General features: G+C 46.1%; 52 protein-coding genes (1 of these 52 running past the window's edge). 23 read left to right on the top strand and 29 right to left on the bottom strand.

The annotated features are described in order from the left end of the window. On the bottom strand, positions 1-317 hold the 5' end (the start) of the coding sequence (gene dapF, locus QUB51_RS02600; protein ID WP_333057288.1) for a diaminopimelate epimerase. The gene continues 526 nt to the left of window position 1, outside the view; only the first 317 of its 843 coding nucleotides appear in the window; the start codon lies at positions 315-317; its stop codon lies beyond the left edge, outside the window. A 598-nt stretch (positions 318-915) separates the two neighbouring features. Between dapF and QUB51_RS02595 the strand changes: the two genes are divergently transcribed. Further along, positions 916-1,128 carry an Hfq-related RNA-binding protein gene (locus QUB51_RS02595; protein WP_333057289.1) on the top strand — a complete coding sequence of 71 codons (213 nt, stop codon included), beginning with the start codon at positions 916-918 and terminating at the stop codon, positions 1,126-1,128. Between the two features lie 181 nt (positions 1,129-1,309). Here the strand turns inward: QUB51_RS02595 and QUB51_RS02590 are convergent, their stop codons facing one another. After that, positions 1,310-3,625 (bottom strand): cation:proton antiporter, encoded by a 2,316-nt coding sequence (locus tag QUB51_RS02590; protein ID WP_333263819.1) that lies wholly within the window; start codon positions 3,623-3,625, stop codon positions 1,310-1,312. Between the two features lie 785 nt (positions 3,626-4,410). Between QUB51_RS02590 and QUB51_RS02585 the strand changes: the two genes are divergently transcribed. Then, positions 4,411-4,611 carry an SDR family NAD(P)-dependent oxidoreductase gene (locus tag QUB51_RS02585; protein ID WP_445243063.1) on the top strand — a complete coding sequence of 67 codons (201 nt, stop codon included), beginning with the start codon at positions 4,411-4,413 and terminating at the stop codon, positions 4,609-4,611. Between the two features lie 347 nt (positions 4,612-4,958). Here QUB51_RS02585 and QUB51_RS02580 read toward each other — a convergent pair whose 3' ends face one another. Continuing rightward, positions 4,959-5,501, bottom strand: coding sequence for a transposase (locus QUB51_RS02580; protein WP_333263816.1), 543 nt, complete (start codon positions 5,499-5,501; stop codon positions 4,959-4,961). 137 nt (positions 5,502-5,638) lie between these two features. Next, positions 5,639-6,241: a hypothetical protein gene (locus QUB51_RS02575; RefSeq protein WP_333263813.1), complete on the bottom strand. Its 603-nt coding sequence runs from the start codon at positions 6,239-6,241 to the stop codon at positions 5,639-5,641. A 606-nt stretch (positions 6,242-6,847) separates the two neighbouring features. Between QUB51_RS02575 and QUB51_RS02570 the strand changes: the two genes are divergently transcribed. The 6 genes from QUB51_RS02570 to QUB51_RS02545 all read left to right on the top strand — a co-directional run bounded on the left by QUB51_RS02570 (position 6,848) and on the right by QUB51_RS02545 (position 13,788). Then, on the top strand, positions 6,848-7,777 hold the full coding sequence (locus QUB51_RS02570; protein ID WP_333058640.1) for a class I SAM-dependent methyltransferase: 930 nt from the start codon (positions 6,848-6,850) through the stop codon (positions 7,775-7,777). Positions 7,778-8,597: 820 nt separating this feature from the next. Continuing rightward, the gene (locus tag QUB51_RS02565; protein ID WP_333263810.1) at positions 8,598-9,503 is read left to right on the top strand and encodes a D-hexose-6-phosphate mutarotase; all 906 of its coding nucleotides are present in this window, start codon (positions 8,598-8,600) and stop codon (positions 9,501-9,503) included. Positions 9,504-9,832: 329 nt separating this feature from the next. Next, positions 9,833-11,359 (top strand): phosphomannomutase/phosphoglucomutase, encoded by a 1,527-nt coding sequence (locus QUB51_RS02560; RefSeq protein ID WP_333263807.1) that lies wholly within the window; start codon positions 9,833-9,835, stop codon positions 11,357-11,359. Between the two features lie 52 nt (positions 11,360-11,411). Next, positions 11,412-11,639: a hypothetical protein gene (locus QUB51_RS02555; RefSeq protein ID WP_333057248.1), complete on the top strand. Its 228-nt coding sequence runs from the start codon at positions 11,412-11,414 to the stop codon at positions 11,637-11,639. A gap of 464 nt (positions 11,640-12,103) precedes the next feature. Further along, complete coding sequence (locus tag QUB51_RS02550) at positions 12,104-13,045, top strand: M23 family metallopeptidase (protein ID WP_333057250.1); 942 nt, start codon at positions 12,104-12,106, stop codon at positions 13,043-13,045. A 206-nt stretch (positions 13,046-13,251) separates the two neighbouring features. Beyond that, entirely contained in the window at positions 13,252-13,788 is a 537-nt protein-coding gene (locus QUB51_RS02545; RefSeq protein ID WP_006631395.1) for a late competence development ComFB family protein, read from the top strand. Between the two features lie 373 nt (positions 13,789-14,161). Here QUB51_RS02545 and psb29 read toward each other — a convergent pair whose 3' ends face one another. After that, positions 14,162-14,875, bottom strand: a complete 714-nt coding sequence (gene psb29, locus QUB51_RS02540) for a photosystem II biogenesis protein Psp29 (RefSeq protein ID WP_333057246.1) — start codon at positions 14,873-14,875, stop codon at positions 14,162-14,164. Between the two features lie 471 nt (positions 14,876-15,346). Between psb29 and QUB51_RS02535 the strand changes: the two genes are divergently transcribed. Further along, a complete protein-coding gene (locus QUB51_RS02535; protein ID WP_333057244.1) occupies positions 15,347-15,967 on the top strand; it encodes a chromophore lyase CpcT/CpeT in 621 nt (206 codons plus the stop codon). Between the two features lie 245 nt (positions 15,968-16,212). Here QUB51_RS02535 and QUB51_RS02530 read toward each other — a convergent pair whose 3' ends face one another. Continuing rightward, positions 16,213-16,575 carry an STAS domain-containing protein gene (locus QUB51_RS02530; RefSeq protein WP_006631392.1) on the bottom strand — a complete coding sequence of 121 codons (363 nt, stop codon included), beginning with the start codon at positions 16,573-16,575 and terminating at the stop codon, positions 16,213-16,215. Positions 16,576-16,632: 57 nt separating this feature from the next. After that, positions 16,633-17,676: an oxygen-dependent coproporphyrinogen oxidase gene (gene hemF, locus QUB51_RS02525; protein ID WP_333263804.1), complete on the bottom strand. Its 1,044-nt coding sequence runs from the start codon at positions 17,674-17,676 to the stop codon at positions 16,633-16,635. Between the two features lie 282 nt (positions 17,677-17,958). Here hemF and QUB51_RS02520 point away from each other — a divergent pair, with 282 nt between their 5' ends. From QUB51_RS02520 to QUB51_RS02510, 3 genes are all read left to right on the top strand, one after another. Continuing rightward, positions 17,959-19,029 carry an Mrp/NBP35 family ATP-binding protein gene (locus QUB51_RS02520; protein ID WP_333057242.1) on the top strand — a complete coding sequence of 357 codons (1,071 nt, stop codon included), beginning with the start codon at positions 17,959-17,961 and terminating at the stop codon, positions 19,027-19,029. A gap of 131 nt (positions 19,030-19,160) precedes the next feature. Continuing rightward, positions 19,161-19,352, top strand: a complete 192-nt coding sequence (locus tag QUB51_RS02515) for an NAD(P)H dehydrogenase subunit NdhS (RefSeq protein ID WP_015175937.1) — start codon at positions 19,161-19,163, stop codon at positions 19,350-19,352. A 352-nt stretch (positions 19,353-19,704) separates the two neighbouring features. Beyond that, positions 19,705-20,373, top strand: a complete 669-nt coding sequence (locus QUB51_RS02510; protein WP_190736623.1) for an HAS-barrel domain-containing protein — start codon at positions 19,705-19,707, stop codon at positions 20,371-20,373. An 8-nt stretch (positions 20,374-20,381) separates the two neighbouring features. Here the strand turns inward: QUB51_RS02510 and QUB51_RS02505 are convergent, their stop codons facing one another. The 3 genes from QUB51_RS02505 to QUB51_RS02495 form a co-directional block, all read right to left on the bottom strand. After that, positions 20,382-20,597: a DUF7336 domain-containing protein gene (locus tag QUB51_RS02505; RefSeq protein ID WP_445251582.1), complete on the bottom strand. Its 216-nt coding sequence runs from the start codon at positions 20,595-20,597 to the stop codon at positions 20,382-20,384. Positions 20,598-20,795: 198 nt separating this feature from the next. Then, positions 20,796-21,338: a hypothetical protein gene (locus QUB51_RS02500; RefSeq protein ID WP_333057241.1), complete on the bottom strand. Its 543-nt coding sequence runs from the start codon at positions 21,336-21,338 to the stop codon at positions 20,796-20,798. Next, on the bottom strand, positions 21,335-21,838 hold the full coding sequence (locus tag QUB51_RS02495) for a DUF4365 domain-containing protein (protein WP_333057240.1): 504 nt from the start codon (positions 21,836-21,838) through the stop codon (positions 21,335-21,337). The genes QUB51_RS02500 and QUB51_RS02495 overlap by 4 nt, the downstream gene beginning before the upstream one ends. A gap of 129 nt (positions 21,839-21,967) precedes the next feature. On the opposite strand from QUB51_RS02495, the gene QUB51_RS02490 reads away from it, so the two are divergent. Together QUB51_RS02490 and QUB51_RS02485 are read left to right on the top strand one after the other, a co-directional pair. Continuing rightward, entirely contained in the window at positions 21,968-22,204 is a 237-nt protein-coding gene (locus tag QUB51_RS02490; RefSeq protein ID WP_333057238.1) for a helix-turn-helix transcriptional regulator, read from the top strand. 99 nt (positions 22,205-22,303) lie between these two features. Continuing rightward, positions 22,304-22,606, top strand: coding sequence for a Rieske (2Fe-2S) protein (locus QUB51_RS02485; protein WP_333263800.1), 303 nt, complete (start codon positions 22,304-22,306; stop codon positions 22,604-22,606). A 102-nt stretch (positions 22,607-22,708) separates the two neighbouring features. Here QUB51_RS02485 and QUB51_RS02480 read toward each other — a convergent pair whose 3' ends face one another. Both QUB51_RS02480 and xrtO read right to left on the bottom strand, forming a co-directional pair. Beyond that, positions 22,709-25,606 (bottom strand): TIGR02921 family PEP-CTERM protein, encoded by a 2,898-nt coding sequence (locus QUB51_RS02480; RefSeq protein WP_333263797.1) that lies wholly within the window; start codon positions 25,604-25,606, stop codon positions 22,709-22,711. After that, a complete protein-coding gene (gene xrtO / locus QUB51_RS02475; RefSeq protein ID WP_333263794.1) occupies positions 25,596-27,134 on the bottom strand; it encodes an exosortase O in 1,539 nt (512 codons plus the stop codon). Before xrtO ends, QUB51_RS02480 begins: the two co-directional genes overlap by 11 nt. A gap of 142 nt (positions 27,135-27,276) precedes the next feature. On the opposite strand from xrtO, the gene smpB reads away from it, so the two are divergent. From smpB to QUB51_RS02460, 3 genes are all read left to right on the top strand, one after another. Continuing rightward, positions 27,277-27,744 carry an SsrA-binding protein SmpB gene (smpB, locus tag QUB51_RS02470; RefSeq protein ID WP_006631384.1) on the top strand — a complete coding sequence of 156 codons (468 nt, stop codon included), beginning with the start codon at positions 27,277-27,279 and terminating at the stop codon, positions 27,742-27,744. Positions 27,745-28,575: 831 nt separating this feature from the next. Beyond that, positions 28,576-29,292, top strand: a complete 717-nt coding sequence (locus tag QUB51_RS02465) for a tetratricopeptide repeat protein (protein WP_333057234.1) — start codon at positions 28,576-28,578, stop codon at positions 29,290-29,292. Continuing rightward, the gene (locus tag QUB51_RS02460; protein WP_333057233.1) at positions 29,289-29,516 is read left to right on the top strand and encodes an Osc7112_2153 family protein; all 228 of its coding nucleotides are present in this window, start codon (positions 29,289-29,291) and stop codon (positions 29,514-29,516) included. Before QUB51_RS02465 ends, QUB51_RS02460 begins: the two co-directional genes overlap by 4 nt. 437 nt (positions 29,517-29,953) lie before the next feature. Here the strand turns inward: QUB51_RS02460 and QUB51_RS02455 are convergent, their stop codons facing one another. The 8 genes from QUB51_RS02455 to QUB51_RS02420 form a co-directional block, all read right to left on the bottom strand. Next, positions 29,954-31,414, bottom strand: a complete 1,461-nt coding sequence (locus QUB51_RS02455; RefSeq protein ID WP_333057231.1) for an IctB family putative bicarbonate transporter — start codon at positions 31,412-31,414, stop codon at positions 29,954-29,956. A gap of 297 nt (positions 31,415-31,711) precedes the next feature. After that, positions 31,712-32,596 carry a histidine kinase dimerization/phospho-acceptor domain-containing protein gene (locus QUB51_RS02450; RefSeq protein WP_333057229.1) on the bottom strand — a complete coding sequence of 295 codons (885 nt, stop codon included), beginning with the start codon at positions 32,594-32,596 and terminating at the stop codon, positions 31,712-31,714. A gap of 432 nt (positions 32,597-33,028) precedes the next feature. After that, positions 33,029-34,471 (bottom strand): 1-acyl-sn-glycerol-3-phosphate acyltransferase, encoded by a 1,443-nt coding sequence (locus tag QUB51_RS02445; protein ID WP_333264115.1) that lies wholly within the window; start codon positions 34,469-34,471, stop codon positions 33,029-33,031. 459 nt (positions 34,472-34,930) lie between these two features. Next, a complete protein-coding gene (locus QUB51_RS02440; RefSeq protein WP_333264112.1) occupies positions 34,931-36,937 on the bottom strand; it encodes a ribonuclease R family protein in 2,007 nt (668 codons plus the stop codon). Positions 36,938-37,250: 313 nt separating this feature from the next. Next, the gene (gene rpsR, locus QUB51_RS02435) at positions 37,251-37,466 is read right to left on the bottom strand and encodes a 30S ribosomal protein S18 (protein WP_006631377.1); all 216 of its coding nucleotides are present in this window, start codon (positions 37,464-37,466) and stop codon (positions 37,251-37,253) included. A gap of 168 nt (positions 37,467-37,634) precedes the next feature. After that, positions 37,635-37,823 (bottom strand): 50S ribosomal protein L33, encoded by a 189-nt coding sequence (gene rpmG, locus QUB51_RS02430; protein WP_006631376.1) that lies wholly within the window; start codon positions 37,821-37,823, stop codon positions 37,635-37,637. A gap of 38 nt (positions 37,824-37,861) precedes the next feature. Then, positions 37,862-38,395, bottom strand: coding sequence for an RDD family protein (locus QUB51_RS02425; protein WP_333057226.1), 534 nt, complete (start codon positions 38,393-38,395; stop codon positions 37,862-37,864). Between the two features lie 106 nt (positions 38,396-38,501). Then, on the bottom strand, positions 38,502-38,744 hold the full coding sequence (locus tag QUB51_RS02420; RefSeq protein ID WP_333057225.1) for a DUF7219 family protein: 243 nt from the start codon (positions 38,742-38,744) through the stop codon (positions 38,502-38,504). A gap of 357 nt (positions 38,745-39,101) precedes the next feature. Between QUB51_RS02420 and QUB51_RS02415 the strand changes: the two genes are divergently transcribed. Then, positions 39,102-39,980, top strand: coding sequence for an SGNH/GDSL hydrolase family protein (locus tag QUB51_RS02415; protein ID WP_333057224.1), 879 nt, complete (start codon positions 39,102-39,104; stop codon positions 39,978-39,980). Positions 39,981-40,096: 116 nt separating this feature from the next. On the opposite strand, the gene QUB51_RS02410 is transcribed toward QUB51_RS02415, so the two are convergent. The 3 genes from QUB51_RS02410 to QUB51_RS02400 form a co-directional block, all read right to left on the bottom strand. Continuing rightward, positions 40,097-40,996, bottom strand: coding sequence for a DUF4436 family protein (locus QUB51_RS02410; protein WP_333057223.1), 900 nt, complete (start codon positions 40,994-40,996; stop codon positions 40,097-40,099). 228 nt (positions 40,997-41,224) lie between these two features. Next, complete coding sequence (locus tag QUB51_RS02405) at positions 41,225-42,739, bottom strand: carotenoid oxygenase family protein (RefSeq protein WP_333212162.1); 1,515 nt, start codon at positions 42,737-42,739, stop codon at positions 41,225-41,227. Between the two features lie 143 nt (positions 42,740-42,882). Next, on the bottom strand, positions 42,883-44,337 hold the full coding sequence (locus QUB51_RS02400; RefSeq protein ID WP_333057221.1) for a folate/biopterin family MFS transporter: 1,455 nt from the start codon (positions 44,335-44,337) through the stop codon (positions 42,883-42,885). Positions 44,338-44,598: 261 nt separating this feature from the next. Here QUB51_RS02400 and QUB51_RS02395 point away from each other — a divergent pair, with 261 nt between their 5' ends. Then, positions 44,599-45,084, top strand: a complete 486-nt coding sequence (locus tag QUB51_RS02395; protein WP_333264108.1) for a cupin domain-containing protein — start codon at positions 44,599-44,601, stop codon at positions 45,082-45,084. A 6-nt stretch (positions 45,085-45,090) separates the two neighbouring features. Then, positions 45,091-45,726, top strand: coding sequence for a class I SAM-dependent methyltransferase (locus tag QUB51_RS02390; protein ID WP_333233663.1), 636 nt, complete (start codon positions 45,091-45,093; stop codon positions 45,724-45,726). Positions 45,727-45,799: 73 nt separating this feature from the next. Here the strand turns inward: QUB51_RS02390 and QUB51_RS02385 are convergent, their stop codons facing one another. The 6 genes from QUB51_RS02385 to kdpA form a co-directional block, all read right to left on the bottom strand. Next, on the bottom strand, positions 45,800-47,068 hold the full coding sequence (locus QUB51_RS02385; RefSeq protein ID WP_333212157.1) for a sodium:proton antiporter: 1,269 nt from the start codon (positions 47,066-47,068) through the stop codon (positions 45,800-45,802). 202 nt (positions 47,069-47,270) lie between these two features. Continuing rightward, on the bottom strand, positions 47,271-48,422 hold the full coding sequence (locus QUB51_RS02380) for a universal stress protein (protein ID WP_333057217.1): 1,152 nt from the start codon (positions 48,420-48,422) through the stop codon (positions 47,271-47,273). A gap of 133 nt (positions 48,423-48,555) precedes the next feature. Continuing rightward, complete coding sequence (gene kdpC / locus QUB51_RS02375; RefSeq protein ID WP_333233662.1) at positions 48,556-49,182, bottom strand: K(+)-transporting ATPase subunit C; 627 nt, start codon at positions 49,180-49,182, stop codon at positions 48,556-48,558. 41 nt (positions 49,183-49,223) lie between these two features. After that, positions 49,224-49,493 (bottom strand): K(+)-transporting ATPase subunit F, encoded by a 270-nt coding sequence (gene kdpF, locus QUB51_RS02370; protein WP_333264105.1) that lies wholly within the window; start codon positions 49,491-49,493, stop codon positions 49,224-49,226. 157 nt (positions 49,494-49,650) lie between these two features. Continuing rightward, positions 49,651-51,744, bottom strand: a complete 2,094-nt coding sequence (gene kdpB / locus QUB51_RS02365) for a potassium-transporting ATPase subunit KdpB (protein ID WP_333264102.1) — start codon at positions 51,742-51,744, stop codon at positions 49,651-49,653. Between the two features lie 122 nt (positions 51,745-51,866). Continuing rightward, positions 51,867-53,651, bottom strand: coding sequence for a potassium-transporting ATPase subunit KdpA (gene kdpA, locus QUB51_RS02360; protein WP_333264099.1), 1,785 nt, complete (start codon positions 53,649-53,651; stop codon positions 51,867-51,869). Between the two features lie 300 nt (positions 53,652-53,951). Between kdpA and QUB51_RS02355 the strand changes: the two genes are divergently transcribed. The 3 genes from QUB51_RS02355 to QUB51_RS02345 form a co-directional block, all read left to right on the top strand. Beyond that, entirely contained in the window at positions 53,952-55,052 is a 1,101-nt protein-coding gene (locus QUB51_RS02355) for a HAMP domain-containing sensor histidine kinase (RefSeq protein ID WP_333057211.1), read from the top strand. After that, entirely contained in the window at positions 55,049-55,741 is a 693-nt protein-coding gene (locus QUB51_RS02350) for a response regulator transcription factor (protein WP_333264096.1), read from the top strand. The genes QUB51_RS02355 and QUB51_RS02350 overlap by 4 nt, the downstream gene beginning before the upstream one ends. A 202-nt stretch (positions 55,742-55,943) precedes the next feature. After that, the coding region (locus QUB51_RS02345) for a DUF4347 domain-containing protein (protein WP_333264093.1) at positions 55,944-57,671 on the top strand (1,728 nt) is incomplete at its 3' end.

Below are 57,671 nucleotides of genomic sequence, written 5' to 3'. Positions count from 1 at the left end.
ACACCAGCCAGAGTGTGGATGCGGTACTGAGTTTTCGCCTCTGACCCGTCCAAATCCGCGATAAACTTAGCCAAACAGCGAATCCCGTTGCCGCACATTTCTGGTTCCGAACCGTCGGAGTTAAAAATCCGCATCGTATAGTCAGTGTCATTTTGACCCGGAAGAGCAAATATCACACCGTCTGCACCAATCCCGAAATGTCGATCGCACAAATCCACAGCTTGTTCTGGCGCGATCACCGGTTCTGACGAGTGGCGGTTGTCAATCAGAATAAAATCATTTCCCAGTCCGTGATACTTCGCAAACTCGATCGGCATAAAAACAAACCTCTTTTGGTTAAAACTGATTAGATAATTTGCGGACCAAATTACCCATTTCTCAGTATTATAAAACTTTATGCAATTTATAGTCCTTTCTCGTGCAACATAAACAAATATAATATTTATAACTCCCCAGCGATATTTAATACTAATTCTCAAAAGTCATGCAACAGTAGCTGTAGGGTGCGTCGCCACCATTAAATTCTAAAAAAGAGCGACCATCTCCAAGCGACGCACCTTAGCTGAAGCGCGATCGTAAACCAACCACAAACTAATACAGCGGATTCCAGGTTTATAAAGTACACCCCAGAAACCGGGTTTCTTCTGGATTTCTCGCCAGAAACCGGTTTTATTCAAGAAACCCGGTTTCTCTGTACTTCACTTACCTGGAAAGTGCTGTAATTGTTGCAATATTTTGGAGAATTCGTATAATTAATGCTGATGTCAATGGCTGAATGAATATCGGTATAAAAGTAACCGCCAAGGGGTTTCTCCGTCATCGGGGAGACACCCTTGTAGTTGCGGCAGTAAGGGTTAAACGGTATAAACAGAAGAATATGGTTTAAGGTAATATTTGACTATAATTTTCTGAACTATGTCTGAATTTGAAACCGGATTGCCCAGCGTTCGCTTAATACAAAGCTACATCAAAGACAAACAACAGGTGGAAATCAAACTCCTGACCGGCGACTTAGTAGCTGGCAGAATTTTTTGGCAGGATAATAGCTGCATTTGCCTCCTCGATCCATCAGAAACACAAATTCTGATCTCGCGACCAGCAATTGCTTATCTCAAACCCAACGGCTGAGGAGACAGAGAGAGTGGGAGAGGGGGAGACAGGGAGAGGGGGAGATTGGGAGATTGGGAGAGTGGGAGAGGGGAAAAATCTTCCCTCTTCCCTCGAACCTCTTCCAACTTCGGTCTTCCTGACCTCCGTTACATCCGTTACATCCGTTACATCCGTCGAGCGAATCCGTTGCCGAACTTCCCTAATCGCTAAACAGCTTTTCGATGACTTGGGCCTTGACCAAAGGCAGCTTTAAAGCTGGTTGTGGCACCCGCGGTGAGGCCGTCCGCTGCATCAAGCCGAGCTCGTAAAAGCCGCCACACAGCAGCAAACGATCGCCTTCTTGCAAATTGCTACTTCCGTCGGGCCAGCGAGTAAATTTCCCTTCCCGGCGGATAGCCCGCACCTGCACCCCGTACTGCGTCAGCACATCTACCTCTGACAGTTTTTGGCCCGCCCAAGGGCTGTTTGCTGGCAGTCTCAGCCACTGGCAAGAACTGTCCCCCTGCGGGACTGCAACTTCCCCCTTCGCCAGCAACTCAAAACTGATGAGTTCTTCCGGTTCTCCCACTACAAAAAGTCGATCGCCCGGCTGCAAAGCTGTCTTGCCGTTAGGATAATCAATTTCCTCGCCATTCTCGCGGACGATCGCCATCACGCTAACCCCTGTCAACTGGCGCAGGTTAGTTTCTTCCAGAGTCATGCTGGCGATGGGAGAACCCGACGGCAAGTTGTACCACTCGCTGTTCATATCTCGAACCGCCACTTTCAAATCCCGCGAAATCGCCAAAGGTTCGCGCGGTGGCCGCAATTCCAGATAGCGGCTGCTGCGAATTTGCTGCACATCCCGCCCGATCGCCATTGCCGAAAGTCCCATGCCAGCCAGCAAGTGGGAAGACAGTTCTAAACTGGCCTCAAACTCCGGCTGCACAACTTCCCAGGCCCCCAATTGATAAAGCAGTTCGATGTCTTTATCTTGGTTCGCGCACACCACAATATCCAAATCCGGGACTAATTCTAAAGCCCGCTTCAGACACAAGCGAGTGCTCATGGGATCGGGAAGGGCGATCGCCATTGCTTTTGCCCGTTCCACCCGCGCGGCTTCCAATACGTGCCAACTGGCAGCATTCCCGTAAATGTAAGGAATTCCTTGCATTCTGCAATCTTGAATTCTACTTTCTGACTCATCGATCACCACAACAGAACAGTTGCGGCTTTGCAGCATTTTGACTAAAATTCTGCCGACTCGCCCGTAGCCGCAAACCACAACATAATTTTGTTCCGGCAAACTTTCAGCTATTGCCACAGGTTGAGATGTTTCGTCAAAATAGCGCTGCAAAGGCCCGAAATTTTCCGCCCATTTCAATAACTGGGGAACGCTTCTCAACACAAACGGAGTTAGCACGAGGGTGACTGCTGTCGTGCCTAAAATTAACAGGTAAACGTTGCGCGAAACCAGCCCCATAGCTTGGCCGGCACTAGCGAGTACAAAGGAGAATTCTCCTATTTGAGCTAAGCCCAAACCTGTGATTAATGCTGTTTTTAGCGGATAGCCAAATAGTCGGACGATCGGCGTTATAATCAAGAATTTGCCGACAAATACTATAAATACCAGTCCCAGAATTACTTCTAGATGGTTCCACAGAAACATCGGGTCAATTAACATTCCGATGGTGACAAAAAATAAGGATGCAAAAATATCTCGCAAAGGCTCGACATAAGTTAGAGTTTGGTCAGCATATTCCACCTCCGAAATCATTAAACCCGCCACAAATGCGCCCATCTCGATCGAAAAACCCAAATATTCTGTCAGCAGCGCAATCCCTAAAGCCAACACCACAACTCCCAGCAAAAACAGTTCCCGACTTTCTGTTTTCGCCAAATAGCGCAGCAACTGCGGTACCATCCAAATGCCCGCGACTACAGCACCGATCGCAAATAACCCGATCCGCAGCAGGGCCCACGCTACCGTCATGCCGATCTCTTCTGCTGGCTGATTGAGTGCCGGCAAAACTGCTAACATTAGCCCCAAAGCCAAATCTTGAACTACTAATATTCCCAGCATGACTTGACCGTGGGAAGTACCGGATTCATTGCGTTCCATCAAGCATTTCAGTACGACTGCGGTAGAGGAAAGTGACAGAATCGATCCTAAAAACACGCCTTGGGCGGGCGATTCTACCCAGCCTACAGCCAAGGAAATTGCAGTAGTAATGGCGATCGTCAGCACAATTTGCAAGCCCCCTCCGCCCAAACTAATGGCTTTTACTTTCTGGAGTTCGGCGAAAGAAAATTCCACTCCCAAGGCAAATAACAGAAAAGCAACCCCGAATTCCGCCAGGGTGTCTACCTGAATTAATTCTTTAATCAGCCCCAAACCGGCCGGCCCAACTACGATCCCTCCCAGGAGATAGCCGAGAATTACCGGCTGTCGCAATAGCGATGCAAAGAGTCCTCCTGCTGCGGCAGCAGCGAGAACTAGAACTAAGTCAACGATCAGTCGGAAGTCTTCTTGCACAACTTTATGAAAAAAGTATAAAGTTATATTATAGTGTCTAATGTGTTGACTATGTTTAGTGAGTTGACAGTAGTTGAGGAACAAGCACAACGGCCACCCTCGACTAAGGTATTTTTTCATTGCACAGAGTTCAACTTCTCACAAAAAGCTTAACCTCTGGCAAGTTGATCGAGGGATTGTGGGGGTATTAGTGGTAATGTTTCACCTCAACGAGATGAGCGCGGTGAGATTAAATCAAGTTACTTTTTTTAATTTATTTCAGGCTGGGTGGAGCGGTGTTGATTACTTTTTTGTATTGAGCGGTTTTCTCATGGTGTAGGTTCACCGATCGGCGAATGGTAAAAAGGATTAGTTAAAATTGTTTTTATTTATGCAAGCCCTGCTTGCAGATTTACCCTATCTACTGGATAATTACTCAGGCACTTTTGTATTTTTTTATAGTAATCCCCGGTTTTGCTAACAATAAAAATTTAGGTTTTAGACAAGTAATTTGGTTTAATCTTGATACCTCAAAATGACTTGCCCATTCGGGATGCAAGTTTGACAAAGCTGGCGTCGCACCTGTAAATACTGCCCTAGAGGCGATCGACTCCCTAACTGTCAGGTCAAACAGATATGGTATTACTTGCTAGAGAAATGCTGCGCGATCCTTATTGGCCGATGCGGGCTGCGAAGCAACTACGTCAATCGGTGCCTGCTCCAATTCAATACGATCGCGCTTGGTAATTAAGCGGATTTGCGATCGATTTTAGGTGAGCCGATTTAATCAATTAACAGGAGTGAATATGTCTGAGATTCAAAACAAGGTGGTCATCATTACTGGAGCAAGTAGCGGTTTAGGTGAAGCCACCGCTCATCGTTTAGCCGCCAGCGGAGCCAAACTCATGCTTGCTGCCCGCCGCGAAGATAGACTCAAGGACTTAGTTGCTGCAATCGAAAAAACAGGTGGCACAGTTGCCTATCGAGTCACCGATGTTGCCGAATAAATATAGCGGCTACTGTATTTCATCAATCACCGAATATGCTGTAATAAAACTGAGTATCGATTAGCAAGCAACTTTGCTGCATCCGGCTATCACGCAATAACAATGAAGAAATCGGAGAGATACATCGAAAAACATGGGCAATACAACTGCTGTAATTGTTTTTAATAACGCACTTATTTTAGATATATAGCCACCCTAAATCATTCGCCTAATTATTGTACGGGCAATCCCACGCCCGGTTGCCCCGATAGATAGGGGGTAGGCACGGGGAGTAGGGGTAGCACTACCCCTACAAATGTACCTGAATGATTTAGGATTGCTATAATAATCAATACTCCGGACAGTTTTTAAGCAGCCAAAGTACCATAAGACAAGACTGAAGGAAGATTAGGATGGTTTAAAATCAAATCCGGGTCTAAATCTAACTTATCAATAAAGGTACAAAGTAGATGCTTATTGAATTCCAGCCGTTTATAAGAAGCCATTGAAAACACAAACGACTTGGCAGATGAATGACAACTAGAGAGTTCATGTTTTGCTAAATTTAAGGCAATTAGACTGGCATTAAAATGAAAATCAAGCCGTGGTAAATGACGAGCTTGACAATCCGACAATCCCGTAAATTGCTTGGCATCACGAAAAATAAATTCAATCTGGAAACGAGCCTGATAATATTCAACAATTTGCTCAGGCGGTAAGTGAATATCAGTGCTAAATAATAAAGCATTTTTAATTTCTCCGTTGGGTTGAACCTCAGAGATACAAGCCAACCTAATTTGGCAATTTAAACAACAACTCCACACCACCAATGTATATAATGAAACTCCCGGTTTTAGGTCTTTAACAAAATTAAGACGGCTCAAATCATGGCAGTCAACTTGTGCGATCATATTTACGTGGAGCTCCCAGTTTCTTTTGTTCACCTGTATAAAGATAGCGTAGGTTAGCATCAACTCTTAACTTGCCAATAAAGTCTAAATTCAACTCCCGCACAGCATCCCAGAATTTAGAGCGGTAGTAATAGCCATCAGCGACCATTTGGACGTACAGAATTTGGGAAGAAATAACGAGTATTCTTTAGATGTTGTGCATAGTCATCAACTCTTGTGATGTCAGGCGTTGAGCTTTGAGACTCCTGTTTTTTGCGAGATTTTTTTGACCCGCTATTCTTCGGTTTTTGTGGCAGTTTTTTCACCTTCTTTATTTGAGGGCGTGATGGAGTTTGTTGTACGCTTAAGCTATAAGATAAACGACTCTCAATTTCGACAATAGAAATTACAGAAATTTCCAACCCCTGTTCCGATTTCCCCGCTACACCATTATAAAAATAACCCTTACCGTCAGTTTTTTTGCCACTTTTTTTTAAAAAAGAACAATCGATAACGGCAATGACTGTGTGTTCAGGATTTAAGGCAGATTCGAGGAAATATTGATTAAATTGTGGAAAATTAAAGCTTTTGAGAAAGTGACGACGGTAGGTTTTTTCGCTCAAACAACTATAACGACTGAGATTGGTGAAGTTGACCTTGCCATAAACAAGCAAAATAGTTGAGAATAAAGTGATTAAAAACTTCTTTTGGGGTTGACTAATCCCTGGCATTTGTTGTAAGATGGATTCAATAATCTTCATAAGGCAATCTGTTAAGCTTGTGTGTTTTTATAGCTTAACCTAAAAGAGCGCCTTTTTTTCTGTTCATTTTGGGTTCAGATTGCACTCACTTTTTTCGCTTCTGTGATTTATTGCGTAAGCGTTGCTTGCCGAAGCCATCGCATCCCTCTTTAAAAACTGTCCGGAGTATTGATAATCACCCAATTATACAATAAATTAAATTGAGATTTATGTTTATGTTTATACTATTTTATATTTTATATTTTATGGAGACTATAAAAGGCATGGGTGAAAAAAGATATTCTATAAATTCCGCTATATTCAAGCTGTTGTGTGTGAACTAAGGATCGCGAATTAAATAATTTACACTCTTGACAGTGGGATGGGCGTCCCGCCCGTCCAGAAATGGCGGGCGGGACGCCCATCCCACAAGAAGCATCACGCATTCTAAGTTATTTAATTCTCATTCCTAATTAACAATAAATATTGGTTTAATAAACTAATTTTTGCGGATAATAAATTTAGAGTGTGTAGCAGGAATAGCGAGAATCATGTAAACTTGTGTAACAAAAATAAACACTTGTGGCTGCCCACAGGTGAATATGTTAGAATCAATGCCGAACTCAGTTGAACAAAGTAAAAGAAATCAAAGCTATGACATACGTTGCATGCAATTTGTGCGGTAGTAATGACTATACTGTGAGATTTGAGCAGGGAGTAGCCCAGGTAAATCAAATTGTCAATTGTAAAGCCTGTGGATTGATGTATGCTAATCCGAGAAGCACAGAAGTAGATAGTGTATTAATAGAAAACTACGATCCAGAGTTTGTATTATCTGCGATAGTTAACCAAGATTCGCAGAGACTGGAAAAAGAAGCACTGCAGGTAAAAGATTATGAAAAAACCAGAGCTTTTCTTCACAAACATTATCCCAATAAAGGTAAGTTAATTGAAGTGGGAAGTGGCTTGGGGTATTTGTTAAACTTCTTTAAGCAAGATGGGTGGAATGTAGTTGGGCTTGAACCTAATGTGGGTATGTGCAGATATGCAGAATCGGAGTTTGGAATCGAAATCATCCCAACCATATTAGAAAAAGCTGAACTAGAAGATCGATCGGCAGACGCTGTATTGATGATGCACGTGATCGAACACGTATCCGATCCTTGCAGTACGTTGAAAGAAGTTTATCGGATCTTGAAGCCGGGTGGGATATTCGTGATGGAAACCCCCCGCTACGATACATTGGTTTTCAAATTATTGGGTAAAAGAGAAAGAAGTCTCAGTTGCGACGGACATATTTACTTTTTTACGACCACCACGCTAGAAAAACTTGCAACTAAGGCAGGATTTACCGTGCTTAAAACAGATTATGTGGGGCGATCGCTAACACTCGACAGGCTATTTTATAATTTGGGCGTTGTGAGCAAAAGTCAGGCCATTAAACAAATCCTTAAGGATGTGGCAGTTAAACTGCATTTAAATAAAATTTCGTTATATTTAAATACACGGGATATGGAACGTATATATTTGAAAAAACCCGATTCTGGCTCAGCATAACAAAACTTAAGCGCACAGAAAAGATGAGATTACCTCAAATGTTTGAGTGCGCTTGTACCATGACAGTTATTACCCATTACATTAATCCCCTGGCGCCAGACTCTACGAAGACAAATTTTAGCGAGGGAGGCTGTGGGCGACACCACAAGGGTTTCCGGGCTATACAACGAATCAAGCCAGATGCGGAGTTTTGCGGCTGCGCCGTCTTTTGATGAAGTGCTGCATTAGCTTGGCCATCCGAGAAATCAGCAAGGTGTGCCGGTGGGTTCGATGCACATCCCCTCGCGATGTGTGGGGACTCGCTATCGGTTTCTCTGACTGCATCGTTGTGTCGATCGCACCCTCGCAGGTCAAACTCAACAATCTAATCAATCTAGTAACCATAATATCGGATAATTGTAAAGCAATTCACCAAGCCAACAGCGTCACTAACCCCAGCCTAAAGGCATGGGGCTTGAAAGAGGAAGACTCACCACCTTCTTAATTTGAGACTAAAACAGTGTCTAGCCTGCGTCTTTGAGACAAACTGAATTATCTGGTGGTGGTACACCGAACGATGTTACTGGATGCCTCCCTAGTCTGTAACCTCAAGGGATATCAGTGGCGAAGGGATATACACACACGGGCTTACCGCCACTTGTTATGCGTACAGGTAGAAAGCACTCGATCCGTAACTGTCCGGGTTAAAGGCGAATACAAAACGTCGAACGTCGTTAGTATATCCAAGGCGGTAACAAGCATTCATCGGGGGAGAATTCCTCCCCCTCCCATCCAATGTAAAGCCGTCCTAAAAGGACGGGGTTTCAAACCCATATTTCTGATGAGTATTGACCAATTAAACGCAGACTACGGCATAGCCGGGAACCTCACCTTCGCCACCGGAAACGGTGGTTTCCCGATGATTCACATCGACAACGGTCAAGCCAAAGCCTTAATTTCTGTGTATTCCGGTCAAGTGCTCTCCTTTCAACCAGCCACCGAAACCACAGACTTGATGTTCGTCAGCGACAAAGCCTACTACGCAGAAGGGAAAGCCATCAAAGGCGGTATACCCATCTGTTGGCCCTGGTTTGGCCCAGATCCCGAAGCCTTGGGGCGTCCAAGTCATGGGTTTGTGCGGAATCGCCTCTGGAATGTGCTAGAAACCGCCACAACCCCCGATGGTGCAACTAAAGTCACTCTCGGACTCAAGGATAGCGATGAAACTAGAGGAATTTGGCCCCAAGCTTTTGAACTGGCGATCGAGATTACGATCGGCACCAGCCTCACTGTAGAATTAATCACCCGCAATCTAGGCGACAAAGCATTTCCCCTCACCCAAGCTTTCCACACCTATTTCCAAGTCGGGGATATCAACCGCGTGCAGGTTTTAGGTTTAGAAAATAGCCAATATCTTGATAAAGCGGATGGTGGGGTGGAAAAGACTCAAGTGGGTGCAGTGGTAGTAACAGGTGAAGTCGATCGCATTTATCTCGATGTCACCAATGAATTAGTCATTGACGATAGCGCCCTCAATCGTCGGATTCGCATTAAATCATCTGGTAGTAAATCCGCCGTAGTGTGGAATCCCTGGGTGACAATTTCTGCAAATATGGCCGACCTTGATGATGCAGATTATCAGCGTTTCCTCTGCGTAGAAACGACCAATGCAGCTACAGATATTGTGGAAGTTCCCCCGAATGGTGAGTTCCGCTTGCAGGCAATTTACAGCGTTGAACGCAACTAAGGAATTAGAACTTAAGCTTAGCGGTGATGGGGCAAAAATTCCCAGTAAGCGGGTCAACATTTCAATTGGATATTTGGGGCGTTGCTCAAATCCCACCCACCAGACTGGGATTGTTTGTTTAAATACAACTTAAATGCCGATTAGCTGATTGAATTGAAAAACTCTGTCACCGTAATGACTAATAATACCAAATCCCAAATTTCTCCCCTGTTTATTTCTTAGTGCGCGAAAGACATTCGTTTAGCGCTCACTCGAACGGGCCGCAAACGAAAGTTTGTATAATCGGTTTCAACCGCACACTCATATCTTTTTACTTACCATCAATTATTATGCAAAACTTCAACTGGACAAAACTTCAAAATGGCTCAGACATTCGCGGTATCGCCCTCGAAGGCGTTCCCAATGAAAAAGTCAACCTCACCCCCGAAATTGCGACAATCTTAGGTAAATCATTTGTCAGTTGGCTGGTGCAAAAAGTCAAGAAACCAGCGGCAGAATTAACGATCGCGATCGGGCGTGACAGTCGCCTATCAGGGCCAACCTTAATGCAAGCTGTCATGGAGGGAATCACCTCAGTTGGGGCAACAGTGTACGACTTTGACATGGCCTCAACCCCCGCCATGTTTATGAGTACCATTACCCCTGGTTTTGATTGCGACGGCGCAATTATGCTCACTGCTAGCCATTTGCCCTTTAATCGCAACGGCTTAAAGTTTTTCACCGCCCAAGGTGGGTTACAAAAACAGGATATTACAGATATCTTAGGAATAGCGCAAAGCAATAAATTCCAGCCAGCCGCATCGCCCGGTAAGATTACAAAGCATGATTTTATCTCTGTTTATGCTAACCAATTTGTCACAAAAATCCGGGAAGCAGTCAATCACCCCGATAATTTTGAGCAGCCACTAACAGGACTAAAAATTGTTGTGGATGCGGGCAACGGTGCTGGTGGTTTTTATGTTGATAAAGTCTTAAAACCTTTAGGTGCAGACACTACGGGCAGTCAGTTTTTAGAACCCGATGGTACTTTCCCCAATCATGTGCCAAATCCCGAAGATAAACAGGCAATGCAGTCAATTTGTCAAGCGGTAATTGAAAATCAAGCTGATTTTGGGATTATTTTTGATACCGATGTCGATCGCAGTGCGGCCGTCGATCAAGTTGGCAAGGAACTCAATCGCAATCGCTTAATTGCCTTGATTTCTGCCATTATATTACAAGAACACCCAGGCTCTACCATTGTCACCGATTCTATCACCTCCGATGGCTTGACACAATTCATCGAACAAGATTTAAAAGGAATTCACCATCGCTTTAAACGCGGCTACAAAAATGTGATTGACGAGTCGATTCGCCTCAATGAAGCCGGACAGGAATCATGGCTGGCGATTGAAACCTCTGGACATGGAGCTTTGAAAGAAAATTACTTTCTGGATGATGGCGCTTATTTGGTCAGCAAATTATTGATTGAATTGGCTAAGTCAAAGCTAGCAAACCAATCTTTGCCAGATTTAATTGCGAATTTAAAAGAACCAGAAGAAAGTGCCGAATTTCGGATTAAAATTGGTGTGGAGGATTTCAAGGCTCACGGATCTCGCGTTATTGAACAACTGCAACAATTTGTCTCAACCCAAGCAGACTGGAAAATAGTTCCCAATAACTACGAAGGTTTGCGAATTTCCTGCACGTCACCTAGCGAATCTGGCTGGTTTCTGTTACGCTTATCACTCCACGATCCGGTGATGCCTTTGAATGTTGAGTCTAATGTTAAGGGTGGTGTTGCTCACATAGTCGCTCGGCTTTTAGCTTTTTTCAAAACAACAGAATCCCTTGATTTTTCGGCACTATCGCTCTAAGTTTTACTCGTGTTAGACTATTAGTAAACCAAACCCAAGGAGGAATTTAATCATGTGGCTTTTAATCATAAAATGTTCTGCTGAAAGCTGGGATACCCATTCCAAAGCTTTCAAAGCGATCGCTGCCAAATATCCTGCCACGCCTTCCTCTTCCAAAAAGATGAAAGGTGATGGTCAACGCATCATGGAATATCAGCTTGAGAATGTCAACGATGTAGAGGAATTTATGGAAGAATGCTTGACCTTAGATGGTTTCACCGCTACCTTTGAATCTCTGTAAATTTAGGTAATCAAATTATAGCAATTCTCAATTTTTATCTCCTACCATTTTAGATGTGAGATTGAAAAATTGGGAATTAATACTATTTACTCAAAAGTAGGCTACAATAACTAGAGAGTTTTAGCAAGGTTATCCGAAAATAAACTGCCAAGAAAGAAGTGATTTAACAGCAGAGGAATTAAAAATAATTTTGTTGTAGCGCCGTGAAATATAACTAATAGCAATTGTTAAAAGTTATGTAACAGTAGCTAGGACTGATAAAATATAATCCCATCCGCTTAGACATGAAGAGTGTTTCTGTTGAAACTTGGGTTCTCCTAAATTTGTAGTGGAAACGGTAGTGTGAGCGTCTGGCTGAAGCGGGCTTTCCTCCCCGCACTACAGAAATTTTTATTGCGGATTGCTAGAGTTAGTCTAGATAGTTAAAAATATATCAGCGAGAGAAAGGTTAAGGACTGCTAGTGATGGTAATGACTGTGAATCGAGACAACTGCGGGCTAAGTACGGAAATAATTACGGGTCGGATTTTGCGGTGGGGGCAGTTGAAAGCAAACAAGCTAACCGCTGGTTCGATCGGGGGAATTGTTGCTGGCTTTCTGAGTTTTGCCCTGCCGGTACAAGCTTTGCAGGTAGTTGTGACGCCGACAAATCCCCAACTGGGAGATACGCTGTCAGTAATGATTCAGGTTGACGGTAACGGCGGGGAAACTCCAACAGTTTCTCTACAGCAAAAAAACTACCCCGCTTTTCCGATCGGCAACGGCCGCTTTCGGGCCCTGCTACCGACGACGCCCCTAGAGAAACCCGGTGCTCGCCAAATCCAAGTCGCAGGTGACGGACAAGTGCAGAACTTGAGTCTCCAAGTGCGCGATCGAAATTTTCCTACTCAATCCATCTGGCTACCGCCTGGGAAAGACAGCGAAGGTACAGACGCGGAGTTCGATCGCGTAGACGCATTTAAAGCACTCGTGACACCCGAAAAATTTTGGGACGGCAAATTGTTGCGCCCCAACTCCGGCGAAATTACTACTATTTACGGGGTGCGACGTTATTATAATGGGGTATTTGCTCAAGACTACTACCACCGCGGCGTTGATTACGCGGGTGCTTACGGTTCCCCTGTAGTGGCACCAGCAGCAGGTCGCGTGTCTCTAGTGGGACGCGAATCCCAAGGGTTCAAAATCCACGGCAATGTCGTTGGTATTGACCACGGCCAGGGGGTAGCCAGTATTTTGATGCACCTGGCCCGGATTGATGTCAAGGAAGGCGATGTCGTGAAAGCAGGTCAAGTAATTGGTACTCTGGGATCAACGGGGGCTTCCACAGGCCCTCACCTGCATTGGGGACTTTACGTGCACGGGCAGGCCGTCGATCCTGTACCTTGGCGGCTTCAGGGAGTTGAGTAGGAGTTTTTACAGGTTTTGACGGATTTATCAGTCAATTATGGGGTAAGTTTGTGCTGGGGTGTGCAGATAACTTTATGGGTTATCAGTATTGAGTTAGGATTTGTATAAAAATTCTCAACTCAACTCTCAAAACTCGAATCTCAAGACGCTAACAATCGCGTCTTCACAAAACTTTATTGATGATGCCGTTGAGCGGGGACGCATATATGAGTATTGAAAAAATTGTTGAACAGGCTTTGCAAGATGGCTATTTAACGCCGTCTATGGAAGCTGAGGTGGGACGGATCTGCAATACGGCTTCGGAATTGTCGATCGAAGAGTACATGGCTCTCGATCGTCTGATGGGATCTTTGTTGACTGGCGAAGTTGTGGTTCTGCCACGCAAACAGTTCATCAACGTGATGGAAGAGTTGGTGCTCAGCGATGCGATCGCTAGGGTGGCCGAAATTGAGGCGACGAGCGACCTGAGTCTGGATGTGGGAGATATTGCAGCTTATGCTTTAAATAGGCTGCCACCTCTGTACGCTACGACTGAAGAGGGAGCTCACTTTCAAAGGGCTAGGGCTAAAGAGCAACTTCACGATTTGATTTCCAAAGAAGTCAACGCAGCGATCGCCCGCAACTTGGACAGGCCCGACACCCCAAACCCCACAGCTTTGGGCAAGTCTTCTGGAAACGAAGTTCTTTCACAGCTAAGCACTTGGCTGCAAGCTAACGCCACTAATTTTGAACCCCAGCCTTAGTACCAATCCAACAGCTCTATTTTGATTAAGTCGATCCCGCTCCATTCAGAAAGCGGGATTTTTAGTTTCTGAGCCAGCAAGATTCATCAGATGGCAGAAACCAGAATTCAAAAACAAAAAATTAAAATTTAAGAGTTTTCTATTTTATGTAAAAAATAAAAAACTCCTTCTTCTTTGTTCGTGACATCGGTTACATCTGACATCTTGCAGCAATATCAATAAGAGGATTTTTCGTGGGTCGGGCGGGTTTATAGAACCTATTTGCAAGCTTTCAGGCTGTTGGCGAACCCGCCCCTACGGCTAATTGAGAATGGTGCAAGATATCAGTTACATCCGAAGAAAGCGAATCCGCTGCCGAACTTCTTTTAAACGATTAATTGCTGCTGTCAGAAGAGTCAGCCGAAGGACCAGCGGTAACTTTTGTCTCTCGTTTTTCGCGTTTTTTCCGTTCCGCTTGGATGACATCTTGAAGCACTATTCGTGCTTGGGCCATTTTTTCCAAATTGCTGCGGTACAAATCTAAATCTTTGCTAACTTTGTCTTCTGGCAGGTGCAAGGCCGCACTGACTTTGGCGATCGCGTCGTTTCGCGTTTCTTGGTCTTTTACCAAGTTAGGGTCAGCTTTTTCTAATAGCGAGAACAAACCGATCGCGAACAAGCGGCTGTACTTAAATTGAGGGTTGCTGGCGATCGCCCCTAAAGACGCTTGCAAATCCGCTGTATCTTCAAAGCTGGTCGAGCGATCGAGCCACGAGAGCAACTCTTTGCCCGAAAGTCTATCCGCCAAGCTTTCCAATCGCTGAGCGTCTTGCTTGTAGCGCTCTGGATCGTCTTCTAGGGACTTGCATAAAGCGTTAAAAATCGAAAGTCTGTCTGCTTCTGGGGCGTACCCAAGCATGAATCGATCGAAAGCTGTCACTACACCCAAAGCATAAATCGGGTCGTATTGAAAATCGGCATTCGCCGAAAGCAAGTGCATTTCTACCATCAACTCTTCCACCACTCGACGGTAAATTGAGTTGATCGGTCGAGTGTGAATCGTATAGAAACTTCGCTTAGTATCTGAAACAGTACGGTTATTGTTCACCTGAGTCTTATAGATAAATAATTTTGCCGTAGCGGGCGTGCCAGCGCGGCGTGAGTAAAGTCGGGGGAGTCAGTCGATTTGAGATTTTAGATTTTAGATTTTAGATTTACCCCACAGATAAATCTGGGAGCTTGAACTTTGGTCTAAAATTTTTATCTTTCCACGACTTAAGTAAGTGGCACGGTATCCGTTGTTGGGCTGGGTCAATTCGGCGATCGGGCTGACAAAATTTGCCAGTTTTTTAAGCGTTGCCGCCGGATTGCGAGACAAAATTTTATCAAAAATATTTTACGCGCGATCGGCAGCAACAATTAATATGTCGCAATATGAGGGAAAAAACCCAGTATCTTTACAATCATAGCTCTTCTGGGATCGCTCATAAATCTCATCTTCTGACTTGCCCAGCCTTGATATGGTTTTACATATCACAATAACTTTTTCTTGTCAATCCCTAATCCTCAAAAAACAAACATGACAATTTCTCCTGAATTAATAGCTTTAGCCCAGTACATGGCGGGCGAATTTGACAACCGAGAACAAGCGCTAGCAGAGCCGGCGTGGTACGTCCACCTTCGTATGTGGCAAAGACCACTACCCGTTCCTTTATTTTCCGAACCCAGCATTGCCCTGTTTGCCGAACAAGCCAACATTCTGGAATTAGACAAGCCATACCGCCCTCGCATCGTGCAACTGAGGCACTCACAGATAGCGCCGGAACTTATCGAAGCTCAGTATTATATGTTCAACGACATTACAGCCGTCAAAGGAGCCGGTTGCAACCCCGACTTGCTTGGAAAGCTAACGAAGGAGCAAATCCAACTCCTTCCCGGCTGCACCCTCTCGGTTGCGGTGCAAAATTTAGCCTCAAACGGCTATCGATTTCGGGCATCTTTGCCGGAGGGCACTCGCTGCGGCTTTGCCTACGGGGGGCAAAATTACCAAGTAGACTTGGGATTTGAAGCCGCAGGCGAGGAATTTCTCAGCTACGACAAAGGAATAAGCCCCACCACAGGCAAGGCTATCTGGGGAGCTTTAATGGGCCCTTTTAGATTTGTCAAGCGTCAGGATTTTGCTGCTGAGATATTGGTTTGAAGCAAGAAGCAACAAGAAACTAGGAAGAAAAATATAGCTATCTAGGATAGAAGGCAAGACTTTACCTTGACCTATTCTTCTACTTTAGTGTTTTGGTGAACCTCTCAACCTCTCAAGAAAGGAAGAAAGCATAAGGAAGCTGGCAATAATTTACCTGCTTCCTGTTCTTGTGCAGGGTTCCGGCGCTTTTTGTGAGCCTCAAGCTTAAATTGCGCTTACACCGCAACCGATGCAAGCGAGAGTGGTCAACTTGCGCGCGGCACCCCCTCTAGAGCTTCTTCTTCCGTTTCAAAGATTTCAAACACAGAATCCATCATGGTGACTTCAAACACCAGTTTGGCTTCGGGATGAACATTGCAAATGCGGAAACTTCCCTTAACTTTATCCGCATCCCGCATACCTGCTACAAGTGAGGTCAGGCCAGAGCTATCGATAAAGTTAACCTGACCAAGATTCACTACAACATGGCGGCTAAGTTTGGAAATACACTCTTGCAACTTGAGGCGGAATTGCCAAGCTGTAGTGATGTCCAACCGTCCTGTCGGTGCTAAGACGATAACTGTTGTACCGTCTTGAAGCGTGTGGGTTTTTTGATCAATATGAATCACTGACCCTTCCCTCAAATTTATTATCTATCGCGGTGGTTACTGTCCCAGTAGTTTAACTCAGGTCGGTGACTGCTGAGGCATCCAATTCGCCCAATCTTGCGGTTTTAAGAACTTGGAGTAGAGTTCGGCTTCGGGAGAGTTGGGTTCTGGCTCGTAACAGTATTCCCAGCGTACCAAAGGTGGCAGGGACATGAGAATCGATTCGGTGCGTCCGTTGGTTTGCAAACCAAAGGTCGTGCCTCGATCGTACACCAAGTTAAATTCAACGTAACGGCCGCGGCGGTAAAGTTGGAAATTGCGCTCGCGATCGCCGTATTCTTTCGATCGGTGCTTTTCAATTATGGGGGTGTAAGCCGGCAAAAATGCCCGACCGCAGTCCTGTACGAAGGCGAACAGCGACTCCCAAGTCCTAGGTTCCGGGACGCCGATGTTGTTGCTGCACTCAGCGGCTTTGCCTTTGACATGATGGTCGCGGTAAAGCGCGCCTTGAGCGCTTTGGTAGTCAAAAAACAGGCCGCCGACGCCGCGGGTTTCTTGGCGGTGGGGGAGATAGAAATATTCGTCGCACCAAAGTTTAAATGTCGGATAATATCCGGGATGGTGTTTGTCGCAAGCTGCTTTCAGAGTTTTGTGGAAATGAGCTGCATCCTCAGCCAACGGGTAATAAGGAGTCAAATCCACACCGCCGCCAAACCACCAAATCGGACCGGCCTCAAAATAGCGATAATTCAGATGAACCGTCGGCAAGTATGGATTGCGGGGGTGCAGCACCATCGAAGTGCCAGTTGCATAGAAATCGTGACCGGCGGCTTCTGGGTGCTTTGCCAGAATCAAAGCCGGCAAACTTTCGCCCCAAACTTGGGAAAAATTGACTCCCCCTTGTTCAAAAATATTGCCTTCGCGCATGACGCGAGAACGTCCGCCGCCGCCTTCGGAGCGTTCCCAAGAGTCCTCCTTAAATTTGCCAACGCCATCGAGCTGTTCGAGGGATTGACAAATTTCGTCTTGTAGGGTTTTCATAAATTGGCTGACTCTAGCTCTAGAGTCAGCGGGCGGCAAAAACGGGGAAGTGGCGGTTTTAAGTGTGGTAGAAACTGTCATCCGATTTAAGATTTAAGATTTTAGATTGAAGAATTGAAGAATTGCGACCACGGCTCAATTCGCCTATTGTGACCAAATTGCTTTCGGTCGTAGAAATTCTTGCCGATCGCATTTGAGTTTGAGATTGACCGTGAGTCCCAAATCCTGTCGTCATGTAATTATGCCACCGCAGGTCTGCAAACGATCGCTATGAAGTTACATTAAAAAATAGCAATAAAAATATACTTAAACCTGCGATCGAAAATTCGCAAACCCAATTGCAGAGCTATGGTGGAGAACACAATGCCCAATACACTCGATGTTAGTTCAGTCTTAGAAATCCTGCGACCCGTGCAAGACCCCGAACTGCAAAAGAGTTTGGTGGAATTGAACATGATTCGTAACATAAAAATTGACGGCGGTGTCGTCAGTTTTACTTTAGTGCTGACAACGCCTGCTTGCCCGCTGCGAGAATTTATTGTCGAAGATTGCCAAAAAGCGGTCAAACAGTTGCCAGGAGTCGAAAAAGTGGCAGTGGAGGTGACAGCCGAGACGCCGCAGCAGAAGGGAGTGGTCGATCGCCAAGGCATTGAAGGCGTGAAAAATATTATCGCAATTTCCAGCGGCAAAGGCGGCGTCGGCAAAAGCACGGTGGCGGTAAATGTGGCAGTAGCGCTAGCCCAAACCGGCGCTAAGGTGGGTTTGCTGGATGCGGATATCTATGGGCCCAACGACCCCAATATGTTGGGTTTGGGGGACGCAAAAGTGATGGTTAGGGACGGAAAAAGCGGGGAAAGCCTCGAACCCGCCTTCAACTACGGCGTCAAATTAGTGTCGATGGCGTTTTTAATTGACAAAGACCAACCCGTGATTTGGCGCGGCCCGATGTTGAACGGGATCATTCGGCAGTTCCTCTATCAGGTGAATTGGGGCGATTTAGACTATCTGATTGTCGATATGCCTCCGGGTACGGGAGACGCGCAGTTGACAATGGCGCAGGCTGTGCCGATGGCTGGTGTGGTGATCGTGACGACGCCGCAGACTGTCGCTTTGTTGGACTCCCGCAAGGGGTTAAAGATGTTCCAGCAGTTGGGAGTGTCGGTGTTGGGAATTGTGGAAAACATGAGCTATTTTGTGCCACCCGATATGCCCGATAAGCAATACGATATTTTCGGTTCGGGTGGCGGGGAAAAGACTGCTGCTGAGTTGGGAGTGCCGCTGTTAGGCCGCATTCCGCTGGAAATTCCGTTGCGGGAAGGTGGCGATTCGGGGGTGCCGATCGTCGTGGGACAACCGGGTTCTGCTTCAGCTAGGGAGTTGCGGGCGATCGCGGGCCGCATTGCCGGTAAAGTTTCCGTAGCAGCCTTAGCCTAACAAACTCTCGTTTCTGGGCTTTGCCTCGTGTCTTCGGCTTGACGAAGATTTGCCTAGTTCTCAGGCTCTGCTTGGGAACTAGAAACGAGAAACGGTAAGCTATAAAGAGCAAACTTAACATTCAAAGAATTATGATTTTTCCAGGTTCGGCAGTTCGAGTTAAAGATAAGGGTGAGATTTACTACGCCTTTCAAGGACAAGTCCAGCGAGTTAGCGACGGAAAGGTCGCGGTACTGTTTGAAGGCGGGAATTGGGACAAGCTGATTACGTTCCGCCTGTCGCAGTTGGAACTTGTCGATGCTACGGCTGGCCGCGCGAAATAGTCAGCGGTCATTAGTCATTGGGACAGGATTGACGCCTCATAAACCCGGTTTCGGCAGGAAATCTTGGTTTAGTAGCGAAATATCTAGGAAGAAACCGGGTTTATGACCCGCGTGAGTCCAACACTAGAGGAATTAGTAATTGGTCATTCAGTCCTAGACGCAAAAAATGATTTAATGCACTTCTTATAGGGGTAAGGTGCGCAGTGCGCACCCTACATATAGAAGTTATTCGTAATTCCTTTAATTGCCAAAGTACCCAAGTCTATGCCACTGACCCAATAGCATTGATAACTAACACAAAACTAATGACTAATGACTGATGACTAATAACTAATGACTAATCACTAAAACTATGCGTTTACCTTTACCCCAATTTGCTACAAAAGAGCGCCATCCCGATCGCATTGCTGAGGTGATCGAGACGGCAACTTCGGAGTTTTTGGCTCAATGTTTGGAACCGGAAGATTTAAGTTTTCCCGTGATGCCGCCTTTTGGGAGTTGGGTGAAGGCCGAGGATGAAGAGTCGAAAAATCAAATTTACGGCGTGGTTTATTACGCTACGACTAGCCCGATCGACTCGGTGCACAGAGCTCGCGCTTTGGGTTTGTCCCTCGAAGAGTTGCGGGAAGAACAACCGCAGATTTTTGCGATGCTAAAAACCGAGTTTCGAGTGGCGATTGTGGGGTTTGAGGCTGCGCCGGAAAGGTTGAACGGTCACGGCCCATCGAGGGGTAAAATTTATCAGTATTTGCCGCCGCGCCCGCCGCAAATTCACCAGGCGGTTTATCGCTGCGAACCGGATGAGGTGATTGATTTTACGGTGCAGTTGGATTTTTTGAGGACGCTGCTGGGTGTGACTAATGCGCCGGTGGAGGCGCTGACGGCGGCGGCGATTCGGGAGATTTATCAGTTGCGGATGCGCGATCGATCTTGGTTGGTGGAAGCGGGGAGGAGTTTGAGTGTTTTGTTGAAGGATGATTATGACAGGTTGAGGGTGATTTTGAGTCAGATTCATCCGTAGGGAAAAGGTTAAGAATCAGAATAATAAACAGTGACATAGCCGTCGTTCCAGTGGTCTTTATCTAAGGGATAACAGCTTATATGAAAGCCTTCTGGAGCATCTATAAAACCGGGTTGGGAGAGCATTCTTGCCTTAGCAGATTCGGCTAATGTTTTAGTCGAATAAATACCGATAATTTTTAAGTCTTCGCGGTCATCTCCCAATTCATGGACGTGCTCAAGAATAAAGACATTAATTATTTTATGAAAATCCTTTCACAATCGCTCTTTAGGTTGATTATAGTACAATACGGTTCAGTTAGTGCTAAAAAAACCGATCGTGCGTAGGTTGGGCCCGTGGAACGAACCCTCCGTTTCACTCCACCCAACATTTCCGCTACAATTTTCCTTAACCCAAGCGTATTGGATTATAGTACATAGCATTCATTCCAACCAGGCATCTAAATCTAATGTAAAGTGATGGGTATTTTGCAGTAAAAAAGAGCGACCTTGTTTAACTAAATTGCCTTGACAAATAACCGGAATTCTGGCTTGATAAGCTTTGACTGCCAGTTCGTAGACTGGTTCTGCTAGTTCTAACTGAATGCGCCGCAGCTTGCCAACAATAACGCCCGTCAAAGTTAATTTTCCTGCTGATAATCCTTCTTGCAAGTTGGTAACTATGCCTTGAATGGTAATGTTAGGAGCTGATGTCAAGAGATTGCTGAGGATTTCGATCTGGGAACGATTTTCAGCAATTTCTAGGGTTTGTAAAACTTCAGCCATCCGGCGGGGAAAGTCTAAAAATTCTGGTTTTAATGGTAGCAGAATCTCTAACTCTTCTGAGGTTTCGCTGTGGCGATTCCAGAGAGAAGCTTTATCGTCAATTTGTCGCACTTCTTGCCAGCAATGCGTTTCGAGGTAAGTACGCACAATTTCTGGCTGTAGATTTTTGAGAATTTCGGGATCTCGAACGGTGACTATCATAGAGTTTCGCCTGCTTCTATTAGCTGCATGAGGGTGGTAAGAGCATTTACATTAAAGATATTCTGTCTGGGTATGGAAATTGTAACAGTGGTTTGATTCTGGGTTGGGGGTTGACCTCGCAGAGAAACCCAATAACCGCAATATTTCAGGCAAAGTTCCTGTTGAGATTGGATTAGCCAATTGTCTAAATTGTCGGGTACGACTACAAGGATTAACAGTCGGGGAGTATGAATATTTTCTACTTTCAATTCATTGTAGTTCTTGACTTCGAGCGGATATCTAATTGCTTCCTGTCCAATCACATCCCTAGATGTGCATTTTACCTGGAGTTCAAGTCGGGGATATCGAATAATTCCACTTCCCATACCGCCAGCAAGAATGATATCGATGCCGTCAAAATCTAATGGTCTAGCTGCTATCTGGAAGGAGTAGCCAGCCGAGGCAGCAACTGCATAAATATACGCATAACTGAACTGTTCTTTTTGCTGGTTAATGTCCACAATCGCTATTTGTTTAGTCTATCTCAAGCATAACTGGCACGGGATGATCTCGCTCCTACCTTAGTGTAGCGCCCTAGATGACAATCAGCAACGTTTACAGGAGCATGACTCTCTGACAAAATCGGGAACATGGCAAGAGCAGGTAAAGCCCTCAAAAAAATATTAGAGGCATACGATATCAGTCAATATCAATTGGCGGCAAAGATGGAAATCGATCGCTCAAACGTTAGCCGTTGGGTGAGTGAAGAACGAGATCCATCCGCTGAGGCGGTATTTGCGATTAAGCAAGCGTTGCAGACATTCAATCGGGAGGCGGCTGATGAATTCGTCAGGTTGTACCTGGGAAATGGCGAGGAAAACGGTTAGGTTCTCAGGTGTGGAGAGCGCCCCACCGATCGCCCTTGCTGCATTCAAGGACGATCGCCCATGAATTTGCAATAATTTATTTAAAGCGAGGAAGATTATATGTGGCTAGAAATAACAGCGCTAAATCAAGTTCCCGAATGGGGTGTCTTGAAGGTAAAAGTTGACGAAACTTCAGTGATTTTGAACCGTCAAGGCATGAATGTTACTTGTTACCGCAATGCTTGCACTCATTTAGAATATCCGATCGACATGGGTAAGGTAAGCGCCGGTATCATTACCTGTCCGTTTCACAAATATCAGTACAAATTAGATACGGGTAAATGTTTGAATGCACCCGCCGATTCCCTGGAATCTTATCCGGTAAAGATTGAGGGCGATCGAGTTTTTGTAGAAATAAATTAGTCAGGACTTACGGACTCCGACAAAGAAACCGGGTTTTTTACGAAATACTTTGTTACACACCCTAAATTAGGTAAAAACCCGGTTTCTGCGCCCATGTGTACTTTATACCGTTTTCGCGCGCCGCTGACGGAGAAAAACTGCCAAAAGCCCGATCGCACCTACCGCCAACAGCAGCCATTCTTCGGGTTCAGGAACCCCCGAAACATTCAGAGGATTATTCGGCTTACTCAACTGTTCCTTACCCGATTCTACCTCTCTGTCAAATCGATCGCTCTTAGCTTCCGCTGCCTTTAGCTGCTCCCTTTGCGCGTCATTAACTAACACAATCATCGAAGAATACGGAGTCACCACTTTGAAATTTTTAGCTACTGCGTGCATCGCATCCAATTGCGTCAATTGATTTGAACTTTTCTGCTTGCTAAGTGCAGTTATCAACTGCCGCGCAGCTATCGGTTTAAACCCTTCATTTCCGGCATTTTTCGGCTCTGCGACTGCCGCCGATTTTGCGGTTTTTTTCGACTGCGGGGTTTTGGCATAACTCCAAGCATAGCCGTCAACAACGCTAACTGTAGATTCGCCCGAAGCTGCTGTCGTTGCTACTCGCTGCATCGCCTCTTTCATATCTGTAGAAACTCCGCCGCCGCTATCTTGAATCACCTTTAAAGTTGCGTCGTCGTAGCCGGGGGGCAAACCTCCCAAATGCACTGTCCGTAGGGGTGCAGAGATGGAAAGTTTAAGTTTGCGATCGTCCGACAATTCATAACTGTGGCGATCGCTCACCAAAAATACATTATCGTAACTTTTATCGCCCCGCAACTGTGCAAACTGTTGCAGCATATCTTTGAGCTGGATTGTACCATAAAATGTCACCTTTGCCGCATCGAAATTGCGTACATCTTCCACAAACTTAGGTGGCATTCCCGCAGCGCTGGCGACATACACATCAACACCATTTTTGCCTGCTGCATTAGCTTTCAACCATTCAAAAGTCTCTTTTACTTCCTTACTTTCCGCCGCCATGCTGCGGGAAGTATCGAGAATAACTGCAAATTTCTTGCCTTGCGGTAGCGAGTAATTTGCATCAGCCAACGGCTTAGCAGAAATGATATTTCCTCCCGGTAGAATCGCCTGCTGCACGGTTAGCGGTTGCTGTGCGACTGCGGGCAAAAAGTGTGGTAGCCAAGTTTCTCTTGCTTCTTTGCGACTGTATTTTACCTCTTTTCCGGCGATCGTGCGGCGAGTATTTTGGTTCCAAAAAATGTTGCGTTTTTCAGCCAAAACAGGCATCGCCCAACCCTGGGGCTGGCGCATGACTTTGTAAGTAAGCCACAGGTGCATTTCCGTTGGCCCTTCTGTTTGGGTGAATTCTCGTTTAGCCGGGATTGGAAAAGCCCGCAAGCGGTATTGTTTGGGGCCAATTTGTTCTAGCAAAGCCGGATCGACTCTTTCTACTACCTGTTGATTGTAGACTTGTTGGGCTGCACCGCGAGGCGATACCGTAAATACAAAACGTTTGTTTAAATCGCCAGTATCTCCCAGCCAAACTCCTGTAACTGCGGCGCTTTCCGGCAGGGAAAAGTAGTAGAATACTTCTTGCAAGTTCGGCGTTTGATTTTTGTAAACTTCGTAGAGTTGAACGTCAGCCCAGTCGCCGTTTTCTTTGACTGTAACTTCTTGCGACTGCAACCATACTTTTTCCTGATTGACATTCAGCAAACCGGCTTTCGCTTCTTCACGATTTGAGGTTGACTGCACCGCGTGTTTTACTGCTTCTGTGTCGCCTTTTTGCAGTTCCGTATCGAAGAATTCGCCGTAGAGTTTTTCTGCTTTTTCCACATCAGCACTAGAGCCTTGATACAAAAACGGCGACATTAAAAAATTATAGCTGTTCTGCAAGGTTTGAGCCGCTGCGTCAGGGAAAATCCAAATATTTTTGTATATCTCATAAATGTGGTTGTTTTCTCCTACCGTGCTCAGGTAGCGGTAAGGGGACAAATAAGCGTTAACTAAGCCGGATCGAATCATATCAGACTTGGCTAATAAAGTTTGGCGAACCGTGTCATTTGCGGGGGGAGTCGCCAGCATTTTCATTACTGCAACTTGTGGCTGCTGCTGCAAAGCCGAGAAAATAGCCAGCCAAGCTGCTATGACTCCCAAACTTCCAATTATCGCTTTATTTTTGCCGTATTGTGCCGCAAAACTCTGCCATATTTTTCGGCCGGAATGAATGTAGAGAAAGCCGTACAGCGAAGGCATGACAACGAATAAGCTACAGGTTAAACCAAACAATATAAACGATAGCGGTATCCAAATTAAAGCCGAGGCCCATGCCCCGTATTGAAACATCTCCAGAAATGGTGAAACCCAGGTAAACTTGAAAAATTGAATGACGAAAAATAAGAATCCATAAAGTGTATACCATGCCACAGGTACAGCGTAATAAATCAGCAATGTTGCCGCCCAAACCCCAACTACTACCATTAAACTGTGACATCCTAATTGCAGCCACGCACTTCGCTTTTCTCCGATTAAGTTGAAAATACGAGGCTGTTTATTATGGGAATTCTGGGAATCGAAAATATTTTGCACATTTTCTCTTTTACCCAGATATCCGTACAGCATTTCCACTGAAAATGCTGCAATGCACAAAGCAATAGTAGCGATGATTTGAGAACTAGCTGGGGTGAGTTCTCGCAGCAGGAACAAGCGGAGCAAACACAGCAAAAATAGCGGTGCTTCTACGCCGTAAAACCAACGCATTAGCTGTAGGGGTTGCTTGCCAAAACGCCTAGCTCCTATTACTGTACATACAGTGGGTACTGCGATCGTAGCTGCCATCGTCAAAGAAAACTCTAGGGGGATAGTGCCATCGATTGTCGCCATAATTAATGGCACTCCTATAATCGGCAAAATCCCCAAGTAAACAATCGATAAAAACGTCAAATTCCACGCCCAAAAAAATGTTTTAAAAATTCCATCAAATACCTGTTTAATTTTCATTCATTTCTCCTTGTAAGCTTTGTTTAACGGTCTCGTATATGTTACCCGCAAACTCTTTTACTTCATGATTTTCTGCTTGTAGCGAACTGTCAAATAAAATAGAAACTAGCACCCAATTGTGATTTTTGTGAGTGAGATCGCTGCCGATGCGCGACAAGAAGTTATCGGTAGTTTGCTGTGCAGATTGCAGCCAGTATGTAGCGGATAGTTGGTTGTCTTGGAGAGACAGCCAGCGCCCCGTTATAGCAGGAGTTAGCTGTTTTTTTTCTATGCGATTGACGGGAATTCCGCTCGCTACAAAACACAACTCGGGGGCGTGATAAGTTTGCCAGGATGTGCTGGCTACTGTGAGCATGGAACCGCGCAAGTTGCCTGCGACAAATCTGATTTTTTGTGTTTGCGTGTCTGGATAGTTGCCAAAGAATTTTTGTTCGCTAGGATTCAGGGAAATCGACTCTGATTTAATGTATTCAGGTAATGTTAAAGGTGCGATCGCCATTTTTGACGTTTCTACATGAGACAGTTGAGCCATTATTGCCAAAACTGTGACTGCTGCAATTATTCCTGGTTTGGCTAAAGGGTGATTTGGGAGAATTTCTGAGTTGGGTTTTGCAGAAGTACCGCTGGTTTTTTCTGGCTGAAATTTCGGTACTCGTTGCAGCATTAACCACGTCACAAAACAAGCACATACTAAACCGACAATTCCCAGAGGAACGTGCATAATTTGTGCTATGTTGGGCTGTTGAAAAACTTCTGAAACCAGGACTAACACGGCAACCCGCGCAGCGTTAGCACATACCAACATTAAGAGATTAGCAGCGCCGACTGCTAGCCATTTTAAACTCAATTTACGCCCTTCTAGCCAGGTAGCAGCAAGCAAAAATAGCGTTCCCACTAAGAGAGTTTTAATGCCGCTGCAAGGCACGTCAACCTGAGCGATGCCGTTTTCCAAAATGATAATATCGTAAGAAGAAATAGCCCCAATGTGCAGCAGAGAAAGCAACTGTTCTACTACCTGAGCAGTGAGGACTCGCGCGGGCAAACCTAAGCCGCTATTCAACTGACTATTAAATGGTAAAATACAAGCAAGCAAGCCCGCAATTGGTAAGTTTTTTCGCCAAAAGTTGGAATCCACCAATAAGCCGCACAGCCCGTAAGTTCCGAGGATAAATAGCAGGACAGTAACTTGTTTGATATCAATTATGTACTGAAGGGCGATCGAGCAAATACCCGCACCCAACATTAACAGCAGCGGATCTCGCCTTAAAACGAAATTGGGTGAAAATCCGAAGGGGCGAGCGGAGTTCCCGCTCGATCGCACTACTAATGCTACAATCAGAAAGCCAATTACTATTTTATATAGTGTGGGTATCTCAACAAACGAGGATAACAGCCACTTAACAGCCGAGATATTGGCCCAAAACCAAGCAAGCGCCAGCAAAAAAGGAGCCAGCCAAACCAAATTAACCGCAGGATGAGGAGTAACAGAATCTGGAATTGCAGAATCAGTGATATTGGTGCGCTGCATGATACCGCTTGATATTCACGTTGGTGACATCTTAGCTCAGCCAAATTGGTAATGTCCAGACCGATTATTTAAGTTTTGTCAAGCTTCGATTTTCTCTACAGAGAAGCTAGCGTTATAATAATTAATTTTATCGGAGGTAAAAATGAGCGAAAAAAGTCCAGGATACAAAATTGTTAGCGATAACCGACAAGCGCGCCATCTCTATGAAATTATAGAGACATACCAAGTGGGAATCGAGTTGAAGGGCACCGAAGTCAAATCTATTCGGGAAGGAAAAGCCAATTTGCGCGACGGATATGGTTTAGTTCGGAACGGGGAACTGTGGCTGATCAACGTTCACATTTCGCCTTGGAGAAGTGCTAGCAACTATTTTAATCACGAACCCCGCCGCACTCGTAAATTGCTGATGCACAAGCAGGAAATTCGCAAATTAATCGGCAAAGTCGAAGAAAAAGGCTTGACTTTAGTGCCGTTAAAAATGTATTTGAAAGGCGGCTGGGTAAAACTGGATATCGGTTTGGGTAAAGGGAAAAAACTGTACGACAAGCGCGAAGATTTGAAGAAACGCGAAGATAAGCGGGATATGGAAAGAGCGATGAAGCAATTTTAGTCATTAGTCATTAGTTATTAGACATCTCCAAAAAATAAACTCAAACCTTTGCTACTGGAAGGTAGAAATTTAATTTATGGAGATGTTTATTAGTCAGGAGTCATTAGTGGTTCATGATGGGTGATTGCTGATTAATGATTGGCTATTTTAAATCGATTTCGGTTCATGACTCATTATAATATTTTTCAAAATCCTCAAGGGAGGAGGTTGAGGACTTCCATCGTCACTACAAACTTAATTAGAGTTATTTCACCGCAGTCCATCTTAGGATCGCGAATTAAATAACTTACAATTTTAATTGTTATTGTGGGATGGGCTCTTATAGCCCGTCCACTCATGACGGGCTATAAGAGCCCATCCCACTTTCAAGAGTGGAAGTTATTTAATTCTCATTCCTTACAGCAAATTCTATGTTGATTAACTAAACCCCAGCTCGTTCGCTCCCCGTAGGGAAACGGCCCAGGGTAAGTCCCTCTACACTTCATAAACCTGGAATACGCTGTATCTCCTCATACAGTCGCATACTGTCGATCGACTGCTGCCTAAGTATTATTACTTAGACAAGGAGAAGAGTTCTATCTGCTTTCTGCTTCCCGGTTCTTTTTTTCTGAAAATATCCGGATGGCTTGTGGAGTCTCAGGAATGGTTAACCTATGCTCGAATACCTCTGGGTAGTGGGAACATTACCCAAGCATTCGGCTGTGGACTCACAAACTCTTATAAGAAAGGGACTCAAACCTGAGTCATTTCGTAAGATTATATGCCATTAGGGTGGCAATTAAATCTGGTCAAAAAAATATCGCCCAACTCTCAAGTTAAAAAATGCTAAAAATGACACCATTAGCTAACATTTTCAATGCCATGAAAGAGCCAGTAAAAAAGCATAATAACTCCAAGTGGGGAGCCTTCTTGCTGATGCTAGCAGTAGGCTTTGGCGGCTGGCAAATTGGGTTGCCGGAGCTGGCATCTTTTTTTAATAATAGGGCTTTTGAAAACTACAAAGCCAATCGATTCGCTGATACTCAACAAGCATATGAGTTAGCGCTCTGGGTAGATCCAAAAAGCCGCACAGCTCTTTACAATTTAGGATGGCTTTGCGAAGAGGTGCAAGATTTAGAGTGCGCCCGAGAAAAATATCTGCAAGCTGCAAAACTCGGTCTGCCTGCTGCTTACAGCAACCTGGCTAGGTTATATATAGTCGATAAAAAAAACTATCCGGCTGCAGTTCACTTCCTGTGGCAAGGTTTGAAATTAGCTGAGGACGATCGAGTAAAATATTCTTTACTCAAAAACTTGGGATGGGCTCGCCTGGAACAGGGTCGATATTCAGAGGCATTGCAGCATCTGGATGAAGCGATTAAAATTGATAGTGAAGGGCCAGCAACTTACTGCTTAAAAGCGCAAGTCCTAGAAAAGATAAAAAATACGAAGGAAGCGCTACCGCAGTGGAAAATTTGTCTAAAGTATGCGGATTCTCAAGAATTCGATGAGGATATATGGATAGGGATGGCACGTCAACGATTAAACGAGGAAAAAACAAAAAAATGAAACGCACAGTTTTGCTTTCATCAACCATACTGGCAATTATAACGGTACTGGAGCTAAGTCAAGCCTCAAAAGCAGTGCCAACTCCTGCGACTGTTAAACCTGCCCTTAATCAATCAGTCGAAATGCTGTTGAGTTCGGATCAGTCGATGCGACAGTGCAGAGATAGAAATGGTGGAAAATATGCGTGTCCGAGATTCATCATGACTCCGGAGAGCGAAGAATAAGAGTTATTTTCAATAAATTTTGTAGAGTGTACCATCACCACTTTACAGCAACAGGTATGTAGTATGTAGTAGTAAGTATGCAGGGTGCGCCGTCCGCACCTTATAGCATTTGAGATGTGAGATTAAGAATTGAAGAATTGGAAATAACTTATGGCGATAATGGTTTGCAGCTTGCATAAAGCTGCATTCTTTTTTGGAACTGTTATAACTCTTAATCATTGCTGTCTAGGCTATTGCTGGCATCCACACCGGGCGCAGGGCTGTTTCATTCGACCAAGGGACAAACCCTGGTGAAGATTCCCGATATTTGAAACATCGATTTGATCATTCGTGGAGGGGGTAGGCATTCTTGGCACTACCCCTACAAAACGATTATTTCCCTGAGAATGAAACCGCCCTGCCACCGGGCGGGGATAAAACCCCGCCAGCAATTCTATCTACTCGCCCTCCGTCAAAGCTGAATCTTGCTGCTGGTGCGAGGTGCTGTAAAAACTAGCAATAATCGCCACCATCAACCACCAAAGCATATTAACTTCCGGCCGGTACCAAACTGTATCGACAAAACCGTGGGCCATCATGCCTGCTAAAGTGGCGATCGCCCCAATCAACCAAAACCCCTGATTCGATTTGAGATTTTGGATTTGAGATTTGGGATTTTGGGATTCTTCCTCTAAATTAGAGATGTTAAATTGTGCATCCCGCAGATTTTTGATCTGCAACAAACCATGATTGACGGTGACAGTCATCAGCCACAGGAAACACATTAAACCGATAAAACCGGTTTCTACCACAATTTCCAGCAGCACCGAGTAAGCGCTCAAAGCAGTGAATCTCGGCTTCATATAAAGCGGGTAAACTTTATTAAAAGCAGTGTTTCCCGGCCCGATTCCCAGAATTGGCCGATCGCGAATCATGTCAATCACCGCCGTCCACACATTAATCCGAAAATTGTTACTGCTGTCACCTCGACCAATAAACATACTCGAAACTCGATCGCGCAGAGGCTCCACTAAAGCCACTCCTAAAATTAACGCCCCAGCCAAACCTCCTAACCCTAACGGCAGCGCCCAAGTTCGCCAGAACCGAGGCATCAAAGGGCTGTACCAGTACCACAGCAGCACTAAAAATACCACCAGTAGAGCCACAAAACCGATCCAAGCACCCCGGCTATCCGTGTAGCGCAAACACGCGCAATTCACCACCAGCATCGTCAGCGCTAAAATTTTTGTTCCCCATCCTTTCCACACAAAAAGTGCGGCAGCGCTCAATGCAATGGCTGGCAGCAAATAGGAACCAAGCAAGTTAGGATTTCCCAGAAAGCTGTAAACTCGCGTGACATTGGCTTGAGTAGAAGTCGGATCGTTCCAAGTAGCTAATGGCGGCACTTTGTCAATCCACTGCCGCACGCCGTAGAAACTGACAACTAGAGAGACGTTCAAAAATACGGCAATTAACCACGATCGCCAACGGGGATCTCGCAAGATCCGAGCCATCAGCGCAAAAAACAGCAAATACAGGGTTAGCTTGCTCCAACCAGTAGCAGCGGCGACTTTCACCGGCGACATCGCCGTTGCGACGGTGGCTATGCCCCAGTACAGCAGTACCAGCAAGTAAATCGGCCTCAAGGCGATCGGGCGATCGTCCGAAACAGTTAGCAGCACCCAAAATGCAGCGCTAGCCGCCATCAACACCCCCACCAAGGCATTGTTTACAAACGGCGCCAAACCGAAAGTCAAGGCCAGCAAAACAAAACCCAAGGGTTCTGCCCACTGCATCAGCCAGCTACTCTGCCGCCAACTGCGTAAAGAGCCGATCGCCAAATTGAATAAATAACTTCTACTTTGCCACTGAGAGAGCGGCAAATTTGCCAGAGTTAACTGTTGCCAAACTGAATTCATTTTTAGATTGATTATTGGTAATTGGAAATTGGGAATCGGGAATTGGGAATTGAGTCTAAAAGCATCGACAATTGGTAGTAACTCCCATCTTGGACTATTCTCTCTTAAGGCTTTTCTTGTCGGATCCACAAAGAATAAATTTATTGTGGGGGGACACGCGAGCCCGCGCCTAAAAGCCTTATTGAGAATAGTGCAACATCTCAGTATTAATTAACAAATGACTTGTTTCATCTTCCTTCTTCTTTCCATCCGTTACATCCGTTAGAAAATCCGTTGCCGAACTTCCTTCTTCCTTCTTTAGCCTTCCAACAATTCCGTAGCATTTGTGCAAGGCAGCCAGAGCACGTAGCGATATCCAGATTCCGGGGTTCCTTGAATCGAGAGTTGGCCGCCTTGAATTTCCACCAATTGGCAGCAAAGCAGCAGCCCCAAGCGTTCGCGCGCCCCGTAACCAGCTAACACTGGTGCACTATCCTCTGCATTCTGCGCCGCCAAAGCCGCCAACTCAGAAAACGCCAGCGTTAATCGCTGCGAACCCTGTGTCGGGAGTTGCGGTTCTCCGGGAGAGTCGGTTTCGGAGTTCGATGGCGAACCGCTACCAGATCCGGCCTTCAACAAGTAGTCGGTGTAGAGTTTAGCATGGGGCAAACTTTCCCCTAACCAAGGATGAAAAACCCACACTCCGATGTTGATACCGTCTTCTTTCCGAGAAACGTGGACTCGAATCACGCTGCCTGCCCCAGCAGATTGAATAATGCTAAAAATTAAGTGGTGCAGCATTTGCTGAACCTTATCTTTATCTACCAACCAGATGCGCGACCCGGGCCCCATCGACAAATTAATTTCTTGCTCTCGTCTACTTGCCGCCGAGGACAGGATTGTCACAACCTGCTGGGACAGAGTTTCTATATCGACTGCGGTTCGCTTCAATGTGAAAGCGGAATCATCTAGTTCTGCCAGTTCCAAAATTTCTTCAACTAGCGATCGCAAAGAGCGGCTGCTGTCTTGGATCACGTCAATATATTCTTTTTGCTTGCTCGTTAAGGGGCCATAAATTTCTTGTTTCAACACACTTGCCATGCCGAGGACAGAAGTGAGTGGTGTGAGCAATTCCTGCGCTAAATTATTTAGCAGTTTTACTTTAATTGAGTTAGTAGACAAATCGATAGGTTTGTTAGTCATCGTTAATTTTTATTGGTTCATTGTCGAGTGAGGGTTTGCGGTTCATTAGACCTATTCCCAAAGTCTATAACAATCTGTTTATAATTCACGACAAAAAAAAGTCGTGAAGAAAAATATATATTCCTTCTTCCCTAGAAGCTCTTGTTTATCTGAGTAATTAACTACCAGCCGGGAAGTCCCTCGGTATATTTAAAGGGGATTAATCTGAGCGCTGCGCGAAGTACCCCGTTGGAAATTACTCCTTGGGATGAAAGGCTCGTCGGGTGTAGGTACCCAAAGCGACAATTATTTCTGTATATCCCTTGATAATCTGGAAATACTCTGATAATATATTAGCAAGTGGGGGTGGAACTACCTCACTATAAAAAGCCTTTGAAAAAAAAGAAAAAGAAGCCTGCGGTCTAACTGTACTCAGTTGACAGTCAGGTTTGTTCACGATTTAATCATTGCTTCTAAAGCTGATTGCAAGTCTTGAGTGAGTTCGGCAACTGCTAACCTGCGGCTGGTTTGATATCCCTCCCAACGATCGCTCACTGATATGGGTTCGCCCACGGTCATTTGTACCTGCTGTTTGCCCAACTTCGGTCTGCCGAAAGGATTTCCCCCTTTGATGCGAGCCAGTACGTCCCACAGCAGTAAAGTTGTTTCTGCCAAACGTTCTGCTGTCAGTTGTTCTGCGACGTACCTGCCCGTGACAGACACGAAACTTTCTACAAGTCTCATGTGCCACATCCGAAGACTTGCTTCTTCAGCGAGGCGATCGGCTAATCCTCTTTCTAAGGGAGAAAGTGCTGCAATATCTTTGATATCTTCTCGATAGATATACTCCCAGCCTGCTTGTTCCAGACGGCGGCAGCGGTCTATTAAACTGCCTTTGGGCTTTAAGTTAAAATATTCTTCGGCTACTTGCAAACCCACGTCTAACAAAGCTTTCAGTCGAGCAATTATTACTTCATTGTCCGAATCATTTGCCGTTATTTTGGGGGGGAATAATGATGTTAAACTAGATGTAGATGACTGTATTTGCTTATGATAAAAACGGCTGTAAAACTCTTCCATTACTGCTAGCAAATGACCGCCAAGTCGAATCAGGCGTAGATATTGGAATTTATGATTTTGGTTTTCGGAATCGGAATTTGCCGTCTCTAAATTAGCGATATCGGTGCGTTCTAAGGGTGGCAGTCCGCAATCAATTTCTAATTGAGTTAAAAGTTTTTCTAGGGGTTGCCAAGGTGGATTGACATAGCGGTATTGAATGCCGATCGGCACAATTAAAACTTTTTCAGTGCGTGCGGCTTTTAGCAAATCTTCAACGCACCAGAAACCCATTTGAGCAATTCCCGGTTCGAGGGGGCTCACTATTTCATTGTGACCGTTGGTAGCGCCTTCTGGGGCGGCGGCGATCGGGAATTGGCTGTTGGCAAATAAATCGCGGGCCGATCGCAATCCGGCGCGATCGATCTTACCGCGAACGATCGGAGTGCCACCGAGTTGGGAATAAAGCCAGCCGACTCCCGCACCGGCCCACAGGGGAATGCCGCGATCGTAGATAAAGTGGGAATGTACCGGGGATTGCAGGGGAATGCCTTTGGCCCGCGCCGCCTGGGGAACGAGTTTCCAAATTAGTTGTCCCAAACAGTAGGGATCGTCTGAGTTGGGGTGGCGGAAGGCTAGCAAGAAGCGAACTTTCTGATTTTGAAATTGGTGGAATAGTTCGGCGAGGGTTTCGACGTTTTCGGCTTGAACGTGGCTGATACTCGTCCGAAATCGCAGCCACCAGGGGAGTATTTGCTTACAACCTTGCATCACTAGGGGGTTGTAGGCTGGGGGTATGAATTCCAGCGGTGGCTGAACTTGGCTAATTGAATTGGGCATTGTGCGATTTTAAATTTTAAATTTTAGATTTTAGATTACTAGGTTGGGGTGAAAACTTCCAATTTTGAGAATGCTGAAGTTTGTTTTATTAACCGCAGAGGACGCAGAGGACACGGAGGAAGAGAGGATATAGCAAAGCGTGTCGTGTCAATTTAATGTCAAAAGTATTACCTGTCTGGGATCGGATATCATGTCGAGTCGATCGACCCCAATATTTTCGTCGGGGCGAGTTTACGGGATTTCTGGCTTATATTACAACTTGGGGGTAAACCCGCCCACACAAGAATTACGATTATTTTACAGGACTAGATATGAACCCATCATCTTTTTTACCCCCCTGCCCTTGACAAAGGGGATGCGAGGAGATGGGAAACTCGACTAAAAAGGTGATTTATCCTCAGTTTCAGCCTTCAACACAGATTTTTGCAATCCCAAATCTAAAATCTAAAATCTAAAATCCTATTGTGCGGCTTCAAATATCATTTCTTGGAAGTTAATGACATCCGATCGCGGATCGCAGTGAGTGACTTTGACTTCAAACCGATCGCCTATTGCCACCGATCGACCAAATCGCATTGCCAATTCTAAACCCAAATCTTCCAATAAAATCAATCCGAGATTGCTGTCTTCCCTCAGCCAGCGAAGCATTAAGGCTTCCCAAACTTCATCGGGGTTGCGCCGCAAATATTCCAATCCCCAATAGCGGTTGGTTTGGCGTTCGACGGTGGATGCTTCTTTAACTGCGGTGCCGAGACACATCACAATATCTTGTATTTCTTGGGCGGAAAAAGGTAGTGGTTCGCCTCGCAGGTGGGCTTTGATTTGGAAGTGAGTCAGCAAATCGGTATAGCGGCGGATCGGGGAAGTAACTTGAGTGTATAATTCCAAACCCAAGCCTGCGTGGCGTCCGGGGGTGAGGCCCATTTCGCTGCGGGGCATACACCGACGCACGGCGCAAGCGCGGGCGGGGCCTGCAGGCACGGCTAGCAATTCTTCATCGGGAGGGAGTTCGGGCTGTGGCTGATAGCGGTAGGGTATGGGCAGGCTGTGAGCTTGACCGTAGCGGGCGGCTAGTTCGCCGGCTAAAATCATCATTTCGGCGACTAGCATCCGGGCGGTGGAGTCGTCGATGACGTGGATTTTGATGTCGTCGCCGTTGACTTTGATGACGGATTCTGGCATGAAAATGCTGATTGCGCCTTGGGCTTCCCGCCATTTTTGGCGCAGTTTGGCCGCAGAGGCGATCGCTGCTATTTCTGGTTCTGCTTCGATTCCCAACTCCAGCATTTCGTCTACGTCATCGTATGTCAAGCGGTAGGTGGGTTTTATGGTGCTGATGTGGATGCTGTAATCTTGAGCCGCGCCGATTTCGTCTAAGGTGACGCTGAAGCTGAGGGCGCTGCACTCTTTGCCTTGAATTAAACTCATCGGCCCGGTTGCCAAAGCTGGGGGAAACATGGAGATCATTCCCGTGGGCAGGTAAACCGTAGTGGTGCGCTTTCTGGCTTCGAGGTCGAGTTCGTCTCCGGGGGAAAGCAAGCGGGTGGGATCGGCGATGTGTATCCAGATCCGCTGCTGGCCGTTTTCGAGGAATTCTAAGCTGAGGCCGTCGTCGATTTCGGTGGTGCTTTCGTCGTCGATCGTGTAAACCTTGAGGTGAGTTAAATCGAGACGATTTGTGTCCGAGTCGGTTGGGGGATTTTCTAGGCAGCGTTGGGCCACTTCTAATACCTTTGCGGAGAATTGTAGGGGAATTTGGCTTCGCCGCAAAAACAGGTTTTCGTGGGTACTCCAGAGGCCTAGATCGACTAGGAGGCTAAAGGCTGCTTCGGGGTTTTCGGATCGTTGTAAGCTGGCTAAAGTTTCTAAGGCTGGGGTGCGGTGCGTTGCTTCTTCTCCGAGGATGGCAAAGCGTTCTAGGGCGTCGAGGCGAGTTCGATCGCTATTTTCCCAATCTACATTTTCCCCTGCCAGCCGCTGTTTGACTCGATCCCAAAATCCTTGGGATTCTTGGTGTCGCTGCTGTTCTACTTCTTGCTGGTGTTTGATTTCGGCTACTTGGGCTGCCGATCGCGGTTCGTAGCGATCGCCCTTTTGTTTGAAATACAGTTTATCTGTTGACAGCAAACAGTACGCCGCGTAACACTGGGCCGCACTACTCTCAGAAAATAGCAGCATTGCCAGGGATTCGGGATCTGCTGTTTCTCCGTCACCGACTAAAAGTTCCCAAGCGACTTCCAAACTCGACGGATCTGAGTAGGCTTCTACTTCTTTGAGAAATTTGGGAATGTCGGAGGGTTTGTAAGTTTCTCCGACTACTTCGTAGCTGATTTGTTTGGGCGGTATGCTGTGCGGTTGACCGTTTTCGTCTACCACGACCCAGTTTTTCTTGCCGTCGGGGCGATCGGCAACTGCCAGACGGCGGTCGCCGTGCACTCTAAATTCTACTAACGTTCCCTTCTCCACTTGCCAGCTTTATATTTGAGATTTTGGATTTTTACAGTAGCCACTTATCGAGTTTCGAGCTTGCGATTTTAGATTTTGGATGTTGGCAATTTTTCTGGTCAATTGTGAAAGTTAAAATCTAAAAAGTTTTTCTTTATTCTTGCTTTTTTTTTAACTTTTGACTTGTGATTAAGACTTGCGCTGCTGCGACTCTTAATCTTATTTCGCGATTATTTCGCTGCATTCTTGCTGCACTATTAATGACAGAAAGACGTTGTTCTCGCGCAAGTCTTATTCCCAGTCCAAAATCTAAAACCCAAAATCCCAAATCCTGTTAACCTTCTTGGTTTACGAAGGGCATCAAAGCTACAATTCTTGCTCTTTTGATGCTTCTGGTCAGGTCTCGCTGCTGTTTTGCCGTCAAACCGGTAATCCGGCGGGGCAAAATTTTACCGCGTTCTGTGACGTATTTTTTGAGCAAATCTACATCTTTGTAGTCGATCGGGTCTCCTGGTTTGATGGGCGAAACGCGCCGGCGAAAGTAAGTCATGGTTTGTTGTTTGTTGACTGTTGTTTGTTGACTGTTGATTGTGAGTTTTTAGTTATTAGCCGTTAGTTGCTAGCCGTCAGGAAAGCATTGGTTAATTATCTGCTTTTCGCCGATCAATATCAATTGCCAACAACTGATGACTGATGACTAAGGACTAATGACTAATCGCTACTTGATCTCTTTGTGGGCAGTGTGGCTGTTGCAATGGGGGCAGAACTTTTTGAGTTCCAGCCGCGCCGTCGTGTTGCGACGGTTCTTGGTGGTGGTGTACCGAGACACGCCTTTTGAGCGTTTGCTTACGTTTGTACGGCACTCAGTACACTCTAGAGTAATTATGATGCGGACGCCTTTAGCCATAATTCTAAATAAATTTCGACTAATTTAAACACAATTTATTATCTTCTCACATTGCTCTGCACTTGGTCAAGCAATCTTCTAACTTTGATGTCGAGGGAGTAGCCACGGCGGGTTCCAACTACGATCGTCCCGCCGATGCGATCGTGGAAAGCTTGGGGAAACCTTTCGGCGGAGGTGAGGGCTACGCTACAGTCGATCGCCAGGGGCAGCATCAGCAGCAAGACGGCGGCGTTGGTAGATGTGAGTCCACCTATACCTGCGAAGGCTAAGGCCGCGCAAAAGCCCAGCAATGCCTCGCGCTTGCACAGTTTTTGCACTCCGGGAGTCCGTTGGAATCTGGGATCGACAATTTTCATGTCCAATGCCCAGCGCCCGAGACTTTGGCCTTGGTTTTTCCTGACGATGGCTACGCGCATGATCAGCCACAGCAAAACAAAAAATATGATTTGGACGATCGCATTAGTACCCAGAAGCAAACTGGGTAGCCAAACTGCGATTCCGTCGATGCAGAGGGCCGCGGCGCGGCGGCCGACGGATACTTTGGGAAGGAGAGGTACTAAATCGGAACTCATAGGCAAAAAGGTCGATCGCCACTAGCTACTTTTTGATCTTAAGCTCTCGATTAATCGATCGGCATCAATGGCGTGTAACTCAACTTCCAAGCCAAGCGCTAATTATTCAAGCTGAAAATGGATGTTCGCCAATTCCCAACTGCTTTTTCGACTTTTCCACCTGTTCCCAGAGTGTTTGGATCTGAGTAAATGCCTGTTCCACAGAGATTTTACCGTTAGATGTCAAGGAACTGATGTAACCCACTCGCTGAGAAAACTCTTGTAAATTCGCATTAAATACTAAATTCTCTGGCTTTACTTCACCGTAATAACGATTTTGAGGATATAAAAAATTTGAATTTGCTACCATTGCTTTAACCTCGCTTGAAAACCTTTTTTTCTAGTTATCTATATTATAAACCGCGATCCCCTTCTAAAGTTGTGCTGTAAGTAGCAGAAATTATGTGACATTTGGCGAACTTTTTTGTGATGGCAATTACACGGATAGATGAGGGCGACAAAAACCTCAGTATTTTCACCTGTACAACTTACGCAGGCGGGGTCAACAACCAGGTTTATGCCTTAAGGCTTATAACTTCGGATGTTGCGTCCAAACCAGGTTTTTGTTAGTCCAGGACTGAGTTATTGAAAGAAGTGACAAAAACCCCTGAAATGGATAATATTATTGCAGAGATAAATAGTTAGACTTTTAGTAAAAAACTGCGTAGTGTATCCCAATGCGCGTCAAGCGAAGCTATCCCGAAGGGAATCGCCCCGTCCCAAACCCCGGCTGAGGCAAGTTTTAATCAGACTTCCCATCGCCGTAATTGCTGCTGTTATTGCCTTCAACCTTCTTCACTCCTTAATTCCAGTGTTTAAAGAATCTGTATCCCAAGCAACGCCGCCACCAGAAATCCAAAACGTGCTCGCCGGCAATCGCAAAATTGTGATAGTGGGCGACAGCATCACCGAGGGTGGGAAATACCCCGGAGGTTACGTTTGGCTGCTGCAACGCTATCTCAATGCCCTTTATCCCGATCGCCAAATCGAAATCGTCAACGCCGGAATCTCCGGTAACAAGGCGACTGATATGCAAGCGCGCTTCCAGAAAGATGCGATCGACCAAAAGCCAGATTTAGTGATGATTAATGTCGGAGTCAACGACGTTTGGCACGCTTTCTTTGACTTCCAAAACCTGCGATTTTATCCGCAAGGCAAGTTGCCCACGGGAGTGCCACTGGCAGAATATCGGGAGAAAATAACTCAAATGGTGCTGGCGGCAAAAGCCGCAGGAATTCGAGTTGTACTGCTTTCTCCTACTCCTATCGGCGAAATTCTCGACGGCCCAGAAAATCGTAGGTTGCAAGAGTATATTGCCGCGATGCGAGAAATTGCGTTAGAGAATCAGTGCTTGTTTATCGATTTGAATGCGCCTTGTCGGGAAGTTATCGCCACGTATCAAAAGCACGCGGGCAAAACTCTGAATTTGTTGGCTGCAGATGGAGTGCACCCAAATCAATCGGGATATCGAATTATAGCTTTTACTATCTTGCGCGGTTTGGGCGTACCCGCAAAGGATATTGAGAATTTGGAAGTCAAAAATTGAATCTTTGATTTTAGTTAACAGTTGACTTTGGGGTGTTAATTGAAAGTATCAAAGCTACAAGCCCCCTGATTTATGTCGCGGGTGAATTATTCCAATATAACATCTAAAATCTCAAATCATTCAATCGGCGGATGATACCGCTTTAACCAACAACTACCGATAATCACCAACGCCACCACAACTATAATTTCTGTCCAAAAAAACGACAGAAAATCACTGGCAGTTCCCACCGGAGGCACCCCAGGTTGAGCATTGCGAATAGCGGGAAAAGCAAATAGCATTACACCCGTCCAACTCAGCATTCCTACTTCCGGTAACTTACCCGATTTCATCACTTTTAATGCTAGCAAAAGCGCCATAATTGACAGCACCCACATGATCACAATAATCACTAAGGCAAAGAACTTCACCGGGAGCGATCGAGTTGCAGAAACATCGATATAAATAAAGATAGATGAATTCTCTTCCATCGGCTTATAACTGATGTCGAAACCGGGAACATCGGCATGGAAATTAAATTCCAGAGGTACGGGATTCAGTTCAAAGGGAGCAAACTTTTTCCCAATCGAAGGCAGCGGGTCGATCGAAATAGCTACTTTAGCAATGTGGGTGTCAAACGGGTAATTGTTAATTTTCCCTTTGACTAAGTTAAACTTCAATGCAGGGACAATCATCGGTTTGCCTTCTTTAAAGGTAATTTCCGAATCCGGTACATTTGCGCCGTTAACTGTCATTAACAAGTCTTGAGCCGGGTAAGTTGGCCCTTTTTTATAAATACCTTTGAGTTCAAACTGCAAGCGGGCTTCTAATTCGTTTTTAATGGGGTCAACGGCAATTAATGTCATTTTTACCTCAACCAAGCCTTTCGACGCTACAGCGCTTTCTGGAGATGGATTGTAAGGCTCTTGGGCGTTAGCATTGTGAGAGTAAATAGATAAGATAATTGCAAAGATTACGACCAGACTGCAAATTAAAATAAGTATTTTTTTGAGATTAACTTTGTTGATACTTTGCATTTAATAGGGATTTTTATGTGTTAAAATGTTGTTAGTATTTCCCGCAGTCCGCCAGGGGTTTAAACCCCTGGCTCATAGCTAAAGTCGGTTAAAACCGACTGAAGAAACTTGAGCGATAATAAATGTTGGTTTTAGTCCTCTTTTAGAGGACTTTCGCTGTGAGCCGGGGTTTTCAACCCCCGGCGGGCTGTGGCGAGCGGCGCAAGAACCAGGCGAATCAACGCGAAACTACGAACCGATAGGAAGCAGTACATTTGATGTAAAACTGCCGTGCAAGCCGTAGGGAATGTGCTGTTTTAAATGCAAGCGCGCTACAGGGCCTTTGGTAATGTCGCGAGCATCTAAAATCACTAAGGTCGATCGATGATTAGCTGCATCATACATTAAAACCAGCAGCCAGCCGTCATCCTCAGCCGTTGCACCTTCAGGCGAGACGCCTGAACCACGGGGAACAAACACCGGTTCCCCCGCAAAACCACGCGGTGCGGCACTCCAAATTTGCCTTTCACCAGTCACGAAATCAATTTTGAGGATAGCTTGCAAAGGAGCATTTCCCGTGGGAGCATCCGCAGCACCGATATACAGATATCGGTAAGGTTGTCCGACATTCTTGGGATGCAAAGTTGGAAACTCGCAGCACCGAGTTTCAACAACTTGATGCTGTACGGTTTTGTCTTGCAAATTCAACTTAAACCGCCACAATTCGCCCGCTGGAATGCTCTCAAAATCAACCTCGCGAAAATCGCCGTCTGCTTCTACAGTTGGAAATGATTCGTAACAAACTGAATCCACAAAAACTTCGTCTCCTTCTTCCCATGCGTTGCAGTGGTGGAACACAAAACAAGGTTCGGTTTCTAATATCTTCACCTCGTCAGTGCCGTTGCGGGGAATTAAAATTGCTTGCGTTGGCTTGTTTGGCGAAAATTGAATGCACTGGGATGCACTCCGAAATCCTAACAAGAAAAGCAGCGGATTAAATGAGACGGGATTTTGGAAGAATATGCAGTAATTCGGGGTAATTACCATGTCGTGCAGGAAGGCAAAACCCGGTATTGCATGGGCGTGACGCTGCAAAAGTTTGCCGCTTTCGTCGAATTCGTAAATCGTGATGGTACTCGACAAACCGGGCTTGACGGAAAAGTTTACTAATCTGTCTCCTTTGCCATTTTTCCCTTTTTCAATTCTGGGGTGGGCGGCGAAGGCTTCACCGGGTTGTAAAACGCCGTCTAGGGTGTCTAAGCCGAGTGTTTCTAGGGTGCGGGGGTCGAGTCTGTAGGGCTGTGCGGCTTCCCAAAGTGCTAGCAGTTTGTCGCCCCAATAAATGATGTTGGTGTTGGCAATGTTTTTGATTTTGACATCAAAAATGTTGGCCAGCGGGCCCCCTGGCTTTTGTGTGCCGAAAACGCCTCGGTGGAGGATTTTTCCGGCTTTTTGTTCGGCGAGATAGCCTTCTGTGCGGACGAATCGGTTGCGGAAATGGGCGCGGCCTTCGGATATTGCGATCGCACAAACCATCCCGTCGCCGTCAAACGGATGGTGGATGCGCTGGCCGTTGACATCTAATAATCCGGGCCCGTTGCGAAAGAATGTGCCTTGCAAGCCGGGGGGGATTTCGCCTTCTATGTTGTCAATCCAGTAGTCGGATTCGTTGGGTTGGGATTCGTAGCCGCGCTGCCAGTCTGTGCGATCGTATGATAGGTTTTGGGCGGCTGTTTGAGGTGGGGAAAGTTGTAAGTTTTGCATGGGTGTAATAAGCTTTTCTTGATTTAACCGCAGAGAACACAGAGGGCGCAGAGAGAAGGAAATTCGGAGAATGGGGAAACACAGTTAAATTCATCCGTTAAATTCATCCGTGTATCCGTGTCAAAATCTGTGTGTGCCTGCCTTTATTTACTGTCTGCGGTGCGACTTTGTGACCTTACTGTCGGTACTAAGTCGGGAAAGTATTCGGGCATGAAATGCTGTCCGCCTGGTTTGGAACTGCCTGGTTCTGGTTCTAATACGGGAAGAGACTTTTGATTGTTTGGATCGCTGCTTTCTGTACTGTCGGCGGGCAGCCAATTTAAGAAGGGTAGGGGCAGAAGTGTGGACAGGTTTGTGATGACTATTAGCAGCCAGAGGTTATCGAAATTGCGATCGGTAATTCCTAGCAAGTGGGTCAAAAGTGCACCGCCTTCGTGGGACAAAAGTCCTGCTAAATTTGTGATTGACATCAGCAGCGCAAATAAAGTTGCTTCGACGCCGGGGGGACACAATCTGGCGGAGAGTACGAGCACCGGCATATAAGCAATTTGTCCGATTACTGTCAGGATTAGGCTGTCTCCGATGCTGAACCATTGATCGTCAATTCCTAAAGCTCTGTTGGCATGAGTTACTAATAATAAAGTAGTCATGCCTAATGCTGTCGCTATGACGGTTGACCAGCCAAAAATTACTCGAAATGGAACTGTTTTGAGGAAGCGTTGAAACAGCCAAATGCCGGCGAGGGAGGCAATGCTGGTAACGAGGCGCACTCGGCCGAGAAACTCTGGTTGAAAGCCTAATTCATTGGTGGTGAAAAAGAAGAAGGCGGAGTCTGAGCTTGGGGTGGCTTGCCAGAGGAAGAGAAAGGCTGTGGGCAGCCAAATGGTTTTTTGGGTAACAGCTTGCCGTAGTTGTTTGAATTGGTCTTTGACAGTTTCAAAGTCGGTTCTTTTGTCGGTTTTTTCTTCGGCAATTAACCAAGCTGTTGCTGATACAATTAGCGGGAAAGATGCGGTGATTAAAAAGATAGTATGAGTGCTGAAGTGTTGCAGCAGGGAACCGCTGAGGTAGGCGGTAATTAGTCCGCCGAGGGCTGCAGCGCCCCAAGACAAGGATTGCAGGGAACCGGCGTCGGTAACGGATTCTTTTCTGGCCCTTTCGACTACCAGGGAGTCGGCGATTACGTCGCTGACGGCGAGGGATAGGGAACTCAGGGCGATCGCGCCTGTAGCTGCCAGCGGTGTGTGTACAATTGTTGCGAGGCTCACCCATGCTAAGGTTCCCAGCAGCCCGGAGAGGACGATGTAAGGGCGTCTGCGGTAGCCGAATATCGGCAAACCGTCCGACATGAAGCCGAAGACGGGTTTGATAATCCAAGGCAGGGCGACGACGCCCAGCATTGCCGAGACTTCTGCCGGACTCATGCCGAGTTCGTCTTTGAGAAAGAAGCTGACGGCTAAGCGGGCTAGTCCGAGAATGCCTTGGACGAAGTAAATCAGTAAGATGGCTATGAGTTCGGGGGTTGGCTCATTCCCAAAGAATACTTTTTCTTTTAAAGATTCTTTGAGTTTGCTGACGCCGGAGGGGGAAACGAGCATTTGAGCAATATTTCTTAATGAATCTCAATATTTATAACACATTCTTAATGAGTTGGGGGAACTGCCGGAGGTGGGAGGCGAGAGTGGCGGGGATCTGGTAAGTGCTATAAAATTGTATTTATCTTGAATTTAAGCGTGTTTTGTAATAATAAAAACCGAAAAACGAACCGCGAAGGCGCGTTAGGCGAAGCCGCGCGTAAACCCTAGGACGCCAAGCAAGAGAAAGAAGAAAAAACTCACAACTGCGGTCAGCTTTGTTATATGATTATTGACCCTAAAAATGTACCGGAAATTACGGGTTCTAAGTACCCTCAGCAATTCCAATCTGCTGTTGCGGGGAGAGTTAAAAAACGCTTGGGCGATGCTGCCGGATTGCAGAATTTTGGGGTGAATTTGGTGAGACTTGCGCCGGGAAGTTGTTCTGCTCTCAGGCATTGGCACACTCGTCAAGATGAGTTAATCTATGTTCTGGAAGGGGAAGTTACTCTGATTACAAATTCGGGAGAGCAAGTGCTGAAACCGGGTATGGCGGCGGGTTTTCCGGCGGGTGATGCAGACGGGCATCATTTAGTCAACCGCTCGAATGCAGATGTTGTTTATCTGGAAATTGGCGATTCCCTTCGGGATAGCTTCGCTTCACGCACTCCGGGAGATAGTGCCGAATATCCCGATGACGATCTAATGGCAAAAGCTAACGGGAATAGTTGGATTTTTACTCGCAAAAATGGCGAGGTTTATGAGGATTAAAAAATTATGAGTCAAGTGAATCTTTGGACTTCGGCGGAACACGCTTTATGGTATCTGGCTAAGGCTGATGGTATTCCTCACCGCACTGAAGGTGAAGCGGTTTTGTTGGAGGAAGTGCCGAAAAATGTGAAGCGAATTCTGGATGTGGGCACGGGAGACGGGCGGTTGCTGGGTCTGCTTAAGTGCGATCGACCAAATGTTGAATGTGTGGCGATCGACTTTTCGCCGACAATGCTGGAAAAAGCCAGAATTCGCTTTGCTGATGACCCAAATGTCACGGTAATCGAACACAATTTTGATGAATCGCTACCGGATTTGGGCAAGTTTGATGCGGTTGTTTCTAGTTTTGCGATTCATCACGTAATAGACGATCGCAAACGTTCGCTTTACACCGAGATTTTCGAGCTTTTGGAACCCGGAGGCATTTTTTGCAACTTGGAGCACGTAGCGTCCGCAACTCCGGCTTTACATGAGAGATTTCGAGAGGCGATCGGTATTAGCGATTCGCCAGATGATCCGTCTAATAAATTGCTGGATGTGGAAACGCAATTGCGCTGGTTTAGAGAAATTGGTTTTACCGATGCCGACTGTTATTGGAAGTGGCGGGAACTCGCTTTATTAGTTGGGGTGAAACCTGTTTAGCTGGGGATAAGGACACGGCAGTGCCATGTCCCTACAAATATTGCATAGAATCTGTATGAGTTGCGTGAATTAATTAAATTAAATCAGGTACTTTAGGTTTGATTCGGCGCTCGTACCAGTTCATTAACGGGGTGGAACTAATACCGTGCAAAATCACAGAAAGTACGATCGTTGTAAAGGTAATCCAGGCAATTTTTTCGGCGGTTTCGCCTTTCAAACCGTCACCGAAAGCATAAGTAAGATAATAGATAGAACCGACACCACGAATGCCGAACCAACCGCACAGCAAGCGGCTGGCGGGATGCAAAGGACTGCCGATCGTACTAATCCAAGCTCCCACAGGCCGAATTAAAAAAATTAACAATCCACCTACTAAGAGGGAGTATCCTCCAGAGGCCAACATAGGCTCTAAACGCAAAAGCGAACCTAATAGTAAAATAGTTGCTACTTCCATTAACTTTTCTATGCGCTCGGTAAAGTGCAGTTGGGAAAGCGGCTTTTCTGGGTTTCGGTAACTCCGCTGCACCACAATTCCTGCTACAAAAACTGCGAGAAATCCGTAGCCGTTGACTACTTCTGTGAGGGAATAGGTGAGCAGAATTGTGCTCAGAGCAATGAAATCTTCCATTAATTGATCGGCTGGTCGATAGTGTTGGAGTTGCCGATCGATCCAGGTGACGGCTTTAGCTACTAAAATTCCCATAACGATAGCTGCGCCAATCGCCCAAATCAAGTCAACTGCTACCCACTGCGAAAACCAGTTCGACCAGTTGTTATCTTTTAGCGAATAAATGCCGAAATAAACAAAGGGAAAAGCTAAAGCGTCGTTTAAACCGCCTTCTGATGTTAAACCAAAGCGCAATTCATCGCGATCGTCTATATCAGCTAACTGAACTTCTGAGGCTAAAACTGGATCGGTGGGAGCGAGAATTGCTCCCAGTAAAATCGCCGGGCCCCAATCTAATTTCACAAACCAATGACCGATCGCAGCCACTGCAAAAATCGAAATTGGCATTAAAAAACCGATCAGCCGCGCTGTGGAATTCCAGGCCCAAAGTTGCAGTGGGCGATTCATTTTTAAGCCACAACTGAACAGAGAAACAATAACTACAAATTCTGTAAGTCTTTCTAAAAATTCAGCTTCGGGACGCAAGTCAATCAGCTTGATGCCGTAGGGCCCCAATCCGATACCGACAATTAGATAAATTAAGGCATAAGATACAGGCAATCGCGAAATCCAGCCGGAACCCAAGGTAACGGTAAGCAGGAGGATGCCAATAACTAGCAAGTTGAGAATGTAATCATCCACCATAACGATCGCACTTTTAATCAGATATAGCAAGTGCTATTTTGACAGGTAAAAGCTTCGGGCGCATCCGTCGTCCGCTAGATTCAGCTATCCTCCGAAAGTGGTGTGGGCGGGTTTATATAGATTGTTAGTGGGAATTAGAGATTGTTGGTGAAACCCTCCCTACAAGTATTATGGTTAATTTATCGGCTCTCATCCGACTCATGACTAATGACTAATGACTGAAGACTAATAATTAATTAGAAAGACCACTTTTTTCAGTAGCGATTATGTGCAAATCTACGTGTTTGAGCGATCGCACTAACTGTTGAGTCAAAGAACCCCGCAGCAGCAATTTCCAGCGGGATTGCTGGCTTTCGCCGATCACAATTTGAGTAACGCGATACTGTTTAGCTACTTCGGAAATCGCTTTGGCTATATTAGTGCCGTTTACCCGCAAAAATTTCCCGTTAAATTCTTGACATAGTTTCTCACAAGTTTCAACGTGCAAGCTTTCTGCTTTTGTTAAAAATCGGTCTGGATCGTTGACAAACACAGCATAAAATGGGGCATTCATGTAGCTCGCAATCCTCGCGCCTCGCCGCAGCAATTGCAAGGAGTTCGGATAAGTCGAGATGCACACTAAAACTCGTTCGTGAATGTTGCAAGATTGACCTTTTAAAGTTGCTGCGTCGTCTTCCACAGTGTCTGCGACTTCTCGCAGGGCGAGTTCTCGCAAAGCGATTAAATGACGGCGCTGGAAAAAATTTTCTAAAGATTGTTCAATTTTTTCAGGAGCATAAATCTTGCCTTCTAGCAACCTTTCTTCTAAAGTTTCCGGCGTGACATCGACAACGACTATTTCGTCAGCATCTTCGAGGACGCGATCGGGCACTCGCTCTCGCACTACAACTCCGGTAATTCTAGCTACTAAATCGTTGAGACTTTCTATGTGCTGAATGTTAAGGGTAGAGAAAACATCAATTCCAGCCTTGAGAATTTCTTCCACATCTTGATATCGTTTTTCTCGCAGAGAACCGGGAATGTTTGTATGAGCGAGTTCGTCTATTAATGCTAATTGAGGACGGCGTGCTATGACAGATTCTGTATCCATTTCGGTGAGCATTTTTTCGCCGCGTAGCATTTGTTTTTTGGACACTATTTCCAATGCTTCTGCTTTAGCTGCTGTCTCTTTCCTGCCGTGAGTTTCTAACAGTCCAATTACCACATCAATGCCTTCAGATTTGAGCGTGTGTCCTTCTTCCAGCATTCGGAACGTTTTGCCGACACCGGGGGCCATGCCGATAAATATTTTGTGCTTTCCCCGGCGGGAGGTGCGATCGTAAGTGCGGTTAGGTTGGGCATAAACCGCGTCTGGATTGTTAGTAAGTTCGCTAGAGTGAATCATAGCTGAGTTGTCAGTTGTTCTTTGTTCGTTGTTCGTTGTTAGTCACATTTGTAGGTTGGGTTGAACGAAGTGAAACCCAACTCCAACTTGAACTGAAGTGTTGGGTTTCGTTCCTCAACCCAACCTACGTATATTATAAACGGTCGAGAGCCAAATTCAGTTGGAGGACGTTAACTCCCGGTTCACCGAAAATGCCAATAAATCTGCCCTCTGTATTTTTAGCTACCAACATTTCTACTTGATTGAGATTGAGCGATCGCACCGTTGCTATCCGCTGAATTTGCGATCGAGCTGCCTCTACGCTAATGTGCGGATCGAGGCTAGAACCGGAAGTATAGACTAAATCAGCAGTTGGTTTGATACCAGCTTTGTTGAGGCGATCTAATTCAACTTGCACCCCCTGAAAACCATCTTTCTCATTACCTCGTTTCAGCAAATCAGAGTTACTGGGGGCAAGGTTGCTCGCTCCCGAAACACCCGTTCTTTGACTAACATTTTCTCCCTTTGTCGGATCGTAATTTTCTGTCGCAAAGCTGCTGTAATTGGTGGTGCTGGGACGACCCCAAAAATATCTTTCTGAGGAGAAAGGCTGACCGATTAAAGCAGAGCCAACTACAACTCCTTGGTTGGTAATTAAGCTGCCGTTTGCCTGGGAGTTGAAGGCAATTTGGCCGATTACTAGCAAGATTAAAGGGTAAATAATGGCTGTAATTCCCCACAAAACCAGGGTAAGGCGAATGGCTCTAATTATTTCTCTCATAAATTACCTCGATCGGTTATTTGCTAATGGTTAATTATTGACTAAAATCTTTCCGGCTGAAAGATGACTACGAACAAGTAAATAGAAAGGGCGATAATCACCAAACCTAGGAGACTTAAACCCCAGACAGCTTTTCGGGTCAAATCTTCGCCCGCTGCAGCGTAGACAGCGGGGGCAAATATAGCATTGAAACACATTACTAGAAATAGCTGCACCGGGATTGGGTGGCGCTGCCAAAGCCTTTGAGCTAACTCAATAATTTCTTGGAAATCTCTGGGAAAAATATCATTCAGCAAATCATTCCGTTTCATAAATTCTCCTTATTTTGGGAATAAATATCTGTCTTTCTATTGGATGATTTTTGTGGGAAAATCGAGGCATAGCCTCTGGATATGCGTTCCCAGGCAGAGCCTGGGAACGAGATTAATCCGTGTATCCGTGTCAAAATCCTTGTCATGCTTTCCCGATCTATGCTAGCCCAACGGCGGTAATCAAAACATCAATAACTTTGATGGCGATAAACGGCGCGACTGCTCCGCCCAATCCGTAGATTAAAATATTCCGCTGCAACAGTTGATTTGCAGTCAAAGGTCTAAACTTTACACCAGTTAATGCTAGGGGAATCAAAGCTGGAATAATCAAAGCATTGTAAACTAATGCTGACAAAACCGCAGATTGACCGCTGGCTAAACCCATGACGTTTAATGCGCCTACGGGGGAAAAAATGGCGGGAATAATTGCAAAATATTTTGCGATATCGTTGGCTAGGGAAAATGTGGTCAGCGCGCCGCGAGTAATCAGCAATTGTTTGCCAATTGTAACTAAATCAATGAGTTTGGTGGGGTCAGAATCTAAGTCCACCATGTTTGCAGCTTCCTTCGCGGCTTGGGTTCCAGAATTCATCGCCAAGCCTACGTTTGCTTGTGCTAGTGCGGGTGCGTCGTTGGTTCCGTCTCCCGTCATTGCGACTAATTTACCCTCGGCTTGTTGCTTGCGAATTACGTCGATTTTGTCTTCGGGAGTTGCTTCGGCAATGAAGTCGTCAACGCCTGCTTCATCGGCAATTACTGATGCTGTAATCCGGTTATCTCCGGTGAGCATAATGGTACGAATTCCCATTTTTCGCAGTTGGTCAAATCGATCGCGAATTCCCGGTTTAATCACATCTTTTAAATAGATAATGCCGTAGGTGTCGCTGCCTTGACAAACGCCTAAAGGCGTGCCTCCAAGCCGGGAAACTCGCTCGTAAGCTGCATCGAGATCGGGGCCGATATTGCCGCCGCGCGATCGCACAAAACCCTTCACCGCATCCACCGCACCCTTGCGAACCTCCGTCCTGTCGGGCAAATCCGTGCCAGACATCCGCGTTTTTGCGGAAAAATCAAGCCCTGTGGCGTTGGTGCGATCGAAATTCACCGTTGCGCCCAATTTTTCGGCCAAACGGACGATCGACTTTCCCTCTGGAGTATCGTCAAACACACTCGCAGCAAGGGCTACACTCGCAACATCCTCCAGCGAGTGACCGTTTACCGGAATGAACTCCTCGGCTAAACGGTTCCCCAGCGTGATCGTCCCCGTTTTGTCCAAAATCAGCGTATTCACGTCGCCGCAAGCCTCCACGGCGCGTCCAGAGGTCGCTATCACGTTAAACTGAGCGACGCGATCCATGCCCGCAATGCCGATCGCGCTCAGCAAACCGCCGATCGTTGTTGGAATCAGCGCCACCAGCAGCGAAATCAGCGTCACCACGCCCACAGGGGTTTTCACGTAATTTCCCACGGGCGGAATCGTCGCAACCACAATCAAAAACACCAGCGTTAGCACCGCCAGCAGCACCGTCAGCGCGATCTCGTTCGGCGTTTTCGACCTTTCAGCGCCCTCTACCAGCGCGATCATCCTGTCCAAAAATCCCTTACCGGGGTCGGCCATCACCCGCAGCGTCAATTCGTCGGAAAGGATGCGCGTACCGCCGGTGACGGAACTGGCGATGTCCGAACCCGGTTCCTTGAGCACCGGCGCGGATTCGCCAGTGATCGCAGATTCGTCTACAGATGCGACGCCTGCAATCACTTCGCCGTCGGCGGGAATGACATCGCCTGCGATCACTTTAATTTGGTCGCCCCGTCTCAGGGATGTCGAACTAACTTCTTGAATTGAACCGTCTGGTAGGAGTTTGCGGGCTGTTGTGTCGGCTTTGGTCGATCGCAGTGCGTCTGCTTGCGCTTTCCCCCGCCCTTCTGCTATCGCTTCGGCAAAATTAGCAAATACCAAGGTGAAGAACAAAATAAACGTGACTAAACCGTTGAAAACTCTCTGATTTTCGCCGGGAACCGGGCCGAACAGCGTCGGGTCGATCGTTAATAATGCAGTCACAATTGTGCCAACCCACACCACAAACATCACCGGATTTTTTAGCATTACCCGTGGGTTTAGCTTGACAAAAGCTTGTTTAAAAGCTCTTTGATAAAGGCCTTTTGTATTTGCTTTTGGCGTGTGCTTGCGAGACTCGCGAGAGCCTCTAGCAGGTTTTTTTGGGGAATCAGGGGTATGGGAAGAAGCCATGTCGATTTTAGATTTTAGATTTTAGATTTTAGATTTGGGATTAGGGATTTGGGATTTTAGATTTGGAATTGTTGCCAGCAACAGCAGTTTATTGTCGCTGCATTACTTAATGCAATCTACATCTACTGTCCGCTGTTTGGTGTCGGGGTTGTCGCTTCAGGCGAAGGCGTTGCTAAAGGTGTTGTGGGTACAGTTATCGATGCTGGTTCAAACTTGCCGCTGCTAATTTCATATCCTTCGGCAATTGGCCCTAAAGCTAGAACTGGGAAAAATGTCAGCGCGCCCAGAATTATAATTACTCCTGCGGTGACGCTGGTGAATAAAACTGAATCGGTTCTGAGAGTGCCGGTTGTTTCGGGAACCAGTTGTTTGTTCGTCATGCTGTCGGCTAAAAGTAGCAGGGCAATAATTGGAACGTAGCGCCCCAATAGCAGGCTGAAACAGGTGCTTAAATTCCACCAAAGTCCGGTAGGTGCGGGTTGAGAGTCGGCCAATCCTTCTAAGCCAGAACCGTTGTTGGCTGCCGCCGAAGCGTATTCGTACATCACCTGGGAAATGCCGTGAAATCCGGGGTTGCTGATGCCGCTCAAACTGTCGGTAAATGCGAGAGAAATGGCACCGGGGATTAAAACTGCGATCGGGTGAATTAACAAAACAACGCTGGCTAAAACAATTTCCCGTTTTTCAATTTTGCGTCCCAAAAACTCCGGCGTTCTCCCCACCATCAAGCCCGTGAGAAACACGCTCAAAATTGAGTAGATAAATAAGTAAGCAGTTCCCGTTCCTTGTCCGCCCCAAACGATTTGCAGAAACAAATTAAACAGAGTGGCAAAACCACCGGGAGGCATTAAAGAATCGTGCATTCCGTTGACAGCGCCGCACATTGTGCCAGTGGTAGTCACCGCCCACAGTGCAGTTTCTGCCCAGCCAAACCTAACTTCTTTGCCTTCTAAATTTGGTTGCTGCGAACCCAGTAAATTATTAATTTGAGGGTTGCCGCCGTACTCGCCAAATGCTGCAATGCCAATCAAAATTACATAGATGGCAAACACCATCCAAAAAATCAGCCATCCCTGCTTTTTGTTGTTGGCAAATCTGCCGTAGGTGTGAATCATAGCTGCTGGTATAGAAAGCATTGCTAGTGTTTCCAGCAGGTTGGTAAAAGGATTGGGATTTTCAAAAGGATGAGCCGAGTTAATGGCAAAAAATCCGCCGCCATTTTCTCCCAGTTGTTTGATGCTTTCAAAGTGAGCTACTGGGCCGCGAGCAATTATTTGCGTGCCGCCTTCTAAGGTACGGGCAACGGCCGGCCCTGCGAGGGTTTCCGGCACTCCTGAAATTAGCAAAAGTAAGGCAATTATTAAAGAAAGGGGTAGCAGAATCCGGGTGATTGATTGAATTAAATCGATGTAAAAGTTGCCCAAGGGACGGCCGGTCAAGCCCCGGATAAAGGCAATCCCTACTGCTAAACCGGTAGCTGCTGAGGTAAACATTAAAAATCCCAGGGTTAACTGGGACAAATAAGTAAATGTTGTCTCGCCGGAGTAATGCTGTTGGTCGGTATTTGTGAGGAATGAAATAGTTGTGTGCAGCGCAGTATCCCAGGTTGGGGCAGTTAAGCTGGTGGGATTTAAAGGCAGCACTCCTTGAAGCATGAAAATTAGGAAAACAAATATGCCCATTGCTGCATTGCTGTACAGTAGCGATCGCGCATATTGCCAACCTGTCATCGAATCTATAGACCGGATATTGCTGGCTTTATAGATGAGTTTTTCTAGGGGTTTAATAGCGGGGTCGAGAATGGTTGGTTCTCCCATGTACACCCGCGCCATGTAATTACCAAAAATAGGGGCGATCGCTACTACAATGATTAGCGTTAATGCGATTTGAATTAATCCTTCAAGCATAACTGAGCCAATACTTCCTTAAAAGTGCAATCTGCTTTTAAAAATCAATATACTTGCCGTTAGGATTTTTGATAATCAGCCCGCAGGTATAAGTTGCTGTTTAGCCGTTATACTTAGCTGCTATATATTTTCACTGACTGACAAATGTTTAAATATTTAGCAGTATCTATACTTGCAGATATAGATGTTATCTAAACGCTTGTTTTTGCGTCACTGTAGACAAATTTTAGCGAATAAAAACCCTAGGGATAAGGCAGAGAGTAGAGTGTAAATATAAAATATAAAATGGATGGATAAGGGATGTTAAACAGCTTATTAAAAATCACAGACAACCTGGCAATTCAAGAGAAGTATTTGCGGGGGAGGTGGTCGATCGCAATTTTATTCGCGATCGTTGTAGTGCTGGAATTTACTACGCCGTCGGAGTATCTGTTTGGGTATTTGTACACAGGGCCGATTTTATTGGCAAATTCGCGCTTGAGTCGGTTGGGTAAGTTGCAAATTACGCTGGTATCGGCAGCTTTGACGCTGTTAAATTTGTTTGTTCCTCCTGGAGAATCGATCGCCCTAGCAACTGTAGCAAATAGATCGATCGCAGTCATGGCTTTAGGGGTGACGGGATATTTGAGCGATCGCAACCAGCAGTACCAAGAGACGATCGCGATCGCTAAAGCTGAGTTGCAGTCGCAGCAGCAGCTAGCAAGCATCCGAGAAGATTTTGTCTCTACTTTGAGTCACGACTTAAAAACGCCGATGCTGGGGGCGATAGAAACAATTAAAGCTTTTGGGTCAGCAAAATTTGGGAATGTCACCGCCAGTCAGCAAAAAGTTCTCGAAACAATGGCGCGATCGCACAAAATGTCTCTACAATTAGTAGAAACGCTGCTGGATGTTTACCGCAACGATGCCGAAGGTTTAAAACTGCAACTTGCGGCCGTAAATTTAGTAGCTTTGGCAGAAGAAGTAATCGCAACACTCATCCATTTGTCGGCGGCGCGCCGAGTTTACATTAGTATGAGTTACGGAGAGTCAGATTTCCGTCGCTCTTTGTGGGTAAATGGCGATGCGGTTCAACTCCAGCGCGTTTTTGTTAATTTGCTAACAAACGGAATTAACCATTCTCCTCGCGGTGGCAAGGTAGAAATAATCATGGAATCTTATTCGAGTTTTCAGGTGGTGAAAGTTATCGATAGCGGGTTGGGAATTACTGCCGATGAACTGCCCCACTTGTTCGAGCGTTTTTATCAAGGACACAGCGATCGGCAAGCCAAAGGTTCGGGATTAGGATTATACTTATCTCGCCAAATTATTGACGCCCACGGCGGTATAATTTGGGCAGAAAATAAATTGCCACACGGTGCTTTATTTGGATTCCGACTCCCTGCTATCCCACAGAAATGAAACCAGCTTATCCGTTGCGAATTCTCCTAGTTGAAGACGACGAACTGTTTCGGTTGGGGCTGCAAACGCGGTTGCAACAAGAAAGTTGCTTGCAAGTAATTGCCGAGGCTGAAGATGGCGAAACGGCGGTAGAATTGACTCAGGAACACTTGCCCGATGTGGTAGTTCTCGATGTCGGTTTGCCGGGAATTGGGGGTATTGAAGCGTGCCGCCAAATTAAACAGCGACATCCAGCAATTCCCGTTTTAATTTTAACATCTCATTCTCAAAAAGCCTTAATTGAAAGATTGATTAGTGCGGGTGCTCAGGGATATTGCCTCAAGGGAATTGCGGCGGAAACTTTGGTTTGGGCAATTCGATCGGTAGCGGCGGGCGCTTCTTGGTGGGATCAGGCGGCAACTGCGGAAATTCGCGCTGTTTTTGCTAATCCCGAACCTGTTAAAGTAGGGTCAAAATCCGAAGTTTTGGAAAATCCGCTGACGAAGCGAGAACAGGAAATCTTGGCTTTAGTTGCGGGGGGGAAAAGCAATCAGGAAATTGCACAAATATTGTACATTGCTCCGGGGACTGTGCGGGTTCACGTCCACGCGATTTTGCAAAAGTTAGAAGTGCGCGATCGCACTCAAGCTGCTGTACTCGCAATTCAGAAAGGATTGGTAGCAGAAGAACTTTTGGCGATCGAACCCTAAAAAAGCGATTTGTGTACTGGAATTGTCGGTTTTTTAAAGGAATTATTGGCTAAATCCGCCCCTATCAAAAGGCTTCTGTTGCAGGTTCATGGGAAATTAGTATTCGTCTTGATTGTTAATTTTACTCATGACATTGAATTTGTGAATTTGCTAAGGTAGACAGGCCTTAATTTTCCTACCGTCATCTAACCAAAGGTGTATTATGCCAAATTTTATCAGTTCAGTTTTTAGTTCGATCGCCTTTATCGACTCTGCCCTTCCCGACAGCCAAACTCTCCACAACGGCATCGCAGCGGGGACAGAAGTTATTACCTTGGATGCGGCGCGGGATGGAGTAGAACAAATTACTGAGGCACTAGCGAATCGCAGCAATATTAAAAGTATTCATATCATCTCCCACGGCCGCCCCGCGAGTTTACTGCTAGGCGCGATCGATCTAAACTTGACAAATTTAAAAACTTATGCTAAGCAATTGCAGCGTTGGTCGCGATCGCTGGCAGACAGTGGAGAGATTTTGCTGTACGGGTGCGATGTAGCGGCGGGGGAAAAGGGCGCTAACTTTGTGCAGCAACTGAGTCAGCTAACCAAGGCAAAAATTGCGGCTTCTCGATCGCCGATCGGCAGTTCGGCTATGGGCGGAGATTGGGAATTAGATTATACAACAGGAGCGGTGTCCTCTGGGCTGGCGATCGACCCAGCCACAAGAGCCGCCTATCAATTTGCCTTCGGCCGTACCCTCTACGACGGCACAAACTATTCACCACTACCACCAACATTAGCACCCATACCAGGCATCGGGACAGCAGCCGGTACTCAATTAGCTTATGGACAAGTACCTCTTCCTGGCTTCGGTGGTGTTCTACCTGCTGGTGCGTACTCGCCCAACACAGGCATTACTACTGCTGGCGTGAGTGTCATTGGTGGCACTGCAGCAGGCTATGCAGGTTACACCAACTATCTATATTCTCCGCCTCCATTAGGAACGGGAACATTTACTCAACTCAATCCAAGTTTCCCCGCACTTGACCGCACCAACGGTTACAGCGTTTCTTTTCGAGTTGCAGTTACGACCGAAACCAGTTTGAGCGACGATCGGGCAGGTTTCAGCATCATCGCCATTAGCAGCGACGGTCAAAACGGCATTGAACTCGGTTTCACCAACCGCAACCCCGGCCTCAACGGAAGCATTTTTGCTCAACAAGATACTCCCCTGTTTACTCGCGGGGTAAATGCACCTGTTAACATCAGCACTGCTACCGACTACAAACTGGTGGTTCAAGGCAGCACTTACACCTTGTTTGCCGGCGGCATAGCAATACCAGTTCTGACAAATCAGCCGCTGCGGAACTACACGGCATTTAATCCAGGAAACAGCGAGCCTGCTTTACCCTTCAATCCCTACACCCAGCCAAACTTCCTATTTTTCGGCGACGCCACGGATCAAGCAAGTGCCACTTTTACTCTCGGCACCATCTCGGTTAATAATTTCCCGGTGGCCGCCACTGGCAGCTACAGCGTCCTGCACGACAAAGTGCTCAGCGTACCAGGGCCTACCGACGCCAACAGCGACCCGCTGACCCCCGCTTTAGTCACAGGCCCGACCAAAGGTACGATCGTTTTTAACCCCGACGGCAACTTCTCTTACACTCCTAACCCTGGCTTTGTCGGTAATGATACCTTCACATACAGCGTGAGCGACGGGGCTGCGACAGTCCCCGCTACGGTGAATATCAACGTTACTAACAGTCTGCCGCAGCCACAACCTGATACCTACATCACCCTACACGACAAAGTTCTGCTCTCCGTGCCGTCCGTCTTAAAAAACGACAGCGACGGCGACTTATTGGACAAGTTGACCCCCGCTTTAGTCACAGGCCCGACCAAAGGTACGATCGTTTTTAACCCCGACGGCAACTTCTCTTACACTCCT

The sequence above is a fragment of the Microcoleus sp. AT8-A3 genome (genome assembly GCF_036705675.1).
GTDB lineage: Bacteria > Cyanobacteriota > Cyanobacteriia > Cyanobacteriales > Microcoleaceae > Microcoleus.
The sequence above is the reverse complement of the archived record's forward strand: the minus strand, read 5'-3'. Positions and strand labels throughout refer to the sequence as shown.

Excerpts from the sequence above, each read along its gene's own strand:
- QUB51_RS02595 (WP_333057289.1), top strand. The coding sequence starts at position 916 with ATGTCTGAATTTGAAACCGGATTGCCCAGCGTTCGCTTAATACAAAGC.
- QUB51_RS02585 (WP_445243063.1), top strand. The coding sequence starts at position 4,411 with ATGTCTGAGATTCAAAACAAGGTGGTCATCATTACTGGAGCAAGTAGC.
- QUB51_RS02580 (WP_333263816.1), bottom strand. The coding sequence starts at position 5,501 with ATGATCGCACAAGTTGACTGCCATGATTTGAGCCGTCTTAATTTTGTT.
- QUB51_RS02575 (WP_333263813.1), bottom strand. The coding sequence starts at position 6,241 with ATGAAGATTATTGAATCCATCTTACAACAAATGCCAGGGATTAGTCAA.
- QUB51_RS02565 (WP_333263810.1), top strand. The coding sequence starts at position 8,598 with ATGAGTATTGACCAATTAAACGCAGACTACGGCATAGCCGGGAACCTC.
- QUB51_RS02560 (WP_333263807.1), top strand. The coding sequence starts at position 9,833 with ATGCAAAACTTCAACTGGACAAAACTTCAAAATGGCTCAGACATTCGC.
- QUB51_RS02555 (WP_333057248.1), top strand. The coding sequence starts at position 11,412 with ATGTGGCTTTTAATCATAAAATGTTCTGCTGAAAGCTGGGATACCCAT.
- QUB51_RS02550 (WP_333057250.1), top strand. The coding sequence starts at position 12,104 with ATGGTAATGACTGTGAATCGAGACAACTGCGGGCTAAGTACGGAAATA.
- QUB51_RS02545 (WP_006631395.1), top strand. The coding sequence starts at position 13,252 with ATGAGTATTGAAAAAATTGTTGAACAGGCTTTGCAAGATGGCTATTTA.
- QUB51_RS02535 (WP_333057244.1), top strand. The coding sequence starts at position 15,347 with ATGACAATTTCTCCTGAATTAATAGCTTTAGCCCAGTACATGGCGGGC.
- hemF (WP_333263804.1), bottom strand. The coding sequence starts at position 17,676 with ATGACAGTTTCTACCACACTTAAAACCGCCACTTCCCCGTTTTTGCCG.
- QUB51_RS02520 (WP_333057242.1), top strand. The coding sequence starts at position 17,959 with ATGCCCAATACACTCGATGTTAGTTCAGTCTTAGAAATCCTGCGACCC.
- QUB51_RS02515 (WP_015175937.1), top strand. The coding sequence starts at position 19,161 with ATGATTTTTCCAGGTTCGGCAGTTCGAGTTAAAGATAAGGGTGAGATT.
- QUB51_RS02510 (WP_190736623.1), top strand. The coding sequence starts at position 19,705 with ATGCGTTTACCTTTACCCCAATTTGCTACAAAAGAGCGCCATCCCGAT.
- QUB51_RS02500 (WP_333057241.1), bottom strand. The coding sequence starts at position 21,338 with ATGATAGTCACCGTTCGAGATCCCGAAATTCTCAAAAATCTACAGCCA.
- QUB51_RS02490 (WP_333057238.1), top strand. The coding sequence starts at position 21,968 with ATGGCAAGAGCAGGTAAAGCCCTCAAAAAAATATTAGAGGCATACGAT.
- QUB51_RS02485 (WP_333263800.1), top strand. The coding sequence starts at position 22,304 with ATGTGGCTAGAAATAACAGCGCTAAATCAAGTTCCCGAATGGGGTGTC.
- QUB51_RS02480 (WP_333263797.1), bottom strand. The coding sequence starts at position 25,606 with ATGAAAATTAAACAGGTATTTGATGGAATTTTTAAAACATTTTTTTGG.
- xrtO (WP_333263794.1), bottom strand. The coding sequence starts at position 27,134 with ATGCAGCGCACCAATATCACTGATTCTGCAATTCCAGATTCTGTTACT.
- smpB (WP_006631384.1), top strand. The coding sequence starts at position 27,277 with ATGAGCGAAAAAAGTCCAGGATACAAAATTGTTAGCGATAACCGACAA.
- QUB51_RS02465 (WP_333057234.1), top strand. The coding sequence starts at position 28,576 with ATGACACCATTAGCTAACATTTTCAATGCCATGAAAGAGCCAGTAAAA.
- QUB51_RS02460 (WP_333057233.1), top strand. The coding sequence starts at position 29,289 with ATGAAACGCACAGTTTTGCTTTCATCAACCATACTGGCAATTATAACG.
- QUB51_RS02455 (WP_333057231.1), bottom strand. The coding sequence starts at position 31,414 with ATGAATTCAGTTTGGCAACAGTTAACTCTGGCAAATTTGCCGCTCTCT.
- QUB51_RS02450 (WP_333057229.1), bottom strand. The coding sequence starts at position 32,596 with ATGACTAACAAACCTATCGATTTGTCTACTAACTCAATTAAAGTAAAA.
- QUB51_RS02445 (WP_333264115.1), bottom strand. The coding sequence starts at position 34,471 with ATGCCCAATTCAATTAGCCAAGTTCAGCCACCGCTGGAATTCATACCC.
- rpsR (WP_006631377.1), bottom strand. The coding sequence starts at position 37,466 with ATGACTTACTTTCGCCGGCGCGTTTCGCCCATCAAACCAGGAGACCCG.
- rpmG (WP_006631376.1), bottom strand. The coding sequence starts at position 37,823 with ATGGCTAAAGGCGTCCGCATCATAATTACTCTAGAGTGTACTGAGTGC.
- QUB51_RS02425 (WP_333057226.1), bottom strand. The coding sequence starts at position 38,395 with ATGAGTTCCGATTTAGTACCTCTCCTTCCCAAAGTATCCGTCGGCCGC.
- QUB51_RS02420 (WP_333057225.1), bottom strand. The coding sequence starts at position 38,744 with ATGGTAGCAAATTCAAATTTTTTATATCCTCAAAATCGTTATTACGGT.
- QUB51_RS02410 (WP_333057223.1), bottom strand. The coding sequence starts at position 40,996 with ATGCAAAGTATCAACAAAGTTAATCTCAAAAAAATACTTATTTTAATT.
- QUB51_RS02405 (WP_333212162.1), bottom strand. The coding sequence starts at position 42,739 with ATGCAAAACTTACAACTTTCCCCACCTCAAACAGCCGCCCAAAACCTA.
- QUB51_RS02400 (WP_333057221.1), bottom strand. The coding sequence starts at position 44,337 with ATGCTCGTTTCCCCCTCCGGCGTCAGCAAACTCAAAGAATCTTTAAAA.
- QUB51_RS02395 (WP_333264108.1), top strand. The coding sequence starts at position 44,599 with ATGATTATTGACCCTAAAAATGTACCGGAAATTACGGGTTCTAAGTAC.
- QUB51_RS02390 (WP_333233663.1), top strand. The coding sequence starts at position 45,091 with ATGAGTCAAGTGAATCTTTGGACTTCGGCGGAACACGCTTTATGGTAT.
- QUB51_RS02380 (WP_333057217.1), bottom strand. The coding sequence starts at position 48,422 with ATGATTCACTCTAGCGAACTTACTAACAATCCAGACGCGGTTTATGCC.
- kdpC (WP_333233662.1), bottom strand. The coding sequence starts at position 49,182 with ATGAGAGAAATAATTAGAGCCATTCGCCTTACCCTGGTTTTGTGGGGA.
- kdpF (WP_333264105.1), bottom strand. The coding sequence starts at position 49,493 with ATGAAACGGAATGATTTGCTGAATGATATTTTTCCCAGAGATTTCCAA.
- kdpB (WP_333264102.1), bottom strand. The coding sequence starts at position 51,744 with ATGGCTTCTTCCCATACCCCTGATTCCCCAAAAAAACCTGCTAGAGGC.
- kdpA (WP_333264099.1), bottom strand. The coding sequence starts at position 53,651 with ATGCTTGAAGGATTAATTCAAATCGCATTAACGCTAATCATTGTAGTA.
- QUB51_RS02355 (WP_333057211.1), top strand. The coding sequence starts at position 53,952 with ATGTTAAACAGCTTATTAAAAATCACAGACAACCTGGCAATTCAAGAG.
- QUB51_RS02350 (WP_333264096.1), top strand. The coding sequence starts at position 55,049 with ATGAAACCAGCTTATCCGTTGCGAATTCTCCTAGTTGAAGACGACGAA.